The organism is Thalassobaculum sp., from assembly GCF_040219615.1.
In the GTDB taxonomy this organism is placed as follows: domain Bacteria; phylum Pseudomonadota; class Alphaproteobacteria; order Thalassobaculales; family Thalassobaculaceae; genus Thalassobaculum_A.
This window is the reverse complement of the sequence record NZ_JAVJSE010000044.1, coordinates 55,678-110,499: the sequence shown is the minus strand read 5'-3', so window position 1 is coordinate 110,499 and position 54,822 is coordinate 55,678. Positions and strand designations below refer to the sequence as shown.

Sequence of the window (54,822 nt, the reverse complement as noted above, 5' to 3'; positions counted from 1 at the left end):
CGGCTTCGTCGAGCAGGGGTATGGCGTCGACCGGTCCGCCGACGGCCGCGAAGGGCTGTTCCTGGCGACCGACCGGGCCTACGACGCCATCGTCCTGGACCGAATGCTGCCGGGGCTGGACGGCATGGCGGTCCTGAAGGCGGCGCGGGCCGCCGGGGTTCGCACGCCGATCCTGATCCTGTCGGCGATGGGCGCGCTCGACGAGCGCGTGCGCGGGCTGCGCGAGGGCAGCGACGACTACCTGGTCAAGCCGTTCGCCTTCGCCGAGCTGCACGCCCGCGTCGACGCGCTGATCCGGCGCGGTGTCGTGCCGGACGAGGCGACGCCGTCGCGGCTGGCGGTGGCGGACCTGGAGATCGACCTGCTGTCCCGCAAGGTGACCCGGTCCGGGCGGTCGATCCCGCTGCAGCCGCGCGAGTTCCTGATGCTGGAGTTCCTGATGCGCAACGCCGGCCGGGTGGTCACCCGGACCATGCTGCTCGAAGGCGTGTGGAACTATCACTTCGACCCGCAGACGAACGTCATCGACGTCCATATCAGCCGGCTGCGCCAGAAGGTCGACAAGGACTTCGAGATCCCGCTGATCCACACCGTGCGGGGCAGCGGCTACATGCTGTCGCCCGAAGGCTGAGGGCATGCCCGACGGCAACATGCAGGTCCGCTGGTGGCGGTCGGTCACCGTCCGCCTGGTGCTGGCGTCGACGGTGGCGTCGACGCTGATGATCGGCGTGGTGTTCGGCATCCTGTACTGGCGGGCCGTCGGCGTGGTCGAGCAGCAGGCGGCGGACACCGTGGCGTCCGAGATGCGCGGCCTGATCGAGCACTTCAGCGAATCCGGCCTCGCCGACCTGATGCAGACGGTCCGCGACCGCTCGGCGGTGCCGGCGGAGGCCGAGCCGGTCTACCTGGTGGTCGACGGGCTGGGCAACCGGCTGGCCGGCAACCTGCTGGCCTGGCCGCCGACGATCCTGCCGGACGGGGGCTGGCGCAAGGTCGAGCTGTACCGTCGCGGCGAGGAGAACCCGATCCTGATCGGCGCGCGCGGCTATGAACTGATCGGCGGCGTGCGACTGCTGGTCGGCCGGGCCCTGGAGGGCCGGGTGGCGATCCAGGACGCGATCGGGGAGTCGCTGCTGTGGGCGCTGGCGGCGCTGTGGGCAATGGCGGTCGGCGGCGGCATCCTGCTGTCGCGTACGGTCCTGCGGCGGGTCGGCGAGGTGGCGGCGATCAACCGCGAGGTGATGGTCGGCGAACTCGGCCGGCGGGTCCCGGTGCGCGGCTCCGGCGACGAGTTCGACCGGCTGGCGGACTCGATGAACGCCATGCTCAGCCGCATCGAGGAGCTGATGGTGGGCATGCGGACGGTCACCGACAGCGTCGGCCACGACATCCGCAGCCCGCTGACCCGGCTGCGCAACCGGCTCGAGCGGGCCCGGCTGGCCGGCGCGTCGGAGGCCGAGCGCGAAGCGGCCCTGGACGCCGCGGTGGCCGATGTCGACCTGACCCTGGACCTGCTGGGACGGCTGCTGGACATCGCGCGGGCCGAGTCCGGCCTGCAACGCGGCGAGATGGCCGCGGTCGATCTCGGCGCCGTCGCCCGCGACGTGGTCGATCTGTACGAGCCGATCGCCGAGGACCGCGGGATGGTGCTCGAGGCCGACGCCGGGCGCGAGATCGCGATCGCCGGGCATGCCGAGTTGCTGGCCCAGGCCCTGTCCAACCTGGTCGACAACGCCACCAAATACGCCCGTCGCCGGATCCGGGTCGATGCCTGGCAGGACGAGAACGCCGCGCGGGTGGCGGTCACCGACGACGGCCCCGGAATCCCGGCCGGGGACCGCGAGCGGGCGACCGAACGCTTCGTCCGGCTCGATCCCAGCCGGTCGGGCAAGGGGGCCGGCCTCGGCCTCAGCCTGGTGGCGGCGGTCGCCCGGTTGCACGGCGGACATCTCGAATTGGCCGATGCGCAACCGGGGCTGCGGGCCGTCCTGGTGCTGCCGTTGCCGGCGACCGGCCGGCAGCGGGGTGAGGCAATCGGTCTCGGTGCGGAGGGCTCGCCGAAGCCGGCCCTCCGGCGATATGAAGGCGATCCGGTCGCCTGATACGGCCGCCTTCGTCGTGCTTGAAGAGTGTTGTCATGAGCGTGCTGCATGTCCTGGAGATCGAGGCGCTGGTCGGCCTCGGTGTGTTCGGGCTGGCCTATGGAGGCTTGACCCTCCTGCTCTGGTTCATGAGCAGGGCGTCCGAGAAACGGCAGCGCGAGCGGGCCGCCAAGCGGGCCGCCACCGAAGCCGCGATGTCCGCGCGCGAGTCCTGACCGGTCGCCGTTCCGTCGCCGTTGGCCGTCGGGCTTGGCGTCGCTGGGCCCGGTGTGCAGACTGTGCCGGTCCGAGGCACGGGGCACGGGGCTTGGCAGGCAGGAAACTTTAAACTTAAAATATCCGCCTGCCTGCCCGGAGTGCACCGGTCGGGATGCGACGGGAGACGGCCGCGAGAAGCTGTTGCCCGGGCGTCGGATGAGGCTTGGTACTAGGGAGACGGACATGCGCAAGGTTCTGACGGCGGCCCTCGTGGCGGCCGGCGTGGGGGTGGGTTTCGCGGCGAACGCGGCCGAGCCTCTGAAGATCGGTATGATGCTGACGCTGTCGGGCCCGCCGGCGGTCCTCGGCAAGCACATGAAGGAAGCCTTCGAGCTCTACCTGGAGGAGCATGGCGGCAAGCTCGGCGGGCGTGACGTCGAACTCGTGGTCGCCGACGACGAGCTGAAGCCCGACGTCGCCCTGACCAAGGTCAAGGGGCTGCTGGAGCGCGACAAGGTCGACTTCGTCACCGGCGTGGTATTCTCGAACATCCTGCAGGCGGTGTTCCGGCCGGTCACCGAGAGCGAGACCTTCCTGATCGGCGCCAATGCCGGCACCTCGACCTTCGCCGGCAAGGGCTGCAACCCCTACTTCTTCTCGACCTCCTGGCAGAACGACCAGATCCACGCGGTCATGGGCAAATACGCCCAGGACAAGGGCTTCAAGACCGCGTTCCTGCTGACCCCGAACTACCAGGCCGGCAAGGACTCGGTCGCCGGGTTCAAGAGCCAGTTCAAGGGCGAGGTGGTCGACGAGGTCTACACCAAGCTCGGCAACCTCGACTTCTCGGCCGAGCTTGCGAAGATCGCGGCGGCCAAGCCGGACGTGCTGTTCACCTTCATGCCGGGCGGCATGGGCGTGAACCTGGTGAAGCAGTTCAAGCAGGCCGGCCTCGACAAGAACGTGACCTTCCTGTCGGCCTTCACGGTGGACGAGACCACCTTGCCGGCGACCAAGGACGATGCGGTCGGCCTGTTCTCGGCCTCGCAGTGGACCCCGGACATGGACAACGCCGCCAACAAGGCGTTCGTGAAGTCGTTCGAGGCGAAATACGGCTACGTGCCGTCGCTGTATGCCAGCCAGGCCTACGACGCCGCCCAGCTGATCGACTCCGCGGTCGCCGCGGTGAAGGGCGACCTGTCCGACAAGAAGGCGGTGATGGCGGCCCTGAAGAAGGCCGACTTCCCGTCGGTGCGCGGCGATTTCAAGTACAACAACAACCACTTCCCGATCCAGGACTACTACCTGGTCAAGGCGGTGAAGCGCGACGACGGCAAGTACGCGACCGCGGTCGTCGAGAAGGTGTTCGACGACTACGGCGACTCCTACGCCTCCGACTGCAAGATGAAGTGATCCGGGGATGACCCGGCCGGCGGGCGGGACCCTGGTCCCGCCCGCCGTTTTCATTCGGAGGGGGCGATGACGGCGACTCTGGTCGCGGTCCAGGTGCTGAACGGGCTGCAGCTCGGCGTGCTGCTGTTCCTGGTGGCGGCGGGCCTGACGCTGGTGTTCGGGGTGATGGACTTCATCAACCTGGCGCATGGCGTCCAGTACATGCTCGGCGCCTACCTGGCGGTGACGTTCTACGGCCTGACCGGCAACTTCTTCGCGGCCCTGGTGCTGGCGCTGCTGGCGGCGCTCGCCTTCGGCCTGCTGCTGGAGTTCGTGGTGTTCCGCCACCTGTACGACCGCGACCATCTCGACCAGGTACTGGCGACCTTCGGGGTCATCCTGTTCCTGAACGAGGGCGTGCGGATCGTCTGGGGCGCCGCCCCGCTGTCCTATCCGATCCCAGAAATGCTGAAGGGCACGATCCCGCTGATCGAGGGCTTCGGCTATCCGATCTACCGGGTGGCGATGATCCTGGCCGGCCTGGCGACCGCGCTGCTGCTCTGGGTGCTGGTGACCCGCACCCGGGTCGGCATGCTGGTGCGGGCCGGCGCCACCAACCCGCGCATGGTCTCGGCCCTCGGCGTCGACATCCGGCGGCTGTTCATGATCGTGTTCGGCTTCGGCGCCATGCTGGCCGGCTTCGCCGGGGTGATGTCGGGACCGATCCTGTCGGTCGAGCCCGGCATGGGCGACGGCGTGCTGATCCTGGCCTTCGTGGTGATCGTGATCGGCGGCATCGGCTCGATCCGCGGCGCTTTCGTGTCGGCCCTGATCATCGGGCTGGTCGACACCCTCGGGCGGTCCTTCATGACCGACATCTTCAAGGCCTTCCTCGCCCCGGCGGCGGCCAACCAGGTCGGCCCGGCGATCGCCTCGATGCTGATCTACCTGCTGATGGCCGGGGTGCTGTTCTTCCGGCCCTCCGGCCTGTTCCCGGCGGCCGGGCGGTGAGCGTGGGGGCCGCCGTCCCGTCCCGGCCGGCCTGGCAGGTGCCGGTGGTGCTGCTGGTGCTGCTGGCGGCGGTGCCGGCGGTCGCGAACGCCGCCGATATGGGCTTCGCGACCTCGCTGGTCACCCGCATCATGATCTATGCGATCGCCGCGCTCAGCCTCGACCTGATCCTCGGCTACGGCGCCATGGTCAGCTTCGGCCACGCCGCCTTCGTCGGCATCGGCGCCTATGCGGTCGGCATCGCCTCGGCCCACGACCTGTGGGACGCGACCCTGACCTTCCCGATCGCGGTGCTGGCGGCCGGGCTGTTCGCGCTCGCCACCGGGGCGATCTCGCTCAGGACCCGCGGCGTCTACTTCATCATGATCACCCTGGCGTTCGGCCAGATGGCCTATTTCACCGCCAGCAGCCTGTCGGAATACGGCGGCGACGACGGCCTGACCATGTGGGGCCGCAGCGAGATCCTCGGCACCACGCCGTTCGAGGACGACACCGCCTTCTACTACGTCGTGCTCGGCTGCCTCGCCGGCTGCTTCCTGTTCGCCCGCGCGATGGTCGGGTCGCGGTTCGGCCGGGTGATCGCCGGGGTGCGCGAGAGCCGGCTGCGCATGCAGGCCGTCGGCTTCAACCCCTACGCCTACCAGCTGGTGGCCTATGTCGTCGCCGGCATGATGGCCGGGCTGGCCGGCGCGCTGCTGGCCAACCATGCCGAGTTCGTCAGCCCGTCCTACATGTCGTGGCAGCGTTCCGGCGACCTGATCATCATGGTGGTGCTCGGCGGTATGGGCACGCTGCACGGCGCGGTGCTGGGGGCCATCGCCTATCTGGCGCTCGAGGAGATGCTGTCGCACGTCACCGAGCACTGGCGGGTGATCTTCGGGCCGATGCTGATCCTGGTGGTGCTGTTCGCCCGCGGCGGGCTCGGGCGGCTGATCGGCCGGAGCGACGGCGATGGCTGAGCCGATCCTGGTCCTCGACGGGCTGCGCAAGTCCTTCGGCGCGCTGACCGTCACCGACAACCTGTCGATGACGGTGCAGCCGGGGGCCATCCATGCGCTGATCGGCCCGAACGGTGCCGGCAAGACCACCCTGATCGGCCAGATCTCCGGCCAGATCGCCCCGGACGCCGGCCGCATCCGGTTCGCCGGGCGCGACGTCACCGACCTGCCGATGCATGCGCGCTGCAAGCGCGGACTGGCCCGGTCGTTCCAGATCACCACCGTGCTGCCGCGCTTCACCGCGCTGGAGAACGTGGCGGTCGCGGCCCAGGCCCATGACGGCCACAGCTTCCGGTTCCTGCGGCCGGCGGCCACCGAGGCGCGCCTGAACGACGCGGCGATGGCGGCGCTCGAGAGCGTCGGCCTGGGACGGCGGGCGGCGGTGCGCGCCGGCTCGCTCAGCCACGGCGAGAAGCGCCAGCTGGAGATCGCGATCGCGCTGGTCATGCAGCCCAAGCTGCTGCTGCTCGACGAGCCGATGGCCGGGACCGGCCACGAGGAGAGCGCGCGTCTGGTCGAGACCCTGGAGGCGCTGCGCGGCACACTCACCATCCTGCTGGTCGAGCACGACATGGACGCGGTGTTCGCGCTCGCCGACCGGATCTCGGTGCTGGTCTACGGCCGGGTGATCGCCGAGGGCACGCCCGACGCGATCCGCGCCGACCCGGAGGTCCGGACCGCCTATCTGGGCGAGGAGGGCGCACCGTGACCGCGCCGATGCTCAGCGTCGAGGAGCTGACCTCCGGCTATGGCGACAGCCAGGTGCTGTTCGGCATGGGCTTCGAGGTGGCTGCTGGCGAGGTCGTCACCCTGATGGGCCGCAACGGCATGGGCAAGACCACCACCGTCTCGACGGTGATGGGGCTGGTGCGGCCGACCGGCGGCACGGTGCTGGTCGAGGGCGAGCCGGTCCAGGGCCTGCCGCCCTATCGGATCGCCCAGCGCGGCCTCGGCCTGGTGCCGGAGGGGCGCCAGGTGTTCCCGACCCTGAGCGTCGAGGAGAACCTGGTGGCGACCTCGGCGAACCGGCGCGCCGGCGTGGCCCGCTGGACCGTCGAGAGCGTGGTCGGCCTGTTCCCGCGCCTGGGCGAGCGCCGGCGCCACCTGGGCGGCCAGCTGTCCGGCGGCGAGCAGCAGATGCTGGCGATCGGCCGGGCGCTGATGACCAACCCGAGGCTGCTGATTCTGGACGAGGCGACCGAGGGCCTGGCGCCGATCATCCGCGAGGAGATCTGGGCCTGCATCGGCCGGCTGAAGGCCGAGGGCGAGGCGATCCTGGTGATCGACAAGAACGTCTCGGCGCTGCTCGACCTGGCCGACCGGCACTACGTGGTCGAGAAGGGCAGGGTGGTCTGGCAGGGCGACACCGCGGCGTTCCGCGCCGACGCCGGCGTCATCGACCGGTACCTGCATGTGTGACGCTTCGTGGCTCTTCGCGTCGCGTCGGACAGGCAGCGCGGCTGAGCATCGCGGCTCGCGACCGCCAATTGTCGAGCCGCCGGGCGCGCCGGGCGGCCCCGCGCCCTCAGTCGGGATCGTCGTCGTCGCCCGTGCCGAGCGCGCGCTGCATGATCACCACGTCGACCCAGCGGCCGAGCTTGAAGCCGACGGCCTTCAGGTGGCCGGCCTCGTGGAAGCCCAGGGCGGCGTGCAGGGCGACCGAGGCGGTGTTGCCGCGGTCGCCGATGACCGCCACCATCTGCCGCCAGGGCCCGGCCTCGCAGATCTCGATCAGCGCGGCCAGCAGGGCCCGGCCGACCCCTCGGCGCACCGCTTCGGGCGCCACGTAGACCGAGTCCTCGACGGTGTATCGGTAGGCCGGCCGCGGGCGGTACGGGCCGGCATGGGCGTAGCCGAGGACGCGGCCGTCGGCTTCGGCGACCAGGTGCGGCAGGCCGCGTTCGACCAGCGCCAGCCGGCGCGCCGCCATCTCGTCGACGTCCGGCGGCACCTCCTCGAACGATCCGAAGCCATGCGTCACATGATGCGCGAAGATCGCCTGGATGGCCGGCAGATCGGCGGGGCCGGACGGGCGGACAAGGACGGTGGCGTCGGTCATCTCGATTCCTCAACCCCTGGGAGCGGATACGGTGACGGGACGCGCTGCGGCGCGCAAGCCGCCGGATTCGGCAGCGTTCGCGGCAGGCCTTCTCGCGGCCGCCGGGCCTATGGTTCACTCATGCAGCAAGCGCCCGTTCGGCAGGCGCCACGAGGAGGTGTGCGATGACGATCATGACCGCGGGGATCACGCCGGCCGGCAAGGGCCTGGACGGCGTCGTCTGGAACATTCTGGGCCAGACCTACTATCCGAAGGAGGAGAGCGAGAGCTCGTTCGCCTTCGAGACGTTCTTCCCGGACGGGACCTTCGTGCCGCCGCACATCCACCCGACCCAGGACGAGTTCATCTACATGCTGGACGGCACCTTCGAGCTGATGCTCGACGGCCAGACCCTGCACGCCAGCAACGGCGACCTGATCCGCATGCCGATGGGCCTGCCGCACGGCATCTTCAACAAGTCCGGCAAGCCGGTGAAGGCGCTGTTCTGGGTGACCCCGTCGCGCACCCTGCGCACGCTGTTCGAGCGTATCCACAACCTCACCGACCCGGCCGAGGTGGTGCGGATCGCCGCCGAGCACGAGGTCGAGTTCCTGCCGCCGCCGGGTGCCTGATCATCCGGTGAAACGGTCCGGACGGCAGTGGTCGAGCGCCGGCTCGCCGCCGCCGCCGAGGATCTCCGCCGCCGCCAGCCGTCCGACCGTCGGCGCCAGGGTCACGCCGGCGTGCATGACCGCGAGATAGATGCCGTCGATCCCGGGCGTGCGACCGATGATCGGGTCGCCGTCGGCGGGAATCGCGCGGACGCCGACCACGGTCTCCGCGAGGGTCAGCCCGCCGCCGCCCAGGAGGCCTGCGCGGATCGACGTCAGCGCCCGTCCCGCGACGGCCTTCGGACCGTCCTCTGCCGTGTCGTTGATGTAGTCCTCGGCGGCCAGAAGGGTCCCGGCCGCCGGTTGCCGCACCTCGAAGGCCGTCCCCTGGACGATGCCGTTGACCAGTGGCCCCGGCGCGCGGAACCGGAGTCGGATCGCCGGCGAACGGTGGATCGGCACGGCGACGCCGATCGTCCGGCAGACCGCCGGCGCGCCGGTGCCGGCGGCGATCACCACGAGATCGGCGGCGATGGAGCCGGCATCGGTCGACACGCCGACAACGCGGCCACTTCGGTGCTCCAGGTGGCGGACTTGGGTTCCGGTGCGTGTCTCGGCCCCGGCTGCCCGAGCCGCGGCCGCCAGGGTCGCAGCGGCCACTGCCGCGTCGAGCGAGCCTTCGCCGACTGCGTGGGCGGCGCATTCCGGCACATCGACCAGGCCAGGCTCCAACCGGGTGACGGCGGCACGGTCGAGCAGCCGGATGTCGTGGCCGCGCGCGGCGTGGTCGCGGACCATGCGCTCGGCTTCCGCCGGGTCGGCCGACCAGGTGAGCGCTCCGCACCAGTGGATGCCGAGTGCACCGCCGAGCTCCGCGTCGAGCCGGTGGTAGTCGGCGATCGCCAGACCGCGCAGCGGCGCGCACTGACCGGCAACGCCGGAGGAGACGTTGATCCAGCCGAAGGCGCGGGCGGTGACACCGCCGCCCGGTCGGCCGGCATCGATCAGGGTGACGCGAGCCCCGCGCTTCGCCAGATGGTAGGCGATCGAGGCGCCGACGATCCCGGCGCCGACGACCGCGATCCTGCCGGTGTTTCCTCGCATGGTCTCCTCCCGGTGCGGTTTGATCCGGATCAAGGGCTGCGGCCTGCGTATTCGCCAAGCTCCCGCAGCATGCGGAAGAGGGGGCTGCCGTGTTTCCGTCCGGCCGCCCGTCGGTTGCGGCCGGGGAACCGGTTGCCTCCTCGGCCAGGATGCGGGAGTCATGGGGAGCCGCCTGATGGATCTCTACACGCTGACGTTCATTACCATGGCGCTGGCCGGTCTCGTGACCAGCGAGGCGGTGTGGAGCGCGAGCACGCTGTCGGTCTCGATCTCCGTGCCGCCGCGGGTCGAGTCGATCGGTTTCACCCGACAGGCGGCGGAGGAGGTCTTCGCGGCCGAGGTCAAGCGCATCGTCGACGCGCCCTCGACCATCTCGCGACCGTCGACGCGCATCAGTTCGCGCAAGACCGTGGTCGGCGTCATCAGCGAGTCCCTGCAGCTGCGCGGGCTGACCTCGGCGATCCAGGACTCGTTCGGCCAGGAGACGCTGCACGTCACCGGTGCGCTCATGAAGGAGGAGGGTGACTACCGCCTCGTGCTGCTGGTGTCGGAACAGAACAGCATCCCGATCCAGCTCGATCTCCGCCGCGAGGACAATGACGTCGTGGCGCTCCTGCGCGACGGTGCCACCGCCACGTTCGAACGCATCGCGCCGTACCGCGTCGCCCTCAGCCGGTTCCTCGCCGGCATCAAGGGCGACGACGTCCAGCTGGCCCGCGCCAGCTCCGATACCAGGAACGCACTGAAGATCCCGGCGCCGGTCGGACGCGAGACCGAGTGGGCGGGCCTCAATACCCTCGACGCCCTGCAGTACCTGATCGCAAACGACCCGGCGGCAGCGAAGGCGGCGTTCAGGCGGGCCTACCTTGATCCGAACATCTCGGCCGGGGCCAAGGCGGTCGGTCAGGTCAACTATTCCTTCATGGCCATCCACGACCGGCAACCGGACGCGGCGCTGCGGTACGCCCGGGCGGCCAGGACCTATCTGGCCGGGTTGACCGAGGCACCCTGGAATTTCGAGGCCTATGTCGACGTCGCCGAGGGTCTCGCTCTCTGGTCGACCGGCGATCGAGAGGCGGCAGCGCGGTTCCTCGCCGCCGCAGAGCGGAAGATGCCGCGGGACGAGACGCCGGTCGTCTATCTGGTGAGGCTGTGGTCCGAGCTGAATCGGCCGGAGGAGGCCGTGGCGGCGCGCGCCCGGCTCGACCGGGCCGGCTCGTTCTCCGGCGAGATCCCGGCCATGGCCATTTCGCTGTTCTGGATCGACCCCGAGACCGGGAAATTCGAGCGCCGCAACCGGTGACGACCGCCGGCCCACGCGCAGGACGGTGCCCGGCCGTTCCCGGCCGAGCACCGTTCCCGGCCGGTCAGAACAGCAGGCGGACGCCGGCGACGGCGCGGACCGCGTCGGTGTCATCGCCCTCGTCACGGGCGATGCGGGCGGTCTCCCCGAGCTTTCTTTCCCAGTGCACGCCGATATAGGGGGCGACGGTGCGGTCGACGAGGTCGTAGCTCAGCCGCAGGCCCGCCTCGACGTCGGTGATCCCCTGGCCCTGGCCGATCTCCCGGTCGTCCGAGAAGGCCATGTTGATCTCGGCGACCGGCTGCAGGATCAGGCGATTGGTGAGCAGGATGTCGTATTCGGCGCTGAACCGGGACGACAGGTCGCCCTTCTGGCTGAGGAACAGGTCGCCCTCGACTTCCAGCCATTGCGGTGCCAGGCCCTGAAAGCCGATGACTCCGTAGACGCGGTCCGGCCCGGCCGGGGTGTCGACCCGGATGCCGGCCTTGGCGTCGAAGAAGTCGCTGACGAGGCGCCGGACCACCAGCTGGTTCTCCAGCGTCTCGAAGGTCCCCGGCCGGGTGGCGTATTCGCCTTCCGACTCCAGGGCCAGCTTCCAGTAGTCGCCGCCGATCCAGGCTTCGGCATCCCAGGCGGCGACGTTCGAGCCGTCGCCGACGCGGTATTCGAGCCGGTCGAGCCGGACCGAGGTGAACATCGCGTCGTCCAGCATTTCGGCCTGCGCCGGCAGCGTCGCGGTCAGCATGAGCGCGGCGGCGACGGCGGCCGTTCGTGTCGATCCTCGCATGTCGTCCTCCGCTCAGTCGGAGAGCGCGGCCGACTGCGGCCCGCCCTCCACGATCACCTTGCGGAACATGCCGGTGGCCATGTGGTACATCAGGTGGCAGTGGAAGGCCCATTGTCCGGGCGCGTCCACCTCGGTCTCGGTGTAGAGCGTGGTGCCGGGCGCGACACTGACGGTGTGCTTGACCGGATCCCATTTGCCCTTGCCGGTGTCGAGGATCGACCACATGCCGTGCAGGTGCATGGGGTGGGTCATCATGGTCTCGTTGACGAACTTGAAGCGCACCCGCTCGCCGTATTTCAGCCGGATCGGCTCGGCGTCGGAGTACTTCACGCCGTTGATCGACCAGAAATACCGCTCCATGTTCCCGGTCAGCCGCAGCTCGATCTCGCGGGTCGCCTCGCGATCGGGGTAGAGCGGCTTCTGCGCGCGCAGGTCGGCATAGGACAGGAACTTGCCGCCGGCCGCCGCCGTCGGGGCCAGGCCGCTTCCGGGGGCGTAGAAGGCGTCCGGCTTGTCGCCCATGGCCATCTTGGAGTGATCCATCCCGGCCATCGAGCCCTGACCCGATCCGGCCATCTTGGAATGGTCCATCCCGGCCATCCCCGAATGATCCATGCCGGCCATCGAGCCGTGATCCATGCCCATGTCGGCCATGGTCAGGAGCGGCGGCCGGCGCTGGACCGGGATCTCGGCCTGCAGGTCCGCGCCCGGCGCCAGGGTGGCCCGGACGAACCCGGTACGGGCCATCGACTCCGCGAAGATCGTGTAAGCCCGGCTCTCGGTCGGACGGACGATGACGTCGTAGGTCTCCGACACGCCGATCCGGAACTCCTCGACTTTGACCGGCTGGACGTTGTTGCCGTCGGCCTGCACCACCAGCAGGTCGAGGCCGGGAATCCGCACGTCGAAATAGGTCATGGCCGATGCGTTGATGAACCGCAGCCGGACGCGCTCTCCCGGCTCGAACCGTCCGGTCCAGTTGTCGTCGGCGTTCTTGCCGTTCACGAGGAAGGTGTAGCCTTGGACGTCGGCGATGTCGGTCGCCATCATCCGCATCTCGCCCCAGTCGGCACGCTCCCGCAGTGTCGCGGAGAGACCGTTCTCCCCGACGTCGCGGAGGAAGTCGCCGACGGTGCGTTGCTGGCGGTTGTAGTAGTCCGACTTCTTCTTGAGGTTGGCGAGGATCCGGTCGCCGCTGTGGTCATGCGAGTCCGACAGCAGGACGACATACTCGCGGTCGTATTTGAACGGCTCGCGGTCGGCCGCGTCGATCACGATCGAGCCATAGGCCCCATCCTGCTCCTGCATGCCGGAATGGCTGTGGAACCAGTAGGTGCCGCTCTGCACGATCGGGAAGCGGTAGGTGAAGGTCTCCCCGGGCGCGATCCCGTCATAGGTGATGCCGGGCACCCCGTCCTGCCGGAACGGCAGGATCAGGCCGTGCCAGTGGATCGACGTGGACTCGTCGAGCGTGTTGGTGACGTTGATCGTGACGTCCTCGCCCTCCTTGAAGCGCAGGGTCGGGCCGGGCGTCTGGCCGTTGTAGGCGATGGCCGATTTCGGCGTGCCGGAGTGGTTGACGGTGATCCTGCCGATCGTGATGTCGTAGGTCGCGGCCCGGGCGGGCGCGGCGACCGCGAATGCGGCGGCCATGACGACGATCGTCGCCATGGCTGCCTCCCTTGCGGATTTCCGGGTCATCGTGATCGGGCCTCTCAGGACGACTTCGGCTTGATCGACAGCTTGCCGACCATGCCCGCGTCGTAGTGGCCCGGGACGTTGCACGCGAACTCCAGGTCGGTCGCCTTCGTGAAGGTCCAGACGATCTCGCCGGTCTTGCCGGGCTCCAGCAGGACGCTGTTCGGGTCGTCGTGCTGCATGGTCTTGCCGCCGCCCATGTCCATCTTCATGCGATCGCGATTGATGCGGTCGGGCTCCAGGACCCCGTGCTCGACCATCATCTGCATCTCTTCCTGATGGGCGGCGTGCATGGCGGCGGTGCCGATATTGAACTCGTGCACGAAATCGCCCTCGTTCCGCAGCACGAAGCGCACGGTCTCGCCGGCCTTCACGGCGATGCTCTCCGGCTCGAACAGGTTGTCGCGCATGGTGACGGTAATGGTCCGGCTCGCCGCCGAAGCCTCGGCCGGCTGGCCAAAGGCGGATGCCCCATGGCCGCCGCCATGCGACCCGGCGGCCTGAGCGGTGGACGAGAGGCTGAGCAACAAGGCGGCCGCGAGCACGAGCGGGGAATGGGTACGCGTATTCATGATGTCGACTCCAAGCATCGAATGGGTGTGACGGTCCTCGGGCGTCGTCCGCCGCCCCGCCGGCAAGGCGCGGGTGATGCGGACTGGGAACGCTCGGGTCTCCCTTCGGCCGGACCGGCCGAAGGCGCGCGGTCACACCGGTCTTGGAGGGCGGTCGTCGGTCGGAAGATCGATACTGCGCGGCGCTCGCTGGGTGGCCAGCGGCTCGGCGGCCGTCACGCTGCCCGGCGCTGTGAGGCCCGGGACATCCGACGCCACGCTGCCGACGCCGCTGCATCCGACCGCGGTCAGGCAGCTCATGCCGCCCGGGACGTGGTCGTGCGGCATCCGTTGGCTGGTCGGCGATGCCGGAACCGGGGGGGCGCCCGGCTCGAGGCCGACCGAAGCCGTCTCAGCCATCTCCGAGGCAACACCGGCGTGTGCCCGAGCGTCGCTCGGCGACAAACCGATCGCGCTCAGTAACAGCAGCAGGCAGAGGCAAGCTCGAAGCACGGTGGCGGAACCTTCACGACGGTGGCCAGCGACAGAAGGTGGTTCCAACGGGGGGGAAAGGTCAAGGGCTGGCGGGTGCGCCGTTCGCGACGCGATCTCTGGCCGGCCCGCCTCACCTTGGGCCGGATTCGCCGCTGTCGGCCCAGAGTGACGCCAATGTCCGGCAGGCATTGCGCCAGTCGAAATCGCGCCGGACGGCGTCCGGCCGATCGGGCTGCTCCGCCATCGCCCGTCGCATCGTAGCGACCGCGCCCTCGATATCCGTGAAGAAGTGAGCGTTCGGGTAGGGCCGGAAAGGCTGGTTCGCCGGGCAGTCGGCCATGACCACGTGTCGCCCGGCGACCAGCGCGTCGGCGGTCGCCGTGCACAGCACCTCGCTGACGGACGGATTGAGGAACACCCGGTAGTCCGGCAGCTGTTCCCAGGGCGCCGGGCTCACGCCGAGAAACCGTACCGGTGCCGCCCGGTCGCGGGCCAGTCCCCGGATCGCGGCGGCGTCCGGTCCGTCGCCCAGCACGTCGACCGGCAGGTCCAGGCGCCGGGCGACGTCGATGACCGTTTCCAGGCCCTTGTCCCAGACCAGCCGGCCGATGAAGTAGGCTCCGCCGGAACCGGGTCGCACCGGTGGCACCCGGGCGTAGGGCGCCAGCACGCCGGTGACCCGGGCCTGCCGTGTCGGGTGGCCGGCCGCGACGTCGGCAACCGCCGGCGACAACGGCACCACCCAGTCGGTGTGCCGGCGGACGAGCGAGCGATGGATCCGGGTGACCAGCGGCGCCAGTCCGCGCAGGGCAGGGGGGAACTGGCCGTGCAGGTAATGCTCGTAGTTGGTCATGATCAGGCCGGCGACGGTCTTCGCCGCCACCCGCCTCCGCGGTCGGGTGAACGGGTACCAGCACAGATGCTCGGGCTCCGCGAGCACCACCACATCGGTCGGCGGGACCGCGGCGAACACGTCCTGCAGCGGGACGATACTGCGCAGCAGGGCCGAGCCATGGGCCCGATAGTGGAACACGTCCGGCAGCGGCGGGCAGCCGAGACGGGCAGCCTCGCCGGCCAGCCACTCGGCATGCACGGCCGGCGTCGCAAAGTCCGGCCGGCCCCACAGCCGGTTCTGGCCCGCGATCCCGACCCATGGAACGACATAGGCGGTCCGGAGGCCCATCTCGGCGAGTCCGCAGGCATGCCACAGGGACAGATAGGCGGGCCCGGTCCGCCAGGGCAGCGCCGCGGTCGTCACCACGGCGACGTCGAAGCGCGCCTCGTCCCCGACCGGACCTCTCATCCCCGACGACGATGCCTTCGCCATGGAACCGAATCCTCCTTCGTTCCCGGCAGCCGGCAACAGGCGGTTGCGACAGTGGTCGCTTCCCGCACGGCAAGCATACTGGGAAACGAGATCCGGTGGCGCTTCCCTGGTAATTTGCCCAGCTGACGGATCGTTTCATCCTTGGCCGGGGGCGGCATGGCCGTGCACTGCATCATCGGCGGCGGGGGGTTCATCGGCCTGAACCTCGCCCGGCATCTGTCGGCCTCGGGTGGGTTCGTCCGCACCTACGGCCGTCCATGCCCGTTCCGGGCCGACCTGCCCGTCGGCGACCATCGGGTCGGCGAGTTCGACGACACCGGCCGACTGGCCGCCGCGGTCGAAGGGTGCGACGTCGTCTACCACCTCATCGGCCCGACCAGCCTGCCCGATGCCGAGCGCCTGGAGACCGGTCAGCGGGACACCGTGCTGCGCCAGACCCTGCGGCTGCTCGATCTGGCGCGGCGCGGCGCCTTCCGCCGGCTGGTGTTCCTGTCGTCGGGCGGTACCGTCTACGGCGTCACCGACGGCCGCCCGGTTGCGGAGGATGCGCCGCAATGGCCGATCTGCTCCTACGGCGTCGGGAAGCTTGCCATCGAACGGCACCTGCACGTCCATCACGTCCTGCACGGCCTCGACTACCGGATCGCCCGGGTCTCCAACCCCTTCGGCCCGTATCAGCGGAGAGCGAAGGGCCAGGGCGTCGTGGCGGCCCTGATCGAACACGGCCTGCGCGGCACGACGTTTCCTCTGCTTGGCGACGGCCGCATCGTCCGCGACTATGTTCCGGTCGGTGACGTGGTCGTGGCCCTGCGACGGCTCGGCGACTACGACGGGGAGGCCCGGGTCTTCAATATCGGCTCCGGGACCGGACGGTCCCTCACGGACATGATCGGCCTGGTCGAGCAGACGATCGGGCGCCCGATCGCCGTCGACCGTCGGGCCGGCCGGGCGCTGGACGTGCCGGTCAACGTCCTCGACATCGGCCGGGCACGGAGCCAGCTCGGGTGGTCTCCCGAGGTGCCGTTGGAGGACGGGCTGCGGCTGACGGCGGACTGGGTCCGCGCCGAAATTTCCGAGGGGCCGGTGAGAGAGCAGGCCGCGGGATGACCGTCTCCGGAAGGGATCTCGCCATCGCGCGGTTCGTCACGGAGCCTGGCGCCGAAGCTCTCGATGCAGCTGGTTCTCCCATTGCGATCATGGTTCGACGAAGGCGGTCCGGCTTCCGGCCGCGGCGCCGGCCAGCCCGGATCGCCAGGTCCTCACGGGTGAACTCGTCCGGCACGTTCAATGTCCGGAACGCTCGACCGTCATGGCGCGAAGACGGGGCCGCGCTCTCCGCGACGACTTCGCCGGGCTTGTCGCCGACGAAGCGCGCCGGCCGATTCAGCCGCCCGGCTTGTTCACGTCGCTCTGGCTGAACCTGGCCAGGCTGGCATAGCCGCGCACCATCGCCTCCAGCTCCTCGCGGGTCGCCACGTCCTCCAGCTTCCCGAAGCCGTCGGGCGCGCGCTCCTCGACCAGGTCGATGACCTGCTCGGGGCCGCCCTTGCGGTTGGTGCGGACGATCTCGGCGGTCATCGGCAGGCGTTGCGCCTCGTAGGCCTTCAGCGCGTCCTCGACCGCGCCGCCGCCGGCCAGCAGCCCGGCCAGGCAGCGGGCGTCGAGGATCGCCTGGGAGGCGCCGTTCGAGCCGACCGGGTACATCGGGTGGGCGGCATCGCCGAGCAGGGTGACCCGCCCGAACGACCAGCGGTCGACCGGGTCGCGGTCGCACATCGGATACTCGTAGAAGTCGACCGTCGAGTTGATGATCGCCACCGGGTCGACCACGTCCAGGGTGAACACCCCGTCGACATGGTTCATCAGTTCCGCCCGGTCGCCGAGCCGGCTCCAGTCCTCGCGCCGCGGCGGCGGGGTCGAGCCGTCGCCGATCCGCGCGACCACCGCCCAGTTCAGCAGCGTGCTGCCGGGCGTGTCGGGGTCGTTGTAGATCGGGTAGCACACGAACTTGGCGCTCATGCCGCCGGCGATGATCATCGAGCGGCCGGTCAGGAACGGCTTGCCCTCGACCGCGCCGCGCCACAGCATCAGGCCGTTCCAGCTCGGCGCGCCCTCGTCCGGGTAGAACGCCTTGCGGACGGTCGAGTGGATGCCGTCGGCGCCGATCAGCACGCTGCCGGTGACCGTGACGTCGTCATGGCCCTCGCGGCGCTCGAAGGTCGCGGTCACCCTGCCGCCGGTATCCTCGAAGCGCACCAGCTGATGGCCGGGATGCACCTTGTCGCCGCCGATGCGCTCCAGAACCGCCTTGTGCAGCACGCCCTGCAGCTTGCCGCGGTGGATCGAGAACTGCGGAAACTCGTAGCCGGCGTCGGTGCCGCGCAGGTCGCGCCAGATCTCCTGCCCGAAGCGGTTGGTGTAGATCAGCTCGTGGGTGCGGATGCCGATCCGGTCCAGTTCATCGAGCAGGCCGAGGGCCGCCAGCTCCTTGATGGCGTGCGGCAGGGTGTTGATGCCGACCCCGAGCTCGCGGATCGTCCGCGACTGCTCGAACACCTCGACCTCGATGCCCTGGGCATGCAGGCTGAGCGCCGTCGCCAGCCCCCCGATGCCGCCGCCGACCACGATCGCCTTCATCGCCGTTCTCCCTGGCCCGGTTGGCCGGTTCCGTAAGGTCCGGCCTATTGTGCCGCCTCCGGCAGCGATCGGTGATGGGATTTCGGCCGGGCTTTTCGTCGCAGCTCCAGCAGGTCCTCCCGGTCGCGCGCCGCCGTCCGGTAAAGCTGGTCCATCCCGGCAAGATACTGCGGCGGGCAATGCACGTCGCGCACCCCGTAGAAGGCGGCGGCCCGCATCAGGAATGCCGGGTCGACCAGGTGCGGGCGGGCCAGCGCCACCAGGTCGGCGCGGCCGGCCGCCAGGATGGTATTGACCTGGTCGGCCGACACGATATTCCCGACGCACATGGTGGCCTGCCCGGCCTCGTTGCGGATCTGCTCGGAGAACGGGGTCTGGAACATCCGGCCGAACACCGGCTCGGCGTCGTGCACGGTCTGGCCGGTCGACACGTCGATCAGGTCGCAGCCGTGCTCGCCGAAGGCCCGGGCGATCTCGACCGCGTCGTCGCCGGTGATGCCGCCGTCCTTCCAGTCGGTCGCCGAGATCCGCACCGACATCGGCTTGTCGTCGGGCCAGGCCGCCCGCACCCGGTCGAACACCTCGAGCGGGAAGCGCAGGCGGTTCTCGAGGGCGCCGCCGTACTCGTCGGTGCGCCGGTTGGTCAGCGGCGACACGAAGGAGGCCAGCAGGTAACCGTGCGCGACATGCACCTCCAGCATGTCGAAGCCGACGCGGTCGGCGCGCTCGGCCGCCTGGACAAAGTCGGCGACCACCCTGTCCATGTCGGCGCGGGTCATCTCGCGCGGCGCCTGGCTGTGCGGGTAGTAGGGCAGGGGCGAGGCGCTGACGATCGGCCAGTTGCCGGTCTCCAGCGGCTCGTCGATGCCGTCCCACATCAGCCTGGTCGAGCCCTTGCGGCCGGCGTGGCCGAGCTGAAGGCAGATCTTCCCGGTCGAGTTGGCATGCACGAAGTCGACGATGCGCTTCCAGGCGGCCTCGTGGGCGTCGGTGTAGATCCCGGCGCAGCCATGGGTGATCCGGGCCTCCTCGGAGACGTCGGTCATCTCGGTGTAGATCAGCCCGGCACCGCCGAGCGCACGGGCGCCCAGATGCACCATGTGCCAGTCGGTCGGGCAGCCGTCGACCGCCGAGTACTGGCACATCGGCGACAGCACCAGCCGGTTCGCCAGGGTCATGCCGCGCAGCTGGAACGGCTGGAACAGCGGCGGCTTCGGGCGCTTCGTGTCGACGTCGAAGCCCTGGTCGCGGACCTGGCCGGCGAACACCTTGTCGACGGCGTCGACGAACTCGGGCGCCCGCAGGCGCAGGTTGTCGTAGGTGATCGACTTCGAGCGGGTCATCAGCCCGAAGGCGAACTGCACCGGGTCCATGTGCCAGAACCGGTCGAGATGCTCGAACCAGACCAGCGAGACGTCGGCGGCGTGCTGGGTCTTCTCGACGTCCTCGCGGCGCTGGGTCTCGAACCGGGTGAGCGCGCCGGTGACATCGGCTTCCGCCCGGAACGCCTCGAACAGCGCGATCGCGTCCTCCATCGCCAGCTTGGTGCCGGAGCCGATCGAGAAATGCGCGGTACCCTTGGCGTCGCCCAGGATCACCAGGTTGTCCTTGACCCAGCGGGCGTTGCGGATGGTCGGGAAGTTGCGCCAGATCGAGCGGTTGGTGATCAGCCGGTGGCCGGCCAGCTCCTCGGCGAACACGCTCTCCAGGAAGCGCGCCGACTGTTCCTCGGTCATGGCGGCGAGGCCGGCGCGCTCGAAGGTCGCCGGGTCGGTCTCCAGCACCCAGGTGCTGTGGCCGGGCTCGTACTGGTAGGTGTGGGCGATGAAGATGCCGTGCTCGGTCTCGCGGAAGAAGAACGAGAACGCGTCGAGCGGCTTGTCCGAGCCCATCCAGGTGAAGTGGTTGGGGCGGAGGTCGACCGTGGTCTGGAAATGCTCGGCGAAGCGGCGGCGCACCGCGCTGTTGATGCCGTCGGCGGCGACCACCAGGTCGCTCCCGGCGATCAGCGCGTCGATGTCGGTGACTTCGTGTTCGAACAGCAGCTCGACCCCGAGGTCGCGGCAGCGCCGGTGCAGCAGCCGCAGCAGGGTCGGCCGGGCGCAGCCGCAGAATCCGTTGCCGCCGATCCGATGGACGCTGCCCTTGAAGTGGATCTCGATGTCGTCCCAGTAGGCGAAGTGCTCGGTGATCGACCGGTAGGAGGCCGGGTCGTAGCGCTCGAAGGTCTCCAGGGTCTCGTCGGAGAACACCACGCCGAAGCCGAAGGTGTCGTCGGGGCGGTTGCGCTCGTAGACGGTGATGTCGACGGCGGGCCGGGCCGCCTTCATCAGGATCGCGAAATACAGGCCGGCCGGGCCGCCGCCGATGATCGAGATGCGCATCGCTCGCCTCGCAAACGCTGGATACCCGCCGCTGCGCCGGGCGCAGGTGTTGGCGGCGAAGAAACTTTAAGCTTAAAATATATTTCCGGCAACCGGCCGGGGCGGGCCGGTGAGCGCGTCACGTGAGAGGGCTCTTGCTGTCGACCGCGGTTCAAGTGCCAAGGAGAATGCACGATAGTAGGCGCAGCGAAGCGACTCCCGCATGTAGGGAGTTCATGGGAACGCGTTGATCGCTTGGGGGACGGGAGCACGCGATGATCGCCCTCGCAGAGAATCGCTCGGCCCTCTCGGGTCTGCACCGCTACTACCTGGCCTCGCGGATCGAGGCTTCGGTGGCGCCGCCGGGCGGAACCTGCGGCTGGCGCCGCCCTACACCGTCCGGATCGCGTTCGAGACCGCCAGCATCGCCGTCGACGGCCGGGAGGTGCGCTCGACGCCGGGAAGACGGTTACGGTCGACGTGTGGACCGGGGAGCGGCGGCTGATCGAGTTCGTGCTGCAGCCGGTGCTGCGGTATGCCAGCGAGGGGCTGCGGGAAAGATGATGTAAGCGTATCTTCAGTTGGGATGCTTTAATCTGGGTGTCAAGTAAAATGGACTCTCCATTTATCGAGTATTATTCTCATCCTAATTTATATTCTATATTTAATAAGCCGTAATGAGGTGATTGGTATGTCAGATATATTGATATTTTGTGCGAGAATGATTTTTCTTTCGACTTTTGCACATGTTTTAATTGCTCCGGTGCTGTTGACGGTTTTTGTAACGGTGAAGAAGTTTAACAATACAAGAAATATCGACATAATCTCGGAGATTGTCTTTGATCGCAGAGGTTTTCCGGGTGTTGTGAAATTATACCTAATGTTTGCTGGATTTCATGGGCTACTATCAGTGTTGATAGCTGGATTTATAGGATAACAATGAGCTACGTTTCGAATGAGACAATAAGGATTCCGGTGACAGTAAGATTCCGGTGACAGTGCATATAATTGAAGGTCGCGACGTTTCCATGCTCTGACCGGCGGCGCCTCGCGCGAGCAACAGGGGGGCAGCGAGACGAGCCCGGTGGCGCTGCGTCCTCGCTTCCCTGGCACCGGACAGGTGTTGCGGTGGGCCCATTCCCCTTCGAGCCTGTCGAGACCAGGGGATTTACCCCTTACCGGACACCGGGCGTCGCTCCCGCTTGTCGGTCTCCGATAGAAGCTTTAGGCTTCAAATAAATTCGAATCTCGGTGACAGTGCACTCATTCTGAGCCGGCTCAAACAGGCACAATGCACTGGAACCTCCAATTGAGTGCACTGTCACCGAAACTCAAATTGGGACAATTTGGGCCGGATATATTGCTGTAATACTACTATACCTTGTGGGAATCGTTACTTCTCAGCCCGGATGTGACAGGGCGTCGTGCGACAAGCATTTCACCGGCGCCCCAGAGTTCTGCGGTATTGGCGTTTCCGGACTAATGCGTAAGTGTTTTATTGTACTAATTTACATTGACGTTGTTGTTGTATTTAGTTTGTGGTGTGCGCTTATTGTTTTGGATTTTATCATTGATATACGATCACTTGCTTCAAACACATGGTTGACATTCCTCGGACCGCCGTCGCAATCACCTGAATACGCTTCTTTTCTGAAATCATCTGGTTTTTCGGAGTTAGCTCCGGTTATTCGGTTGACGCAGTTTTCAATGTTAGTATCTGATTCTCTCGGATTTATTATCATGTCCGTTATTATATTTATCAACATCGCTAAGACACGACGCGTTGTACGCCGGTATCAAAATACGTCCGTATATCTTAGAGATTATGTTAGTGGGTGGTCTACTGTGTTTGGACATTTGTTGCTATCGATCGCAAATATATACGGTATTCATATTTTTGTTCCACCAATTACAAATTGTAACGCGGGTCTAATTGGCAGTAATGCCATGGTGTATTTTTTAATTATTGTGGTGTGTATGTCCGCAGTTCGCGAAATAGTACTTATGTTGCTACTCATCTCGTTCTCTAGTGCAATACGATTTCGCTGCAATACCCAAAAGCCTGCAGCTAAGAGGGTTGGCTAGTGTCGTACGAAATTGGAATTGCGGTGGAATTACGGTGACACTGCACCTAATTGATGAGCCCGTCGATTTAGCCGGCGGTGCCTCGGGCGAGCAAGGGTCGGCGAGACGAGCCCGGTGGCATTGTGCCGCCACGAGCCCAGCACCGGCCAGATGTCGTGGCGGGCACGTTCTCCTTCCGATCTGCTGAGACCGCGCCATTTGCCCCGCGCCGGACACCGGGCGTCGCTCCCGGGCGTCGCTCCCGCTTGTCGGCTTCCGATAGAAGCTTTAAGCTTCAAATAAATTCACGGGAGGTCGCGAAGGATGGGTCTGGACGGGCGCCATGCGCTGGTGACCGGCGGCAGCCGCGGCATCGGGGCCGCGATCGCGGCGGCGCTGGCCGTCGCCGGCGCCCGGGTGACCGTCCTCGGCCGCGACCGCGCCGCCCTCGATGCGGTGGCCGGCGGAACCGGCGGCCGGGCCTTGGTTGCCGACGTCACCGACGCTGCCGCCCTCGACGTCGCCATCGCCGAGGCCGAGGCCGGCTTCGGTCCCATAGACATCCTGGTCAACAACGCCGGATCCGCCGAGACCGCGAAGTTCGCGGCGGCCGACGACGCGCTGTGGGAGCGCATGTTCGCCCTCAACCTCACCAGCGTGGTGCGGGCGATCCGCCGGGTGCTGCCGGGCATGCTGGAACGCGACTGGGGCCGCATCGTCACGGTCGCCAGCACGGCAGGCCTCAAGGGCTACGCCTACGCCTCGGCCTACAGCGCCGCCAAGCATGCGGTGATCGGCCTGACCCGGTCGCTGGCGCTGGAGACCGCGCGCACCGGCGTCACCGTCAACGCGGTCTGCCCCGGCTACACCGACACCGACCTGGTGCGCGGCAGCGTGGCGCGGCTGGCCGAGCGCACCGGTAGGCCGGCCGAGGCGCTGGTCGCCGAGATGGTGACCGGCAACCCGCAGCGCCGGCTGATCGAACCCGAGGAGGTGGCGCGCACGGTAGTGTGGCTGGCCGATCCGGCCTCGGGATCCATGACCGGCCAGGCGATCGCGGTCGCCGGCGGCGAGATCATGTGAGGGGGACCATGAGCGTCGAGCCGGCCGATCCTCTTCCCGCCGAAACGCACCATCTCGATTCCGAGAGCCGGGCCGATGGCGGCCATGCCGACCACAAGGCCGAGCTGCGGCTGTGGCTGCGGCTGCTGACCTGCACGACCATGATCGAGACCGAGATCCGCCGCCGCATGCGCGACCGCTTCGACATCACCCTGCCGCGCTTCGACCTGATGGCGCAGCTCGAGCGGGTGCCGGAAGGCATGACGCTGGGCGAGCTGTCGCGCCGGATGATGGTGTCGAACGGCAACGTCACCGGGCTGGTCGACCGGCTGGTGGCCGAGGGCCTGCTGCAGCGCCGGCAGTCCGACACCGACCGCCGGGCCCACTACGTCAGCCTGACCGACGCCGGCCACCGGGCCTTCGTCGCCATGGCGGCCGAGCACGAGGACTGGGTGGCGGACCTGTTCGCCGACCTGGGGCCGGGCGAGGTCGAGAAACTGATGGCGCTGCTGGGCGCCGCCAAGCGCTCGGTCGGGCGCAGCATCCAGAACGCGGTGGAGACATGACGCACGCCAACGCCACGATCCTGCCGGTCCGCGACTTCGCGCCCGAGCATTTCAAGCTGGAGGTCGACGGCAAGCTGGCGACCGTCACCCTGGACCGGCCGGACCGCAAGAACCCGCTGACCTTCGAGTCCTATGCCGAGCTGCGCGACTTGTTCCGCGCCCTGCAGTACGAGCCGGAGGTCAAGGCGGTGGTGATCACCGGCGCCGGCGGCAACTTCTGCTCGGGCGGCGACGTGTTCGAGATCATCGGGCCGCTGCTCGACCGCGACATGGCCGGGCTGATGGAGTTCACCCAGATGACCGGCGACCTGGTGAAGGCGATGCGGGCCTGCCCGCAGCCGGTGGTCGCCGCGGTCGACGGGGTGTGCGCCGGGGCCGGCGCGATCCTGGCGATGGCCTCCGACATCCGGATCGGCACCGCCGGCGCCAAGGTGGCGTTCCTGTTCAACCGGGTCGGGCTGGCCGGCTGCGACATGGGGGCCTGCGCGATCCTGCCGCGCATCGTCGGGCAGGGCAGGGCCGGCGAGCTGCTGTACACCGGCCGCTCGCTCGGCGGCGAGGAAGGCGAGCGCTGGGGATTCTTCAACCGGCTGGTCGCGCCCGACGAGCTGCTCGCGGCCGCCCGGGAGCTGGCCCAGCGGATCGCCGACGGCCCGAGCTTCGCCAACGGCATCACCAAGAAGATGCTGCACATGGAGTGGTCGATGGGCGTCGACCAGGCGATCGACGCCGAGGCGCTGGCCCAGGGCATGCTGATGCGCACCCAGGACTTCAGCCGCGCCTTCCATGCCTTCGCCGCCAAGCGCAAGCCCGAGTTCGAGGGCAACTGATGGGGCGCCGATCGCTTCGTGGGTTCCGGCTCCGTCCCGCCTTCGGCGGCCCGGTCCGGAATGACGGGGGAAAAATCGCCGTCATCCCGGAGGGGCTGCGCGAGCAGCCGGCTCCGGTACCCACCCGCCGCCTCGGGGCTTCTTGACCATGGCCGACCGCAGCTTCCTGGCTTGGCCGTTGGGACGCCGATCGCTTCGTGGGTTCCGGCTCCGTCCCGCCTTCGGCGGCCCGGCCCGGAATGACGGGGGAAGAATCATCGTCATTCCGGACGGACGCGCCGCCCCCGGCGCGGTCGAGCCGGAACCCAACCGCCGCCAACCGACGACCGGAGCTTGACGATGGCCGACCGCAGCTTCCTGTCCTGGCCGTTCTTCGACCCGCATCACGGCGAACTGGCCCGCGCGCTCGATGCCTGGGCGGGCGACACCGTCGCCGACCTGATCGACCACCACGACGTCGACGGCAGCTGCCGCCGGCTGGTCGCCGCGCTGGCCGGGGCCGGCTGGCTCGACCTGGTGGTGCCGGCCAGCCATGGCGGCCGGCACGAGCGCATCGACGTGCGCTCGGTCTGCCTGGCCCGCGAGATCCTCGGCTACCACGCCGGCCTCGCCGACTTCGCCTTCGCCATGCAGGGGCTCGGCACCGGGCCGATCTCGCTGTTCGGCGACTCCGCCCAGAAGGACCGCTGGCTGCCGCCGGTGCGCGAGGGCCGGTCGATCGCCGCCTTCGCGCTGTCCGAGCCTGACGCCGGCTCCGACGTGGCGGCGATGGCCACCACCGCGGTGCCCGACGGCAACGGCCATGTCCGGATCGACGGCGAGAAGACCTGGATCTCCAACGGCGGCATCGCCGGCCACTACGTGGTGTTCGCGCGCACCGGGGAGGCGCCGGGCGCCAAGGGGCTGTCGGCCTTCGTGGTCGACGCCGACACCCCGGGGCTGGAGATCGCCGAGCGGATCGAGGTGATCGCGCCGCATCCGCTGGCCCGCCTGCGGTTCGACGGCTGCCGGGTGCCGGTGACAAATCGCATCGGCAAGCCGGGCGAGGGCTTCAAGGTGGCGATGGGCTCGCTCGACGTGTTCCGCGCCACCGTCGGCGCCGCCGCCCTCGGCTTCGCGCGGCGCGGCCTGGACGAGGCGCTGGACCGGTCGTCCGGCCGCCGCATGTTCGGGGCGCCGCTGGCCGACCTGCAGATGACCCAGGGGGCACTGGCCGACATGGCGACCGAGGTCGACGCCGCCGCCCTGCTGGTCTACCGCGCGGCCTGGGCCAAGGACTCCGGCGCCGCCCGGGTCACCCGCGAGGCGTCGATGGCCAAGCTGTTCGCCACCGAGGCGGCACAGCGCGTGGTCGACCGGGCGGTGCAGATGCATGGCGGGCTCGGGGTCACCACGGGAGTGAAGGTCGAGGAGCTGTACCGCGAGGTCCGCGCGCTGCGGATCTACGAGGGCGCCAGCGAGGTTCAGAAGATCGTCATCGCGCGCCAGGTGCTGGACGCGCGGGCAGGGGGGACGGCCTGAGCTTGGTGCTCCGGCCGGCTGACGCGGGAACGGGCTGTGTGACGGGAGAAGGAGCGATGGGAAGCTATACCGCGCATGTCGACACCTTCGCGCGCGACAACCTGCCGCCGAAGGACCAGTGGCCGGATTTCCTGTTCGACCTGGAGGACGTCCGCTATCCCGAGCGCATCAACTGCGCGGTCGAGTTCCTGGACCGCCACGTGGCCGAGGGCCGCGGCGACCGCACCCTGTTCGTGACGCCGGACGGCGACGTCAGCTACGCCGATTTCCAGAAGACCGTGAACCGCATGGCGCGGGTGCTGGTCGAGGACCTGGGCATGGTCACCGGCAACCGGGTGCTGATCCGCTCGGCCAACAACCCGACCATGACGGCGGCGCTGTTCGCGGTCATCAAGGCCGGCGGCATCGCGGTCGCCACCATGCCGCTGCTGCGCGCCGTCGAGCTCGCGGCCATCGTCGACAAGGCCGAGATCGCCCTGGCGCTGTGCGACGCGCGCCTCGCCGACGAGATGGAGAAGACGCTGTCGCGGACCGACCGGCTGCAGCGCATCCTGTACTTCTCGACCGGCGGCGCCGACGGGCTGGAGGCCCGCATGGCGGCCAAGCCCGACGACTTCCAGGCGGTCGACACCGCGCGCGACGACGTCTGCCTGATCGGCTTCACCTCCGGCACCACCGGCGAGCCCAAGGGCACCATGCATTTCCACCGCGACATGCTGGCGGTCTGCGACGCCTACTCGAAGCATGTCCTGAAGCCGACGGCGGACGACCGGTTCATCGGCTCGCCGCCGCTGGCCTTCACCTTCGGGCTCGGCGGGCTGGTGCTGTTCCCGATGCGGGTCGGCGCCTCGGCGGTGCTGCTGGAGAAGGCGGCGCCCGACCAGCTGCTGGACGCCATCGAGAAGTACCGGCCGACCGTCTGCTTCACCTCGCCGACCGCCTACCGGGCGATCCTGGGCAAGCTCGAGGGCCGCGACATCGCCTCGCTGCGCAAATGCGTGTCGGCCGGCGAGACCCTGCCGAAGCCGACCTGGGACGACTGGTTCGCCGCCACCGGCATCAGGATTCAGGACGGTATCGGCGCCACCGAGATGCTGCACATCTTCATCTCGGCGACCCTGGAGGAGATCCGACCCGGCGCGACCGGCAAGGTGGTGCCCGGCTACCAGGCCAAGGTCGTCGGCCCGGACGGCGACACCCTGGCGCCGGGCGATGTCGGGCGGCTGGCGGTGCGCGGGCCGACCGGCTGCCGCTACCTCGCCGACGACCGCCAGCGCAACTACGTGCAGGACGGCTGGAACCTGACCGGCGACACCTACCGCATGGATGCCGACGGCTACTTCTGGTACCAGGCGCGCTCCGACGACATGATCGTGTCGTCCGGCTACAACATCGCCGGGCCGGAGGTCGAGGCCGCGCTGCTGTCGCATCCCGCGGTCGCGGAATGCGGGGTGGTGGCCCAGCCCGACCCGGACCGCGGCTCGCTGGTGAAGGCCTATGTGGTGCTGAAGCCCGGACACGCCGGCGACGCCGCCCTGACCAGGGCGCTGCAGGACCATGTCAAGGCCGAGATCGCGCCCTACAAGTATCCCCGGGCGATCGAGTATGTTGCGGCCCTGCCGCGCACCGACACCGGCAAGTTGCGGCGCTTCGAGCTTCGCACGATGGCCGAGCAGCAGGCGCGCGGCGCCGCCTAGAGACAGGAGACCGACGGCATGGACCTGCGCGAGCCGGCGCCGGAGACGGAACGACCCGTGACCCTGAACCCGGAGGGCTGGCCCCGTCCGCGCGGCTACGCCAACGGCATGATGGGCCGCGGCACGGTGGTGGTGACCGGCGGGCTGGTCGGCTGGGACGCGGAGGAGCGCTTCGCCGACGGCTTCGTGGCGCAGGCCCGGCAGATCTTCGAGAACATCGTCGCCGTGCTGGCGGCCGGCGGCGCCGGGCCGGAGCATCTGGTCCGCCTGACCTGGTACGTGGTCGACCTGGACGAGTACCGCGGCAACCTGCCCGGCCTGGGCGCCGCCTACCGGGACGTGCTCGGCCGGAACTTCCCGGCGATGGCGGTGGTCGGGGTCAGCGGGCTGGTGGAGCCGCTGGCCCGGCTGGAGATCGAGGCGACCGCGCTGATCCCGGATCCGGCCTGAATGCCGGGCCAGGTGTTCCGCAAGACCGTCCCGGTCCGGTTCGAGGACTGCGACCCGGCCGGCATCGGCTTCTACCCGCGCATGCTGATGATGGTGAACCGGCTGATCGAGGACTTCTTCGCCGAGGCCCTCGACTGCCCCTGGCACCGACTGCACGGCCGCGAGAACCGGGCGGTGCCGACGGTCCGCCTGGAGGTCGACTTCAAGGGGCCGCTGTACCAGGGCGACGCGCTCGACCTGGAACTGCGGGTGCTGAAGGTCGGCAACAGCGCCTTCACCGTCGCGGTCGCCGGCTCGGTCGGCGGGGCCGCGAAGTTCGCGGTCACCCAGGTGCTGGCGTACACGACCGCGGGCCCCGAGATCGCCGCGAGCCCGATGCCGGACGCGCTGAAGGCGGCACTGCGGGAATTCTCCGCCGGCTGAGCGATTTTTTCCGCCGGCACGTCACAGGCCGACTTCATGGATCGTCATGGGGGTATCAGTCACCCTGAACCCGGGAGCACCCCGATGACCTCTACCCAGCCCGTGAACTACCAGAAGGCCATGCCCAACGTCCTGCAGGCCCTGGGCGCCGTGCATCCGGTGATTGCCGGCCACGGCCTCGACCGGCTGCTGAGCCACCTGGTCAGGCTGCGTGCCTCGCAGATCAACGGCTGCGCCTTCTGCATCAAGATGCACCTGCGCGAGGCCCGCGAGGACGGCGAGACCGAGGCGCGCCTCGATCGCGTGATCGTGTGGGACCATGTCGGCGACTTCACGCCGGCGGAGAAGGCGGCACTGGCCTGGACCGAAGCGCTGACCACGATCGACCGGCACGCCGACTATGCCGGCCTGCGGGCGGCGCTGCGCGAGCATTTCAGCGACCCGCAGATCGCCGCGCTGACGGCGGAGGTGGCGATGATCAACCTGTGGAACCGCATCCAGGTCTCGGCGCACTGACATGACGGCTGCCGACGACGAACTGTTCGAGAGCCATCGTCGCCGCCTGACCGGCCTGGCCTACCGCATCCTCGGCTCGCTGGCCGAGGCCGAGGATGCGGTCCAGGACAGCTTCGTGAAGTGGACCGAGGCCGACCGGGACGTGATCGACAACCCGGCGGCCTGGCTGACCACCGCCTGCACACGGCGCTGCCTGGACCTGCTGCGGGCGGCCCGGCGGACCCGGGTCGACTATGTCGGGACCTGGCTGCCGGAACCCGTGCAGACCGTTGTCGACGGCACGCCGGAGAGTTCGCTGGAGCTGTCGGCTTCGCTGTCGACCGCCTTCCTGCTGCTGCTCGAGCGCCTCAGCCCGCGGGAACGCGCGGCCTACCTGCTGCACGAGATCTTCGAGCAGCCCTATCCGGAGGTGGCGGCCATACTCGGGGTGCAGGAGGCGGCCTGCCGCAAGCTGGTGTCGCGGGCCAGGGCGGCGGTCGGTCGCCCCGCCGCCCGCTACACCGCCCCGTTGGACCGCCAGGACACCTTGCTGGCGGCGTTCCGGGGCGCCCTGACCAGCGGCCGGACCGAGCGGCTCGCGGCGCTGCTGTCCGACGAGATCGCGCTCAGCGCCGACGGCGGCGGTCGGGCGACGGCAATCGCCCAGACGCTGCGTGGCAAGGCGGCGGTGCTGGACTTCATGGGTTCGCTGCACGGCTACTGGGCGAACTACGAATGGCGGCCGGCCGACATCAACGGCGGCCGCGGTGTGCTGCTGGTGGCGGCCGACGGGACGCTGGCCGCGGCGGTCACTTTCGGCTTCGACGCGAACGGCCGGGTCGACGGCATCTACGTCATGCGCAACCCGGACAAGTTGGCACGCCTGCAGGCGGGAGGAACCACGCTGTCGTAGGCGGCGGACAGTGGCCGTCTCTAAGTGCAATAGTGCAAGTGCCGGAATAATAAGCGAAAAATTTCTCGGAACGCGCCTTCGTGCCGACCGTTGTCCGGCTGTATCGGCCAGATGGTCGACCCGCTTCAACGTGGAGGATTTCGAGAATGAGCAAACGTCTTCTGGCGACGACCGCCCTGGTCCTGTCCCTGGCCTTGCCGGCTGCCGCCGGCGCCGCGCAGTCGACCAGCGTCCAGCAGAGCACCAAGGTTGAGCAGAGCACGTCGGCTTCGGCTTCCACCCGGCTTCTGAACGATGCCAAGGCCCAGCTGCGCAGCGCCATGACGGCGCTGGAGCAAGTCAAGGACGCCACCGGCGAGAAGTTCGCCGAGGCCCGCGAGAAGGCGCGCGTCGCGATCGAGGAGGTCGAGACCGCGCTGGCGCGTGCCAAGGCCGAAATCGCGGAGAGCAGCCGGGAGGCCATCGTGGCGACCCGTAAGAAGATCGCCGAGGCCCGCGATCTGATCGACAACCAGGAGTCCAGGCCGCAGGAGATCGCGTCCTCGCTCGGCTCGGTGGACGACGCGGTCGGTGGCGTGAAGGTCGGCGCGGCTGCCGGGGCTTCCGGCTCGGCCGAAACCAAGATGACCGACGGCAAGGCCGGCATGGACGCCAAGGCCGGGGCCCAGGCCGATGCCAAGAGCGACACCGGTGTGCTCGGCACGGTCGGGTCGACCGTGGACTCGACGGTCAAGGCCGGGACCGACACGGCTGCCGGTGTCGCTGGCGAGGGCTGGCAGAAGGTCGAGCTGGTCGGCAAGACCGTTCATGGCGCCGACCAGGAGGCAGTCGGCGAGATCGACGACGTCGTCATGGCCGAGAGCGGCAAGGTCGAGTCCGTGCTCGTCGATGTCGGCGGGTTCCTCGGCATCGGCGCCAAGCAGGTGGCGATCCCGGTCGCCAATCTCGAGGTGCAGGGCGAAACCCTGGTCGCGGCCGGCCTGACCAAGAAGCAGGCCGAGGCGATGCCGGAGTACAAGCGCCAGCAGTGATCCGGCATCAAGTCGGCTTGTGGGCGGCCCCGTGCGTTCATCGCGCGGGGCCGCTCCGCCTCCGGGGCTCCGTCGTCCGCGGCTAACGGACCAGCGGCTCGCGCACGCCCTTGCGCAGCACCGCCTCGTCCCAGGCCGGACGGGCGAACACTTCCCGCACCATCGGCGCGAAATGCCCGAGCGGCGGGCTCGCATAGTCGGGGTCGAAGCTCGACTGGTCCCAGCGTTCGCAGAAGTCGACGGCGTCCTGGTAGTACGGGTGGTCGGCGTATTTTCGCCGGGCCTCCGGGTCGCCGCCGGTGTGGTGGGCGTAGTAGACCATCTGGAAGATCCCGTGGTGCTGGACCACCCAGCTCACCTGCTCGCGTACGAACGGCCGGACGATGTCGGCGGCGATGCTGTCGTGGTTGTGCGGTGCCAGTTCGTCGCCGATGTCGTGCAGCAGGGCGGCGACGATCCAGTCGGCGTCGGCGCCGTCGGCCTCGGCCCTGGCGGCGGTCTGGATCGAGTGTTCCAGCCGGCTGATCTTGTAGCCGGAGAGGCCGCCGCCTAGCCTGGCGAGCTGTTCGAGGATGCGGTCGGCTGTGCCGGCGGCGTATTCGTGCTCGTAGCGGCCGAGAAGCGCGTAGTCCTCAGCCGTGCCGTGCTTCATCTCGATGAAGCCGACGGTCGTCATCTCGTTCATGCCAGTGCTCCCCAAGGATCCGTGTCCACGCCGAGCGTGCGCCGCAGCACCTTCTGCCGGCTGGCCACGCAGTCGCGGTCGAGATAGGCCTGCCGCATGTGGCGGCCACCGCTGTCCAGCGAATAGCCGCGCCGGCCGTGCAGCAGGCGGTGGTTGTCCATGAACAGCAGCTGGCCCGGCTCCAGCTTGAACTCCAGCGTGTTCTCCGGCGCGTGCAGCAGGTCGGCATAGCGACGGCGGGCGGCGTAGTAGGCGGCCAGCCGCTCCGGCGCCAGCGCTGGCGGCTCCTCGGTGCGGCTGTTGAAGCGCAACCGGCGCACGGATCCGTCGGGCGCCAGCTCGATTAGCGGGCCGTAGTGCTCCAGCACGGTGTCCGGGTCGACGTAGCGGAACCGGGTCGCCGTGGTGGTCAGCACCTCGAAGGCGGCCGGGTCGTCGCGCCGCAGGGTCTCGGCCACGTGCAGGCCGTCGACCAGGGTCGACTCGCCACCCTCGGCGTCGTTGCGCAGGCAGTGCAGCAGGATGTAGCCGGGGGCCGGCAGCCGGTACGGATTGTCGGCATGCGGCTCGAGCCAGCGGTTGGTCTGGGTCAGGTCGACCGCGACCGCCTCGACCTTCACGTCGGCCACGCCGCCCCAGTTGGTCCGGCGGATCGGCCCGAAGCGGTTGGCCATGCGCTCGGCGTCGTCCATGCCGGCCGGGCCGTCGGTCAGGATGCAGAAGCCGTGGACGGCCAGGGTGTCGGCGAGGGCGAGCACGGCGCGGTCGCTGGCCATCACCTCCGGCCACGGCAGGCTCGGCAGCGGCGCCAGGGTGGTATCCCAGGGGCGCGGTGTCCCGGCGAGGTCGTCGGGCACCGTGCGCTCGCACTCCCGGCGCAGGAACTCGAGCGGATAGCGTGTCGCATGGCCGTCGCTGAACGTCACCGAGACGGCGTCGCCGTCGAGCGTGGCGTCGGCGATCGCAAGGTCGGGCGGCAGTCGCCAGGCGTCGTACAGCCGCTGGCCGATCGCACGGTCGCGGGCCCCCGGGTCGCGCGACTGTTCGCGCAGCCAGATCGGATGGAAGGTCCGGCGCAGGTCGGGCCAGCCGATCGCCAGTCCGTCGGCGGCGATCGCGACGGTCACCGCGGGGCGCGCCGTACCGGCGGTCGTTGCAGGACGCTCGATCGGGGTGCTCAAGGACGCCGCTCCGTGCTCGTGTCCGCGACGACGCTGCCACAGCCGATCCGCGGAGACCAGCACGCACGGAAGCCTAGGGCAGCCGTGGCGGTCGGTCCGGCGCCAGGAACGCCCCGATCCGGCCGGCGAGGCGGTTGGCGATCCGTTCGTCCGGCGTCCTGCGCCCCATGGTCGAGGTCAGGGCGAAGCCGGTGCCGCGGTCCGGCAGGTAGCCGACCACCGCGGAGTAGCCGCCGAAGGACGGCGTCTGCAGTAGCCAGCCATTGCTCACGACGACCCCGAGCCCGTAGTAGATCTCCGTGGTCATCGGCGGGAACGCTGCGGTGGTCGGCGCCAGCATGCGGCGGTAGGCCGCCTCGGACATCAGCCTGCCGCTGCCGATGGCGACGAAGGAGGCCAGGGCGTCGGCGACGTTCGTGGTCATCACCGCGCCGGGGGCCAGGGTCCAGGACGGGTTCCAGTAGGTCGAGTCCTCGTAGATGCCGCGCTCGTCGGTGAAGGCATGAAGCACCGGTTGCTGCACGGTCGCCGTCGACTCGCTGCGGGTGTCCGCGAGCCCCAGCGGATCGAGGATTCGCTCGCGCAGCAGCACCTCGACCGGCTTGCCGGTGACCATGCGCAGGATCTCGCCGAGAATCACGAAATTCGCGTGCGAATAGGCGAAGCAGCGCCCGGGCTCGCAGCGCATCGGCTTGGCCAGGGCGGCGTCGATCAGTTCGTCCGCGGTCCACTGCCGGAACACGTCCTCGTAGATCGGGATGTCGTAGACATAGTCGGCGTAGCCGGCGGTGCTGTCGCCGAGCATCGCCAGGGTGATCCGGTCGGCCGCCGGGTAGTCCGGGAACCAGCGCGCGACCGGGTCGTCGAGGCTCAGCAGCCCGTCGTCCTGCAACTGCAGGAGCAGGGTCGTCAGATAGGTGATGGCGATCGCGCCGTTGCGGAAGTGCATGTCCGGGGTGGCCGGGATCCCGGCCAGCGACTCGCCCCAGGCCTCGGTAAGCACGGGCGTGTCGCCGATCCTGACGGAAACGACGACCGCGTTGAGGTCGTACTCGGCGATCGCGGCGTCGACCAGGCGACGCACGCCGTCGGCCGCCTCGCCGGTGCCGATGCAGGCGTCGCCTACCGCCACCTTCCCGCCCTCGCAGCCGACCGCCGCCGAGGCCGGGCCGGCGGCCAGGATCAGGAGAATCGCGGCCACTCGCCGCGCCGGCGCCAGACCGCCCCACCAGTTCACTGCCATGCTTCTCCGCCGGCTGGTTCCGTGCCGCGGCCGCCGCGGCTAGTCCGGGTCAGCGTAGCAGGCCTTGCACACTTCCGGGACCCGGCCGTCCAGGTGCGCCCGGCGGAATGCGACGAACTCGTCCCCGTGCCAGTGCCGGGTGAACGCCCCCGGGTCGTCGCCGTCCAGGGCCGGTCCGATCTGGCAGACGTCCGGATTGCCGATCGTGCAGCACGGCACCACGCGCAGGTCGGACGACACGAAGGCGCGCTCGAACGGCCAGGGGCACAGGGTCTCGGGGGACCGCGTGGCGTATTTCTCTGTGGTGTTCCAGAACCGGACCTGCACGCCCAGTTCCATGCCGAGGCCGACCAGGGCGAGCAGGGCGCCGGGGTCCAGTTCGTCCTCGACGCTGACGCTGTCGTTGGCGGCCCGCCACTCGGCGAGGCCCCAGTCGACCAGCTCCAGCGAGAACACCTGGTGCTTGAATCCGAGCTGGGACGCCAGCTGTACCAGCTCGGCGAGCTGGTGGAAGTTGGCGCGCTGCACCACCGTCCACATCTTGGTCCGCACCACCCCGCGCTCGCGGCAATAGGCGTTCAGCCGCCGGCAGTTCTCGATCACGCGCTCGAACACCGAGCCGCGGCGGATGCCCTCGAACACCGCCTTGGTCGCGCCGTCGATCGAGATCTGGATCTCGTTCGGGTCGGCGTCGACCAGCCGGCGATAGTTGTCCTTGAGGTGCAGGAGAGAGGCGTTGGTGGTGGTCCGGACCCAGATGTGGCGGGCCCGGGCGTAGCGGATCATGTCGAAATACGGGTCGCGCTGCAGGGTCGGCTCGCCCAGTCCCTGCAACTTGATCTCGACCAGGCCGACCTGCTCGTCGATCAGCCGCTCGAAGGCGGCGAGCGGCAGGTCGTCGGCCCGCTGGCCCTTGTGCCAGCTGCCGACGCTGCACATGGTACAGCGGAAGTTGCAGCGGCTGACGTTCTCGATGTCGAGCTTGATCGGCAGGTAGTCGGGCGCGGCCTCACGGCGCTGCGCGGCGAGATAGCGCTGGTAGTTGGCGCGCTTTTCCGGCGAGGCGGCGAGCGCGAGGTCGCGCTCCCGGTAGTAGGCGGCGGTCCCGGCCGCCGGTTCCGGGGCGGGCAGGGTTCGCAGGGCCTTGCGGCGGGTGTCCGGATCGACGGCCTCGGCGTTCGTGCGGGCGGTCGGGCGGGAGACGGTCTCGTCGAGCATGCGAATCTCCACGGTGGCGGCATTCTGCCGCGTCGCCCCGACTATTCCCGGCGAACCCGACACCGTCCTTGCGATGGATCAACTGCGCGGCGATGCTCCGGCCCGGGGATCGGAGGTGTCGAGCGTGGATCGGTCGCAGGCCGAGGGACAGGCGGAGCTGGACGAGACCGAACTGGTGGCGCGGCTGAAGGCGGGCGACGAGCGCGCCTTCGAGATGCTGGTGCGCCGCGAGACCGGCCGGCTGCTGGCGGCGGCACGGCGTCTGGTGCGCGACGAGGCGGCTGCCTACGACTGTGTCCAGGAGGCCTTCCTGTCGGCCTACAAGGCGATCGACGGGTTCGAGCCGCGGTCGTCGGTCGGAGCCTGGCTGCACCGGATCACGATCAACGCCGCGCTGATGCGGCTGCGCAAGGAGCGCCGGCTGGCGGAAACCTCGATCGACGACCTGCTGCCGTCCTTCGACAGCGACGGCTGGCGCCGGGACCTCGTCGAGGTTCCCGCCGGCGACCCGGAGAGCGAGTTGGAGCGCCGGCGGATCCGGGAATTCGTGCGATCGAAGATCGATGTGTTGCCTGAAGGGTACCGGACGGCATTGGTGCTTCGGGACCTCGAGGGCTGGAGCACCCGCGAGGCCGCGGAAGCGCTCGGGATCGCCGAGGGCGCGATGAAGGTTCGCCTGCATCGCGCCCGGGCGGCGCTGAAGCGCCTGATCGAACCGCTCTGGACGGGAGACGTCTCGGCATGACCGGATCCGGCACGACACAGCCCGGCGCGGGCGGGACCGGGCAGCGCGGCACCTGGGCGAGGATCCGGCACTGGATTGCCCGGGGCCTGCACGGCGCCATGACCTGCGAGGAGTTCGAGGGCGGGCTGGTCGACTATCTCGACGGCAACCTGGGGCCGCTGGCGCGCCGGCAGATCGAGCTGCATACCCAGCTGTGCCCACATTGCCGCCGCTACCTGCAGGCCTACGACCGGGCCCGCCGGCTGGCCGGCGACGCGATGCGGGATTCCGAGGAGCAGGCGTTGCAGGCCGTGCCGGAGGACCTGGTGCAGGGGATCCTGGCGGCCCGGCGCAGCGAGAGCCGGGCACCGGACGGCGGATGAGACCGCGGCCGGGTCGATCGGCGCCGTTGCCGGTCTTGTGTATGCCGGTCGCGGCAATTCTCATGCGCATCCGGTTCTGCTAGGGAAGAGCGCCGTTTCGGCGTCCGCCGAGCGTGCCGGATGCCATTCCCGGTTGAACGACCGCCACAATCGAGCCCGACGATGCCCATCAAGATCCCCCACGACCTGCCGGCCCGCGAGACGCTCGAGCGCGAGGGCGTGCTGATCATCCGCGACACCGACGCGATCCTGCAGGACATCCGGCCGCTGCGAATCGCGCTGCTGAACCTGATGCCGAAGAAGATCGAGACCGAGACGCAGATCGCCCGGGTGCTGGCGGGCACGCCGCTGCAGGTCGAGATGACCATGTTCGCGCCGTCCGGCTACGTGCCGAAGAATACGCCGCTCGAGCACATGATCGACTTCTACCGGCCGTGGCAGGCGATCCGCGAGGAGAAGTTCGACGGCCTGATCGTGACCGGCGCCCCGATCGAGCAGATGCCGTTCGAGGAGGTGATCTACTGGGACGAGCTGCGGCGGATCTTCGACTGGTCGCTGACCCATGTGCACGGGCTGTTCGCGCTGTGCTGGGGCGGCCAGGCGGCGCTGTACCATTTCCACGGCATTCCCAAGTACCAGTTGCCGGAGAAGCGGTTCGGGGTGTTCACCCACCGGGTGCTCGATCACACCTCGCTGCTGATGCGCGGCCTGGACGACGAGATCCGCATCCCGGTGTCGCGGCACACCGAGAACCGCCGCGAGGACATCGCGGCGCATCCCGACCTGGAACTGCTGATCGATTCGGCGGAGGCCGGGCCCTGCCTGGTGCACGACCGGCGGCTGCGTCACGTGCACATGTTCAACCACCTGGAATACGACTCGACGACCCTGGACGCCGAGTACCGGCGGGATCTCGAGAAGGGCTCGCCGATCGGCGTGCCGCTGCACTACTACCCGGGCGACGACCCCTCGAAGCCGCCGGTCAACACCTGGCGCGGCAACGCCCACCTGCTGTATTCGAACTGGATCAACTACCTGTACCAGACCACCCCGTTCGACCCGGCCGACATCGGCGGCTGAGGCCGGGAGGTCAGGCCTCCAGCCCGAGCTCCCGGCGCAGCTTCCTGGTGAGCCCGCCGGCGACGATGCGGTGCGATTCCCGCAGGTAGTCGCGCAGATCGTCCGGCGCCAGGCCGGGGCGGTCGTAGTGCTGGATCCACTTCATGCCGCGGGACGCCAGGTAGGGGGCGGGGCGCAGGCCGGGCTGCTCCTTCAGGAACTCGTAGGCGATCTCCGACACCTTGAAGGTGAAGCGCGGCTCACCGCCGCCGTCCCAGCCGCCGATGGCGAACACCTTGCCGCCGACCTTCCACACGTCGGAGCCGCCCCACTGGACCACATGGGTGGTCACCGGCAGCGAGGCGCAGAAGGCGTTGAACTCGTCGTAGGTCATGGCGGATCCGAGGTCGGTTGCCGGGCGAGCGGCGCTACCGCGCCGACGGGACAGCATGCCCGATGCGGCTGTCGGATGTCGTCAGCAGTCCGGGTCTCCCGGCGGCGTCACCCGGGGTCGCGGGGGAATCCGCATGAATGCACCGGATCGTCAGAATCGGGGTAGGCGACCGATCCGGCGCAGGTAATCTCCGTCCATGGAAATCCGGTTCCCCATGTGGCTCCGGGTCGTCGACAGGCCCGGTGCGAACGTGTTCGCCACCCTGTCGGCGACCGAGGCGTTCTCGCGGTCGCTGATCGCCGGGATCATCCCGCTCGAGGCCTACGCGCTCCTGGAGTCGGCGCGCAACGTCTCGATCGCCTACACCGTGATCGGCGTGGTGGCGTTGCTGGCGAGTTTCGCGGTGCCGCTGGTGATCCGGGTGGTGCGCCGCAAATGGGTGTTCTCGGTGGGCTGCCTGTTCATGGTGGCGGCGCCGTTGCTGATGCTGGCCGGGACCGCGCTGCCGTTCGTGGCGGCCCTGCAGTTCCGGGCGCTGGCCGTGGTGTGCGTCAACATCTCCCTGAACCTCTACATCCTCGACTACATCCGCCGGAAGGACTTCGTCACCGCCGAGCCGCGCCGGCTGGCCTTCATGGGCGTGGCCTGGTTCATCGGCCCCGGTCTCGGGATCTGGCTCTACAAGACCGTCGGGCTGCTGGCGGTGTGCGTGCCGAGCGCCGGTTTCGCACTGCTGGCACTGGCGTATTTCTGGGTCCTGCGGATGCAGGAGAACCCGGCGGTGGCACCGGCGACCCGCAGGCCGCCGATGCCCTGGCACAATATCCGCCGCTACGCACTGCAGCCGCGGCTGCGTCTGGCCTGGGCGATTCCGTTCGCCCGCAGCGCCTTCTGGACGACGTTCTTCGTGTATCCGCCGCTCTACATCGTGAAGAACGGCGGCGACGAGATGCTGGCGGCCGCCATGCTGTCGGGCGGCCAGGGCATCCTGTTCCTGGCGCCGATCGCCGGGCGGCTCGGGGCTCGGTTCGGGATCCGGCGGATGATCGTCGGCGCGTTCCTGTTCAGCGGCGGACTGTCGATCCTCGCCGGCCTGCTGCAGCCCGGCCCGGTGGCGCTGGCGGTGCTGTTCTTCTTCGCCTGCTTCGGCTCGGTCACCCTCGACGCCCTCGGCAACATCCCATTCCTGCGCTCGGTGCACCCTTATGAACGCTCGGAGATGACCTCGGTCTTCCGGACCTATATCGAGATGTCGCAGCTGCTGCCGGCAGCGCTGTTTGCGTTGCTGCTGCTGGTGCTGCCGCTCGGTTCGGTGTTCGTGGCACTCGGCCTGCTGATGGTCGCCACCGCCGGGATCGCGACCTACCTGCCGCGGCGGCTGTAGACATGCTTTGCCCGGAATGCCGCCGGTGGCACTCTTGCGGGACGGCAACACGGGGGTGGGGATGCGGTATCGATTGCTTGCGAGCACGGCGCTGACCGTCGCGGGCGGGCTGCTCTCCTGTCCGGCGGCCTGGGCGGCGGAGCCGGCCAAGGAGCCCCGGGAAATCCCCCATGACGCCCAGCCGCTGCACGTGAAGGTCGGCGGCTTCATGGAACAGTTCTTCGGCTACGTCGACCAGGACGTGCCCGGACGCGACGTGAGCGGGTTCGACGTCAAGTCCGACACCGAGATCTGGTTCACCGGCGCGGCGGTTCTCGACAACGGGATCCAGGTCGCGGTCGACGTGCAGCTCGAGGGCAACAGCACCGGCGACCAGATCGACGAGTCGCACCTGAAGTTCACCGGCGGATTCGGCCAGGTCGTCCTCGGCTCCGAGAACTCGGCGATGTACATGATGCATGTCGCGCCGAAGGATTTCGGCTTCGGCCTGAACTCCGGTGACAACGTCGAGTGGGTCGACTTCACCGGCGTCGGGGGCGACACCGGCGTGTTCCGCGGGCCGTTCGGCTCGACCTACACCGAGCCGGGGCGGGTCAACGACGCCAACCGGCTGACCTACATGACGCCGCGGTTCGGCGGGTTCCAGCTCGGCGCCAGCTACGTCCCGAAGGCGACCGAGGATGACAACACGTCGGTCGACCGGTCGGCGGCATCGCATGACGGGGTTGCGCTGGCGGCGCAGTACAAGGGCAGCATCGGGCCGGTCGCGGTCGGCGCCTCGCTCGGCTGGGGGATGATGCAGGCGGCCGACTCGTCCACTGCTTCCGACCCGACGGCCTACAACGCCGGCCTGTCGCTGGGCGTGGGCGCGTGGACGCTCGCGGCCGCCGCGGCCGGGTCCGACGGCGACTCCGCGACCGGCGACAGCACCGGCTGGACCGTCGGTCTGAACTACGCCCCCGGGCCGTGGAAGCTGTCGCTGGCTGGCTTCTTCGGCGACCGCGACGGCTCGGCGACCGCCAATGCCGGCGGCACCGGGGCCCGCAAGGCCTCGTTCGACACCGTGCAGCTGGAGGCGGGGTACGACCTCGGGCCCGGCGTGTCGGTCGTCGGCGTGCTGGGTTACGCCGACGTCGATGACCGCAGCGGTTTCGGCAGCGACAGCGACGCCGTCTACGGCGTGTCGATGGTTCGTCTCAGCTTCTGACGGCGAGGCGGGGCGTCGCGTCGCCGTCGTCCGGCGACACGTCGTCGTTGGCCGGATCGATGCCGTCGACGTCGAGCGCCGACGGATTCAGCGTGACGGCAGCCGGCACCACGACCGCGGGGTCGACCGTGCGGGCCGTGGCGACCGGCTCGGCAGCGGCCGCCGCGGCGGCATAGCGGCGCATCGCCCGCTCGTCGCGGATCGACCCGATCACGCACATGGCAAACGGCCCGACGGCACCCACAAGGAAGGCAACGAACATCACCGCCAGGACGATCGGATCGACCGCTGCGTCGGTAGCGAGACTGCCGGTCTCGAGTCCTGGCGTCATTCTGACCATCCGTGGGCCTGGCCGCTTGTGCGGCGCCGAAACAAAAGCCGCCCGGCAAGGGCGGCTATCCTGACCAGATAGATAGGAAGTCACTGTCGGCGCTGATCGTCTGGCGCCGACATCCTTTGTCGTTTTGCGAGTGTTGCGCCGCAAAACCGAACCGTATATACGGCCCTTCGTCACGGAGGTCGCCGCCGCGCGCGAGGCCTCCGTGACGCTTCCTGACATCGGGATCGTCCGGCCTGCCGGCGCCGTCCCCCCGTGGCTCGACGTACCGGAGAGAGGCCGCCAATGGCGATCCGACTCGCGACCCTTCCCGTTCGTGAGGTCATGGCGATGACCGGTGTCCGCGGCTATCCGCACTGGGCCGGCGGCGTCACCGTCGACGACGGCCTGATCGAGCGCCACCTCGCCAACGACGACCTGATCGAGCCGGACGACAACCGCGATCCGAACGCGCCGATCCCGGCGGCCGAGCATGCCGGCAGGATCGCATGGCTGATCCGCAACGTCCGGCCGAACCGCTGCTCGGTCACGATCCGCGACGGCCTGATCCAGGACGGCAACCACCGCTTCGCCGCCGCCCTCTATCGCGGCGACGACCTGGTGTCCTGCTGCTTCATGGAGTAGCCCGCGTCACCGGGCCGAGGTGCGGCGCACCTCGATAAGGCGTTCCAGGAACCCGGAGACGGCGCGGGTGTCGGGCAGGCACCATCCGGCGGCGCTCGGCCGCGGCGGCGCGGCGACCAGGATGCCGGTGTCGCGATCGGGATCGAGCGCCCGGAAGGCGTCCTCGTCGGTCACGTCGTCGCCGAGATAGAGCACCGCCGGCGGTACGCCGTCGACCGTGGCGTGCCCGCGCAGCAGCCCGATCGCGCTGCCCTTGTCCCGATCGATCGCCGGCCTGAATTCCGCAACCATCTTGCCGCGTCCGACCACGAAGGCCGGAAACTCGCCGGCGAGGGAGTCGACGACCCGCTCGGCCGAGACGGCCTCCACCGGCCCGGCCAGCCGCCAGTGCACCGCCACCGAATGCCGCTTCGGCTCGACCAGGACGCCTGGGAGTTCGGCGGTCGCGTGCCGCAGCCGGCGGATGAGCGGGCCGAGCGCGGCGTCGCTCTCGGCCAGTCCGGGCGCCCGCTCGACGCCGTCGCCCGGATAGGCGATCTCCACGCCGTGCGAGCCGACCAGGATCAGGCCGGATGCCGGTACCCGCAGCCGCAGGTCCTCGAGATCGCGGCCGCTGACCACGGCGGTGAGGACCAGTTCGACCAGATCCGACAGATGGCCGTGCATCGGGTCCTCCAGCCGGGCGCCGTCCGGCCGGTCGACGATCGGTGCCAGCGTGCCGTCGAAATCGAGCGCGACCAGCAGCGGTCCGTGCGCCAGGCGGGACAGCAGCGCCGGCAGCGACGCGGCGTCGAGGGATCTTGGGGTCGAGGGGGGCATGCCAGGCCGGCGGATTGGTGATCGGACCGGCTTTGTCGGCGATCGGGCCGGAGCGGGCAACCCCCTGATCGCCGGCCTGCGATCGCCTGTACCGGATTCGGGCGGCCATGGCACACCGATCGTTTGATGAAGCCCGGACTCGGCACTACCCTCGGCCTGAAGTTGAGACCGGCGCAGCCGGCTGATGGAGGGAACGTCATGGGCAAGGTGCTGTCCGAGGAGCGCGTCGCGGCCTATCACCGTGACGGCTATGCTTCGCCGATCCGGGTGATGGACGCGGCGACCGCCGCGGCCTACCGGCGGAAGTTCGAGGCCTACGAGGCCGCTCAGGGCGGCTGGTACGAGCTGTCGAAGGGCGCCAAGCTCTACCTGCTGCAGACCTGGGTCGCCGAACTGGCCATGCATCCGGGCATCCTCGACGCGGTCGAGGACGTGCTCGGTCCCGACCTGTTCTGCTGGGGCGTGTCGCTGTTCGTGAAGGACGCCAATAACCCGAGCTTCGTGTCCTGGCACCAGGACGCGACCTACTGGGGCCTGGACAGGCCGGACGTCGTGACCGCCTGGCTGGCGCTGTCGCCGGCGACCGAGGTCAGCGGCTGCATGAAGGTGATCCCGGGCAGCCAGACCTGGAATCAGATCGAGCACCGCGACACCCTGGCCAAGGAGAACCTGCTGACCCGCGGCCAGGAGATCGCGGTCGCGGTGAACGAGAACGAGGCGGTGGCGATGCCGCTGCAGCCGGGCGAGATCTCGCTGCACCACGTGCTGGCGGCCCATGCCTCGGAGCCGAACCGCAGCGACGACCGAAGGATCGGCGTCGCGATCCGCTACATCCCGCCCTATGTCCGGCAGATCAACGGCGACCAGGACTCCGCCCTGCTGGTGCGCGGCGAGGACCGCTACGGCCACTTCGTCCACGAGAAGCCGCCGGTCGCCGACATGGACGCGGCGGCCCTGGCCGAGCACCGGCGGATCATGGAGTTCCGCCAGGCCGTGCTCTACAAGGGCGTCGCCGGCGCCCCGGCGCACACCGCGGTGTAGGAGGGCTCAGTCCGCGGCGAGCCTGCTGCGCAGCAAGGTCACGGCGCTGTCCGGGCTGGTCAGCACCGGCTTTCCGGTCGCCGCCGCGACGGCCGCGCGGGCGCCGGCCATCGAGAACTGGGCGAGCACCACGACGTCGCAGCCGGCGAGGCCGGCTGCCGCCTCGACCACCAGGCGGTCGTGGGTGGCGGTGTCGCCGGCCGCCAGCGCCGGCATCGCCTCGGGCGTGCAGACGGTCTCCAGCCTGGCCGCCGAGCCGGCGGCGGCGGCCATGGCCGAGAACTCCGCCTGCATCGACGGCACGCTCGGCTGGAAGGTCGCCACCATGCCGATCCGACCGCCCAGGCCCAGCGCCTCGGCGAACATCGCTTCGTTCGGCTTGAGCACCGGGCGCGGCGCCTGGTCGCGGGCGGCGGCCTCGATCGCCGGGCCGAAGGCCGAGCAGGTGAACAGGATGGCATCGGCGCCGCAGTCGACGGTGTAGGCCGCCAGCCGCCGGAACCGCTCGACCATGGCGGCGTCGAGCCGTCCGGCCCGCGCCAGGTCGGGGGCCAGCGAGTCCTCCAGCAGGCTGTACGCCTCGGCCTCAGGCCACAGCCGCCGGAACGCCTCGGCCACCGGCTCGACCGCCAGCGGCGTGGCATGGATCAGGGCGATGCGCGGGGCCGGTCCGGTCATTATCGTGGCTCCTCCGGAGTCTCGCCCGACTATGGCACGAACCGGGTCGGCGAGCGCCCGCCGAGAACGCAGGTCGGTCGCCGGGATCGGTTGCCGGGATCGGGCCCGGGGCGCTAGCATCGCTCATGAGCACCATCGTCGACGAAATCATCGAGCTGTTCGACACCAAGGGCCGGGAGCCTTACGGCGAGGACGTGTCGGTGGCCGAGCATGGGCTGCAATGCGCGGCGCTGGCCGACCGGGAGGGCGCGGGCGAGGCGCTAGTGGTCGCCGCCCTGCTGCACGACGTCGGGCATCTGATCGAGGATCCTGACGACGGCTACGGCGTGCATCGGCACGACGCCGGCGGCGCGGCCTTCCTGGCCCGGCATTTTCCGGAGGCGGTGGTCGCGCCGGTGCGGATGCACGTCGCCGCCAAGCGCTACCGGGTGGCGGTCGACCCCGGTTATGCGGCGCGGCTGTCGGCGGCGTCCACGCATACCCTGGCGCACCAGGGCGGGCCGATGTCGCCCGACGAGGTCCGCGAGTTCGAGGCGGACCCGCATCTCGCGGCTGCCCTGCGGCTGCGGGAATGGGACGACCATGGCAAGGTCGACGGGCTGGACGTGGCGCCGATCGAGGCCTATCGGGACCGCATGCAACGGCTGCTCACCGGGTGATCCCGCCGCCGGGCGCCCCGGCGTTGTCGCGGCCCGAGCGCTGGCGTAGATTGTCGGGAACCACGACAGAGATATCCGGAGGCAGCCACATGGCCTACACGTTCGAGCAGTTCTGCAAGGACGCGAACGCCGCGCTCCGCGCCGATCCCGGGCGCGGCGGCAAGGACACGATCCGCCGCAATCTCGAGGCGCTGCTGAAGAACGACGCGTTCGTCCAGTCGGTCTGCGGGCCGGACGCGGAGTTCGGCACCCATCAGCTGTATCGCGACCCGGACTTCGACTTCGTCGTCCTGGCGCATGTGAACAAGGATGCCCGCAAGTCGCCGCCGCACGACCACGGCTCGTCCTGGGCGATCTACGGCCAGGCGACCGAGCATACCGACATGAGCGAGTACCGCCGGGTCGACGGCAAGTCCGGGGCCGGCGACGCCGAGCTCGAGCACGTCAAGACCTACCGGTTGACGCCGGGGGTGGCGGGGCTCTACGACGTCGGGGCGATCCATGCTATCGACTATCCGGCGAATGCCCGTTTCGTGCGGGTCACCGGGACCGACCTGGAGAGCGTCGAGCGGCTGAAGTTCGACACAACGCACGGCAAGGCCGAGGTCATCCAGAGCGTCGGCGTGAACTGAGGACGGAACAGTGGCCGTCGAGGACGAAGCGGTGGGCGAGATCGGGGTGTTGTCGAGGATCGAGGCGCTGTGCGCCGAGAAGGGTCTTCGCATGACGGAGCCGCGGCGGGTGATCGCACGGGTGCTCTCTGACTCCGAGGATCATCCGGACGCCGAGGAACTCTATGATCGTGTGAAGGCGATCGATTCCTCGATCTCCATGGCCACGATCTATCGGACGATGAAGCTGTTCGAGGAGATGAGCATCGTCTCCAAGCGCGATTTCGGCGACGGCCGGGCGCGATACGAGCGCAAGTCGGGCCCCGAGGATCACCATCACCACATGATCGACGTCCAGAGCGGCGAGGTCATCGAGTTCTACAACCAGGAGCTCGAGGATCTGAAGAAACGGATCGCGCACGACCTCGGGTTCGAACTGGTCGATCACCACCTCGAGCTGTTCGGGGTGCGGTTGAAGAAGAAGCATTGAGCAGGGAACCGGTCATCATGGTCGATCATCTTCGAATCGAACCCCACTGCCCGGTCACGGCCGCCTGCCGCCAGGCGGTCACCCGTACCTACGCGACCCTGAAGGGCAGCGGGGCCGACGAGCGGGTGGCGTTCGAGGCGGCGGAGATCGTGTACTCCTGGCACCACCCCGAGGTGCCCCGCAAGCGCGTGCCCTTCGTCATCGCCGACTGGCTGCCCTGAGGCTGCGTCTCCCGACCCGGGTGGACCCACGCGATTATCCCTTCGGTAATCGCGCTTTCGCCGTCCGCGGCTAGACTGGCGCGTGAACCAACTGCCGGAGGACGCGCCGTGCCGCTGACCGTCGACGAGGCGAATGCCCGAATGCTGCCTTTCGCCCGACTGCTGGGCGTGCGGTTCACCCTGGTCGAGAGCGACCGCGTGGTCGCCGAGATGCCGGTGCGCGAGGATCTCTGCACCCGGCCGGCGGTAGCGCATGGCGGCGCGCTGATGGCGTTCGCCGACACCGTCGGGGCGGTGGCGACGGTCGCCAATCTGCGGGACGGCGACGGCACCACCACGATCGAGAGCAAGACCAACTTCCTGGCCGCCGGCCCGGCCGGCTCCACGCTGGTTGCGACCGCCACCCCGGTTCACCGCGGCGGCCGGACCCAGGTGTGGCAGACCCGCATCGAGACCGCCGAAGGCAAGCTGGTGTCGCTCACCACCCAGACCCAGATGGTCCTGAAGGCCGGATGAACCATCCGGCCCGGCATCGGGTCACTGGAACAGGTAATCGCCGACGATGATGCCGGCCCCCAGGCCGACCACCGCACCGGTCACCTGGGGCTGGGCGATCACGAGGTTGCCCAGGGTGACCATGGCGTTGTTGACCGCCGTGGCGGTCACGCCGTATGCGCCGGCGACGGCCGGTGCCGCGCTCGGCAGCAGGTAGGGGACCAGCACCACGCCGGCGGCCGCGCCGGCAACGGCGACGACCGTGGTCATGGCGACGCCGGCGATGCTGGTCTCGGCGGCGGCCGGGGCAACCGGGGCCGAGGCGAGCGCGGTCGCGAGGACGGCGCCGATCACTAGCTTTCTCAAGATTCCCTCCATTTCGTCTCTGCCGGCCGAACCTATCACGTGTCAGTTCGCCGAGGCGACGACCGTCCGGCCGAATTCGATGACGTTCGGGGCCTCGCGCTGCAACGGGCTGATGCCGAAGACCTCCTGCCACATCATTTCATGGAAGAAGAACTTGGTTGTATTGACCACCACCTGCAGGACGACCAGGACTCCCGCCGCGAACGGCCGGCCGATGAACACGTAGTCGATCCCGGCGTTGATGGTGGTGACGACCACCCGGTAGGTGAAGGCCTTCCAGCCGGCCACCTGCGCATAGGTCCAGGTCGTCGCCTCGGCGGCTCCGGCCCCGGCGACCGCCCCGGTGACGACGGCCATCTGCTCGTCGAAGGCGTCATCCGAGATCGCCCCGGAATCGCGCAGCCGCTTCAGCGCCTCGGCGCGGGCGGTCCGCTCGAGCGCTTCGGGATCCAGTGCGGCGGAACCGGCGATCGGCGGGAACGCGGTCCAGGTCGGCTCCATCCTGCCCTGCAACCCGGCCGACAGCGGCGCCGCCACGGTGCCCGCCCAGGCGGCGATATCCTTGACGACCGCCAACCGTGCCGGCTGCTGCTCGATCGCGGACGGCTCCCAGGCGGCCGCGTTCGCCGCGGTCGCCGGCACCCCGAGGGCGGCCGGGTCGATGTGGTAGCGGACGTCGACCACGTCCTGCCGGTCGGCCACGCGCAGGCCGGCGACCACCCAGAAGCTGGAGACCGCGACGCCACGGTCGCCGGCGAGCCGGGCGAGGGCTTCGCCGCCGGGGGCCGGGGCCGTGTCGCCGACCGGCAACGGCTTCAGGTACAGGCAGGACACGTCCCAGCCGCTCTTGTAGTTGGAGACGGCGGCATAGATGTCCTTGCGGGTGCAGTCCGCGGTCGTTCCCCAGCCGTCGTGATGCGGCACCAGGTTGGCGGCGATCTCGACCACCACCGGAACCCTGCCGTCGGCGACCTGGGCCAGCGTGACCGTACGGATCGGCCCGAGGTCCAGGCGTTCGCTCTCGATCCCGGTCTTGTTGACGATCCGGGCATTGGCCGTGCCGCTCGCGATCACCGTGAAGTCGCCCGGCGGCAGCGGAACCTGCTTGCCGGCCACGGTGATCGTGCCGGTCGCCACGGTTCCGACTTCCTGTGCCGCGGCGGTCGACGACCAGCCGAGCAGGCAAGCGGCGAGGGTGAGAAGGGCCCGGCCGCCGTGCAGTTTCGCGCCCATCAGATCATCTTCCCCATCCGGACCCCGACATAGACGAAATCGACGGTGCTGGTGTTCGCCTTCGCCTGGTTGGCAATGTAGTTGTCCCACCACATGTCGTTGAACACCTGGGCGACGCTGTGCGTCGCGACGATGGCGGCGGTGATGTAGCCGGAGATCAGCGAGTTCACCGTGACCACGAAGGCCAGGATGTAGTCGACCGAGACCCGGAAGAAGTTGAAGGACACCACCTTGGCCCCGAGCAGCCGATAGTAGTCGTCCGGCGTCGCCGGTGGCGGCAGTTCCTCGATGGCTTTCAGATAGGCCGCGTGGTCGGCCTCGCTGATCGCGCCGGAGGCGACGAGTCCGTCCAGCGCGGCGATGCGCGCCGACCGACTGACCCGGCCCTGGGCGTTGCCACCGTGAACGGCGTCGCCGGCCTCCTTCGGAACCGGCACCTCCCAGGCGTTTGGCAGCGGCGCCGCCGGCTCGCCGGCGAGCACGCCGCGGAACCCGTCCTGGACCAGCCCGGCGGCCAGGCCTCCCCAGGCCGTGAGCTGATTGACCGCGGAGTACCGCTCGGGTTTCTCGAGCACCGCCTCGACCGTCCACTCGGAAGCGCTCATCGGCTTGAAGCCCAGTCGATTCGGGTCCAGGTGGTATCGGACGTCGAGCACGTCGCGGCGGTCCGATGCCCGGAAGCCGACCGTCAGCCAGACCGGCGACGGCGGCTTGGTCCCGTCATGCAGGGCCGGGCGAACCGCCGTCCAGGTCTGCGGTCCCGGGGCGTCGGCCGCGCCGAGCTCGGTCGGGACGACGAACATGCAGAAGCCGTCGACCGGCGACTTGTAGAACGCCACCCGGGCGAGGCTGTCCTCGCGGACGCAGTCGCTCGCGGTCCCCCAGCCGTCGTCGACCGACAGGCGGTTGGTGTTGATCTCGACCAGCCCGTCGATCCGGTCGCCGTCGCGCCGTGCGAGGATGACGTTCTCGATGATGCCGTAGGCGCCCGGGTCGCCGCTGGTCAGGCTGTTCGCGCCGTATCCCAGGACCGTCCACTCGCCCTCGGGTAGCGGGACCTGGCGGAACGTCAGGTCGATTCGACCAGTATGGCTTGAGCCGGTCTCGATTGCCGATGCGCCGGTCGATCCCAGCGACAGCAGGGCGACGGCAAAGAGTCCTCCGGACCAGAACGAGGTCTGCATGTGTCGTTCACCATTCGTTGGAGTTGCCATCGGCAGGCGTAGGCTGGAGGGGTGACTACTCGCTATAGAAGTACAGTCCCGAGGCCAGTCCCGTGCCCATGCCCAGGATGGCGCCCGTCATGCGCGGCTCGGTCAGGAGCAGGCTGCCCAGGCCGGTGAGCGCGCCGTTCACCACGCCCGTCGTCGCGGTATAGGCCCCGGCGACGACCGGCGCGGCTGCCGGCGCGGCATACGGGAGCAGGATGGCCCCCGCGGCGGTGCCGGCGAGGGCGAATACGAAGGTATAGGCCAGCGTCTGTGTCGTGATCTCGGCGGCCTGTGCCGGCGCCGCCGGCGCGCCAGCGGTCAAGGCCGCGGCGATCGCGGTCGTTGCGAGCAGCTTTTTCAAGAACCCCTCCCGGTCGAAAATCGGATCGCGTACGGCGATCGGCGACGAACTTGGGATTTAGGCTAAGCTGAAGCGATTGCTGTCTCCAGCCAAATTTTCCGTCCGGTCCGCAAGCATACGTGTTCAAGGCGGCTTTATCCCGCCGCCGGGCTGGATTACAAGGAGGGGCATGAGCGCGTCACCGCGACAATCGCGGGACGGCCAGACAAGACGCTCGGAACAGGCAGGTTCGGACTGGACGAGAACGTAGTCGAAGACGGCCGCCGGCCGGCGTCGAGTGCGCTCCCGCAGCAACCGCACCGCCGGATCGGGGGGATATGGCGTACCTGCTTCAGCAGCTCATCAACGGGCTGACGCTCGGGTCGATCTACGGATTGATCGCGATCGGCTATACGATGGTCTACGGCATCATCGGGATGATCAATTTCGCGCATGGCGAGATCTACATGATCGGCGCCTTCGTCGCGATCATCGCCTTCACCGCGCTGTCCAACTTCCCGCTGGTGGTGGCCATCCTGCTGGTCCTGCTGTTCTCGATGCTGATCACGGCGGCCTACGGCTGGACGGTCGAGCGGGTGGCCTATCGGCCGCTGCGCGGTTCGTTCCGGCTGGCCCCGCTGATCTCGGCGATCGGCATGTCGATCTTCCTGCAGAACTACGTGCAGCTTCTCCAGGGTGCGCGCAACAAGCCGATCCAGCCGATGATCCAGGGCGGCTTCACGGTGATGCAGGAGGGCGAGTTCACGGTGCAGTTGTCGTACCTTCAGATCATCATCGTGGTGACCACGCTGGTGCTGATGACCGGGTTCACGCAGTTCATCAACACCACCTCGCTCGGTCGCCAGCAGCGGGCCTGCGAGCAGGACAAGACGATGGCGGCGCTGCTCGGCGTGAACGTCGACCGGACGGTGTCGATGACCTTCGTCATGGGCGCGGCGCTGGCTGCGGTGGCCGGCGTGATGGTCACCCTGTACTACGGCGTCGTCGATTTCTTCCTCGGCTTCCTGGCCGGCCTCAAGGCTTTCACGGCGGCGGTGCTCGGCGGCATCGGGTCATTGCCGGGCGCCATGCTGGGCGGCCTGCTGATCGGGCTGATCGAGGCCCTGTGGGCCGGCTACTTCTCCAGCGAATGGAAGGACGTCGCCGCCTTCGCGATCCTCGTCCTGGTGCTGATCTTCCGACCGCAGGGCCTGCTCGGCCGCCCTGAAGTCGAGAAGGTGTGACATGAGCGTCCGTCATTCCGCACCCGCCGGACCGGGGCGCGAGGCCATGCTGAAGGAACTCGGCCTGACCCTGCTGATCGGCCTGGCGCTCTGCGTGCCGCTGGTCAGCTACCAGACCATCGACGACGTCGGCGGGCTGCAGTTGCAGGCCCGCTGGCCCTCCACGGTCTTCATCCTGGTCGCCCTGGTGCTCGGGCGCCTGGGGATCATCCTGCTGCGCACGCCGGGCAAGGAGAGCTGGGTCGCGATCGGCGGTTCGATCGCCGCGGCGATCGGCATGCTGGATCTTTTCCGCGACACGCTCGCAGCACTGCTCGGGATCGCCGAGTGGCCGGCGATCTCGCCGACCTACGCCCTGTCGTTCCTGCTCGGGGTCGGCGGTGCCGTCCTGGCGATCCGTGCCGGGGTGAGACTCGGCCGGCAGCGGTCGTCGGTGACCGCGGCCCAGCGCGACGCCCGCAAGGAGGCGATCGGCGAGCAGGTCCGCAAGCTGGTCAGCGTGTTCGCGGTGGCCGCGGTGCTGTTCGCGCTGACCCTCCCGTTCCTGCCGTTCTCGAACCGCTATGTGATCGACGTAGCCACCCTGATCGTCACCTATGTGATGCTGGGCTGGGGGCTGAATATCATCGTCGGCTATGCCGGCCTGCTCGACCTGGGCTATGTCGCGTTCTACGCGGTCGGGGCCTATTCCTATGCGCTCGCCGCGCAGCATCTCGGGATCAGCTTCTGGCTGGCACTGCCGTTCGCCGGTCTGCTGGCGGCTTCGTTCGGCCTGATCCTCGGCTTTCCCGTGCTGCGCCTGCGCGGCGACTATTTCGCGATCGTGACGCTCGGATTCGGCGAGATCATCCGGATCGTGCTGATCAACTGGTACGGCGTCACCAACGGCCCGGACGGGATCTCCGGCATTCCGCGCCCCGACTTCTTCGGCCTGGCCGCGATGAGCCGGAACGGCTCCGGCGACCTGCCGCCGTTCCACGAGTATTTCGGCCTGGAGTACTCCTCGGAGCACCGGATCATCTTCCTGTACTACCTGATCGTCGCGATGGCGGCGCTGGTGGCGATCTTCACCGTGCGGATCCGCAAGCTGCCGATCGGCCGGGCCTGGGAGGCGCTGCGCGAGGACGACATCGCCTGCGCCTCGCTCGGGATCAACCGCACGACCGTCAAGCTGGCGGCGTTCGCGATCTCGGCGGCGTGGGGCGGATTCGCGGGCGCGTTCTTCGCCACCCGCCAGGGCTTCATCAGCCCCGAGAGCTTCACCTTCATCGAGAGCGCCATCATCCTCGCCATCGTGGTGATGGGCGGCATGGGCTCGCTGGTCGGCATCGCCATCGCCGCGGTCCTGCTGATCGGGCTGCCCGAGGTGTTCCGCGACCTGGCCGAGTACCGCATGGTGGCGTTCGGCGCCGGGCTGGTGATGATCATGATCTGGCGGCCGCGCGGGCTGCTGTCCCATCGCGAGCCGTCGGTGCTGCTGGCCGACCGGATGCCGCCCGGCAGGCTGGCGCCGAAGCCGGCAGCCGCGGCCGGGGAGGGCGCGGAATGAAGCGCCCGCTGCTGACGGTCGAGCACCTGACCATGCGTTTCGGCGGCCTGACGGCGGTCGACGACGTGAGCTTCAGCGCCTGGGACGGCGAGATCACCGCGATCATCGGGCCGAACGGCGCCGGCAAGACCACGGTGTTCAACTGCCTGACCGGCTTCTACCAGCCGACGGTCGGCCGCTTGGCGCTCGACCACCCGACCCGCGGGCGATTCCTGCTGGAGCGGCTGGAGGCCTACCGCATCGGCCGCGACGCCCGGGTCGCCCGGACCTTCCAGAACATCCGCCTGTTCCCGAGGATGACGGTGCTGGAGAACCTGCTGGTCGCCCAGCACACCAACCTGATGCGGGCCAGCTGGTACTCGGTCGCGGGTCTGCTCGGCCTCGCCAACTACCGGCATGCCGAGGAAGCGGCGATCGAGAAGGCCCGCCACTACATGGAACTGGCCAACCTGGTCGAGGTCGCGGACTGGCAGGCCGGAAACCTGCCCTATGGGGCGCAACGCCGGCTGGAGATCATCCGGGCGATGTGCTCGGACCCGGCGCTGCTGTGCCTGGACGAGCCGGCGGCCGGGCTGAACCCGCGGGAGTCGGGCCAGCTCAACGACCTGCTGCTGCTGCTGCGCCAGGAGAAGGGAATCGGCGTGTTGCTGATCGAGCACGACATGAGCGTGGTGATGCGGATCTCCGACCACGTCATCGTGCTCGACTACGGCAAGAAGATCTCCGACGGCACGCCCGAGGAGGTGCAGAACGACCCGCGGGTGATTGCCGCCTATCTCGGCGAGGAGGAGGTCGCGTGATGCTCGAGGTCGCGGGCGTGCACACCTTCTACGGCGCCATCGAGGCGCTGAAGGGCGTCGACCTGCATGTCGACGAGGGCGAGATCGTCGCCCTGATCGGGGCCAACGGCGCCGGCAAGTCGACCCTGCTGATGACGATCTGCGGCGTCACCAAGGCCCGGAGCGGGCAGATCACGTTTTCCGGCAGCGACATCACGGCGGAGCGCACCGACGACATCGTGCGCCGCGGCGTCGCCTGCTCGCCCGAGGGCCGCCGGATCTTCCCGCGCATGACGGTGCTGGAGAACCTCCGCATGGGGGCGCTAACGGCCGAGCCGGGGCGCTACGACGACAATCTGGCGGCGGTCTTCGAGCTGTTCCCGCGGTTGAAGGAGCGCGAGCAGCAGCGCGGCGGCACGCTCTCGGGCGGCGAGCAGCAGATGCTGGCGATCGGGCGCGCGCTGATGAGCGAGCCGTCCCTGCTGCTGCTCGACGAGCCGTCCCTCGGCCTGGCACCGCTGGTGGTGAAGCAGATCTTCGGGGCGATCAAGCGGATCAACGCGCAGCGCCGGATGACCGTTCTGCTGGTCGAGCAGAACGCCCACCACGCGCTGAATCTCGCGCACCGCGGCTATGTTCTGGTGACCGGGCAGATCACCATGACCGGGACCGGCCGGGAACTGCTGGAGAACCCGGAGGTGAAGGCCGCCTATCTAGAGGGAGGTCACGCGTGATGGCCGAGGCAATCCTGTCGAAATCGGTCCCGGTCTTCGTGATCCTCGGTCTGGTGTTCGGGTTCTGCAGCTGGCTCGCCGGACAGGCGGCGGCCCGGGGCTGGCGGTCGATCCGGGTGGCGCTGGGCTACGCCGTGCTGATCGCGCTCGCCGACCGGTTCCTGCTGTTCGCGCTGCGCGATGCGGCGCTGCTCGACCCGGCCGGCCTCGTGATCGCACTGGCGATGTTCCTGTCGGTGTCGGCAC

The 54,822-nt window shown here is 69.1% G+C and carries 58 protein-coding genes (2 of these 58 cut by a window edge); 38 read left to right on the top strand and 20 right to left on the bottom strand.

The genetic code is table 11. The annotated features are described in order from the left end of the window. From RIC31_RS27055 to RIC31_RS27020, 8 genes are all read left to right on the top strand, one after another. A protein-coding gene (locus RIC31_RS27055; protein ID WP_350116079.1) for a winged helix-turn-helix domain-containing protein crosses the window boundary here: on the top strand, positions 1–631 show its 3' portion. 56 nt of this gene lie to the left of the window's left edge; 631 of the gene's 687 nt are visible here — the last part of the coding sequence; its start codon lies off the left edge, out of view; the stop codon is at positions 629–631. Between the two features lie 4 nt (positions 632–635). Continuing rightward, on the top strand, positions 636–2,102 hold the full coding sequence (locus tag RIC31_RS27050) for a sensor histidine kinase (protein WP_350115889.1): 1,467 nt from the start codon (positions 636–638) through the stop codon (positions 2,100–2,102). Positions 2,103–2,137: 35 nt separating this feature from the next. Further along, positions 2,138–2,317: a hypothetical protein gene (locus RIC31_RS27045; protein WP_350115886.1), complete on the top strand. Its 180-nt coding sequence runs from the start codon at positions 2,138–2,140 to the stop codon at positions 2,315–2,317. 226 nt (positions 2,318–2,543) lie between these two features. Continuing rightward, positions 2,544–3,713: an ABC transporter substrate-binding protein gene (locus tag RIC31_RS27040; RefSeq protein ID WP_350115883.1), complete on the top strand. Its 1,170-nt coding sequence runs from the start codon at positions 2,544–2,546 to the stop codon at positions 3,711–3,713. A gap of 66 nt (positions 3,714–3,779) precedes the next feature. Continuing rightward, positions 3,780–4,703, top strand: coding sequence for a branched-chain amino acid ABC transporter permease (locus RIC31_RS27035; protein ID WP_350115880.1), 924 nt, complete (start codon positions 3,780–3,782; stop codon positions 4,701–4,703). Between the two features lie 2 nt (positions 4,704–4,705). After that, positions 4,706–5,662: a branched-chain amino acid ABC transporter permease gene (locus RIC31_RS27030; protein ID WP_350115877.1), complete on the top strand. Its 957-nt coding sequence runs from the start codon at positions 4,706–4,708 to the stop codon at positions 5,660–5,662. Then, positions 5,655–6,410 carry an ABC transporter ATP-binding protein gene (locus RIC31_RS27025; protein WP_350115874.1) on the top strand — a complete coding sequence of 252 codons (756 nt, stop codon included), beginning with the start codon at positions 5,655–5,657 and terminating at the stop codon, positions 6,408–6,410. The genes RIC31_RS27030 and RIC31_RS27025 overlap by 8 nt, the downstream gene beginning before the upstream one ends. Then, positions 6,407–7,120, top strand: coding sequence for an ABC transporter ATP-binding protein (locus RIC31_RS27020; RefSeq protein ID WP_502990154.1), 714 nt, complete (start codon positions 6,407–6,409; stop codon positions 7,118–7,120). Before RIC31_RS27025 ends, RIC31_RS27020 begins: the two co-directional genes overlap by 4 nt. A 106-nt stretch (positions 7,121–7,226) precedes the next feature. On the opposite strand, the gene RIC31_RS27015 is transcribed toward RIC31_RS27020, so the two are convergent. Then, the gene (locus tag RIC31_RS27015; RefSeq protein ID WP_350115871.1) at positions 7,227–7,760 is read right to left on the bottom strand and encodes a GNAT family N-acetyltransferase; all 534 of its coding nucleotides are present in this window, start codon (positions 7,758–7,760) and stop codon (positions 7,227–7,229) included. A 164-nt stretch (positions 7,761–7,924) separates the two neighbouring features. Between RIC31_RS27015 and RIC31_RS27010 the strand changes: the two genes are divergently transcribed. Beyond that, a complete protein-coding gene (locus RIC31_RS27010; protein ID WP_350115868.1) occupies positions 7,925–8,371 on the top strand; it encodes a cupin domain-containing protein in 447 nt (148 codons plus the stop codon). On the opposite strand, the gene RIC31_RS27005 is transcribed toward RIC31_RS27010, so the two are convergent. Next, positions 8,372–9,454 (bottom strand): NAD(P)/FAD-dependent oxidoreductase, encoded by a 1,083-nt coding sequence (locus tag RIC31_RS27005; protein WP_350115865.1) that lies wholly within the window; start codon positions 9,452–9,454, stop codon positions 8,372–8,374. Positions 9,455–9,629: 175 nt separating this feature from the next. Here RIC31_RS27005 and RIC31_RS27000 point away from each other — a divergent pair, with 175 nt between their 5' ends. Next, positions 9,630–10,757 (top strand): hypothetical protein, encoded by a 1,128-nt coding sequence (locus RIC31_RS27000; protein ID WP_350115862.1) that lies wholly within the window; start codon positions 9,630–9,632, stop codon positions 10,755–10,757. A 64-nt stretch (positions 10,758–10,821) separates the two neighbouring features. Here RIC31_RS27000 and RIC31_RS26995 read toward each other — a convergent pair whose 3' ends face one another. The 4 genes from RIC31_RS26995 to RIC31_RS26980 form a co-directional block, all read right to left on the bottom strand. Next, on the bottom strand, positions 10,822–11,544 hold the full coding sequence (locus tag RIC31_RS26995; RefSeq protein ID WP_350115860.1) for a copper resistance protein B: 723 nt from the start codon (positions 11,542–11,544) through the stop codon (positions 10,822–10,824). A 12-nt stretch (positions 11,545–11,556) separates the two neighbouring features. Continuing rightward, positions 11,557–13,215 (bottom strand): copper resistance system multicopper oxidase, encoded by a 1,659-nt coding sequence (locus RIC31_RS26990; RefSeq protein ID WP_350115857.1) that lies wholly within the window; start codon positions 13,213–13,215, stop codon positions 11,557–11,559. A gap of 44 nt (positions 13,216–13,259) precedes the next feature. Next, positions 13,260–13,814 carry a cupredoxin domain-containing protein gene (locus RIC31_RS26985; protein ID WP_350115854.1) on the bottom strand — a complete coding sequence of 185 codons (555 nt, stop codon included), beginning with the start codon at positions 13,812–13,814 and terminating at the stop codon, positions 13,260–13,262. A 604-nt stretch (positions 13,815–14,418) separates the two neighbouring features. Further along, positions 14,419–15,615 (bottom strand): glycosyltransferase, encoded by a 1,197-nt coding sequence (locus RIC31_RS26980; protein ID WP_350115851.1) that lies wholly within the window; start codon positions 15,613–15,615, stop codon positions 14,419–14,421. A 156-nt stretch (positions 15,616–15,771) separates the two neighbouring features. Here RIC31_RS26980 and RIC31_RS26975 point away from each other — a divergent pair, with 156 nt between their 5' ends. Beyond that, entirely contained in the window at positions 15,772–16,722 is a 951-nt protein-coding gene (locus tag RIC31_RS26975) for an NAD-dependent epimerase/dehydratase family protein (RefSeq protein ID WP_350115848.1), read from the top strand. 276 nt (positions 16,723–16,998) lie between these two features. On the opposite strand, the gene RIC31_RS26965 is transcribed toward RIC31_RS26975, so the two are convergent. Together RIC31_RS26965 and RIC31_RS26960 are read right to left on the bottom strand one after the other, a co-directional pair. Further along, a complete protein-coding gene (locus RIC31_RS26965; RefSeq protein WP_350115845.1) occupies positions 16,999–18,252 on the bottom strand; it encodes a flavin-dependent oxidoreductase in 1,254 nt (417 codons plus the stop codon). 44 nt (positions 18,253–18,296) lie between these two features. Beyond that, complete coding sequence (locus RIC31_RS26960; RefSeq protein WP_350115842.1) at positions 18,297–20,636, bottom strand: bifunctional salicylyl-CoA 5-hydroxylase/oxidoreductase; 2,340 nt, start codon at positions 20,634–20,636, stop codon at positions 18,297–18,299. Positions 20,637–23,003: 2,367 nt separating this feature from the next. Here RIC31_RS26960 and RIC31_RS26955 point away from each other — a divergent pair. The 10 genes from RIC31_RS26955 to RIC31_RS26910 all read left to right on the top strand — a co-directional run bounded on the left by RIC31_RS26955 (position 23,004) and on the right by RIC31_RS26910 (position 31,667). Further along, positions 23,004–23,762 (top strand): SDR family NAD(P)-dependent oxidoreductase, encoded by a 759-nt coding sequence (locus RIC31_RS26955; protein ID WP_350115839.1) that lies wholly within the window; start codon positions 23,004–23,006, stop codon positions 23,760–23,762. Between the two features lie 8 nt (positions 23,763–23,770). Continuing rightward, a complete protein-coding gene (locus tag RIC31_RS26950) occupies positions 23,771–24,307 on the top strand; it encodes a MarR family winged helix-turn-helix transcriptional regulator (protein ID WP_350115836.1) in 537 nt (178 codons plus the stop codon). Then, positions 24,304–25,137 (top strand): enoyl-CoA hydratase family protein, encoded by an 834-nt coding sequence (locus RIC31_RS26945; RefSeq protein WP_350115832.1) that lies wholly within the window; start codon positions 24,304–24,306, stop codon positions 25,135–25,137. The genes RIC31_RS26950 and RIC31_RS26945 overlap by 4 nt, the downstream gene beginning before the upstream one ends. A 339-nt stretch (positions 25,138–25,476) precedes the next feature. After that, entirely contained in the window at positions 25,477–26,658 is a 1,182-nt protein-coding gene (locus RIC31_RS26940; protein ID WP_350115829.1) for an acyl-CoA dehydrogenase family protein, read from the top strand. A 56-nt stretch (positions 26,659–26,714) separates the two neighbouring features. Then, on the top strand, positions 26,715–28,355 hold the full coding sequence (locus RIC31_RS26935; RefSeq protein WP_350115826.1) for a benzoate-CoA ligase family protein: 1,641 nt from the start codon (positions 26,715–26,717) through the stop codon (positions 28,353–28,355). A gap of 18 nt (positions 28,356–28,373) precedes the next feature. Continuing rightward, positions 28,374–28,805: a RidA family protein gene (locus RIC31_RS26930; protein WP_350115823.1), complete on the top strand. Its 432-nt coding sequence runs from the start codon at positions 28,374–28,376 to the stop codon at positions 28,803–28,805. Next, positions 28,806–29,228, top strand: a complete 423-nt coding sequence (locus RIC31_RS26925) for an acyl-CoA thioesterase (protein WP_350115820.1) — start codon at positions 28,806–28,808, stop codon at positions 29,226–29,228. Positions 29,229–29,312: 84 nt separating this feature from the next. Beyond that, positions 29,313–29,744 carry a carboxymuconolactone decarboxylase family protein gene (locus RIC31_RS26920; protein WP_350115817.1) on the top strand — a complete coding sequence of 144 codons (432 nt, stop codon included), beginning with the start codon at positions 29,313–29,315 and terminating at the stop codon, positions 29,742–29,744. Position 29,745: 1 nt separating this feature from the next. Beyond that, complete coding sequence (sigJ, locus tag RIC31_RS26915; RefSeq protein WP_350115814.1) at positions 29,746–30,636, top strand: RNA polymerase sigma factor SigJ; 891 nt, start codon at positions 29,746–29,748, stop codon at positions 30,634–30,636. A 146-nt stretch (positions 30,637–30,782) separates the two neighbouring features. Further along, positions 30,783–31,667 (top strand): PRC-barrel domain-containing protein, encoded by an 885-nt coding sequence (locus tag RIC31_RS26910; RefSeq protein WP_350115811.1) that lies wholly within the window; start codon positions 30,783–30,785, stop codon positions 31,665–31,667. 82 nt (positions 31,668–31,749) lie between these two features. On the opposite strand, the gene RIC31_RS26905 is transcribed toward RIC31_RS26910, so the two are convergent. The 4 genes from RIC31_RS26905 to RIC31_RS26890 form a co-directional block, all read right to left on the bottom strand. After that, positions 31,750–32,352, bottom strand: a complete 603-nt coding sequence (locus RIC31_RS26905) for an HD domain-containing protein (RefSeq protein WP_350115808.1) — start codon at positions 32,350–32,352, stop codon at positions 31,750–31,752. Beyond that, entirely contained in the window at positions 32,349–33,533 is a 1,185-nt protein-coding gene (locus RIC31_RS26900) for a TauD/TfdA family dioxygenase (RefSeq protein ID WP_350115805.1), read from the bottom strand. The genes RIC31_RS26905 and RIC31_RS26900 overlap by 4 nt, the downstream gene beginning before the upstream one ends. Positions 33,534–33,606: 73 nt before the next feature. Beyond that, the gene (locus RIC31_RS26895) at positions 33,607–34,776 is read right to left on the bottom strand and encodes a serine hydrolase domain-containing protein (RefSeq protein WP_350115802.1); all 1,170 of its coding nucleotides are present in this window, start codon (positions 34,774–34,776) and stop codon (positions 33,607–33,609) included. A gap of 39 nt (positions 34,777–34,815) precedes the next feature. Continuing rightward, on the bottom strand, positions 34,816–35,994 hold the full coding sequence (locus RIC31_RS26890) for a radical SAM protein (protein ID WP_350115799.1): 1,179 nt from the start codon (positions 35,992–35,994) through the stop codon (positions 34,816–34,818). 124 nt (positions 35,995–36,118) lie between these two features. Here RIC31_RS26890 and RIC31_RS26885 point away from each other — a divergent pair, with 124 nt between their 5' ends. From RIC31_RS26885 to RIC31_RS26875, 3 genes are all read left to right on the top strand, one after another. Beyond that, the gene (locus tag RIC31_RS26885) at positions 36,119–36,739 is read left to right on the top strand and encodes a sigma-70 family RNA polymerase sigma factor (RefSeq protein WP_350115796.1); all 621 of its coding nucleotides are present in this window, start codon (positions 36,119–36,121) and stop codon (positions 36,737–36,739) included. Next, positions 36,736–37,101, top strand: coding sequence for an anti-sigma factor family protein (locus tag RIC31_RS26880; RefSeq protein WP_350115793.1), 366 nt, complete (start codon positions 36,736–36,738; stop codon positions 37,099–37,101). The genes RIC31_RS26885 and RIC31_RS26880 overlap by 4 nt, the downstream gene beginning before the upstream one ends. 162 nt (positions 37,102–37,263) lie before the next feature. Beyond that, positions 37,264–38,181, top strand: coding sequence for a homoserine O-succinyltransferase (locus tag RIC31_RS26875; protein ID WP_350115790.1), 918 nt, complete (start codon positions 37,264–37,266; stop codon positions 38,179–38,181). 10 nt (positions 38,182–38,191) lie between these two features. Here the strand turns inward: RIC31_RS26875 and RIC31_RS26870 are convergent, their stop codons facing one another. Next, a complete protein-coding gene (locus RIC31_RS26870) occupies positions 38,192–38,554 on the bottom strand; it encodes an MmcQ/YjbR family DNA-binding protein (RefSeq protein WP_350115787.1) in 363 nt (120 codons plus the stop codon). A gap of 214 nt (positions 38,555–38,768) precedes the next feature. On the opposite strand from RIC31_RS26870, the gene RIC31_RS26865 reads away from it, so the two are divergent. Then, complete coding sequence (locus RIC31_RS26865) at positions 38,769–39,938, top strand: MFS transporter (protein WP_350115784.1); 1,170 nt, start codon at positions 38,769–38,771, stop codon at positions 39,936–39,938. Positions 39,939–40,011: 73 nt separating this feature from the next. Beyond that, positions 40,012–41,145, top strand: a complete 1,134-nt coding sequence (locus RIC31_RS26860; RefSeq protein ID WP_350115781.1) for a porin — start codon at positions 40,012–40,014, stop codon at positions 41,143–41,145. Here RIC31_RS26860 and RIC31_RS26855 read toward each other — a convergent pair. Continuing rightward, positions 41,135–41,476, bottom strand: a complete 342-nt coding sequence (locus RIC31_RS26855; protein ID WP_350115778.1) for a hypothetical protein — start codon at positions 41,474–41,476, stop codon at positions 41,135–41,137. The genes RIC31_RS26860 and RIC31_RS26855 overlap by 11 nt on opposite strands. 291 nt (positions 41,477–41,767) lie before the next feature. Here RIC31_RS26855 and RIC31_RS26850 point away from each other — a divergent pair, with 291 nt between their 5' ends. Further along, the gene (locus RIC31_RS26850; RefSeq protein ID WP_350115775.1) at positions 41,768–42,106 is read left to right on the top strand and encodes a ParB N-terminal domain-containing protein; all 339 of its coding nucleotides are present in this window, start codon (positions 41,768–41,770) and stop codon (positions 42,104–42,106) included. A gap of 6 nt (positions 42,107–42,112) precedes the next feature. On the opposite strand, the gene otsB is transcribed toward RIC31_RS26850, so the two are convergent. Next, positions 42,113–42,925: a trehalose-phosphatase gene (gene otsB / locus RIC31_RS26845; RefSeq protein WP_350115772.1), complete on the bottom strand. Its 813-nt coding sequence runs from the start codon at positions 42,923–42,925 to the stop codon at positions 42,113–42,115. A 198-nt stretch (positions 42,926–43,123) separates the two neighbouring features. Here otsB and RIC31_RS26840 point away from each other — a divergent pair, with 198 nt between their 5' ends. After that, a complete protein-coding gene (locus RIC31_RS26840; RefSeq protein ID WP_350115769.1) occupies positions 43,124–43,966 on the top strand; it encodes a phytanoyl-CoA dioxygenase family protein in 843 nt (280 codons plus the stop codon). Positions 43,967–43,972: 6 nt separating this feature from the next. Here RIC31_RS26840 and RIC31_RS26835 read toward each other — a convergent pair whose 3' ends face one another. Continuing rightward, a complete protein-coding gene (locus RIC31_RS26835; protein WP_350115766.1) occupies positions 43,973–44,644 on the bottom strand; it encodes an aspartate/glutamate racemase family protein in 672 nt (223 codons plus the stop codon). Between the two features lie 125 nt (positions 44,645–44,769). On the opposite strand from RIC31_RS26835, the gene RIC31_RS26830 reads away from it, so the two are divergent. From RIC31_RS26830 to RIC31_RS26810, 5 genes are all read left to right on the top strand, one after another. Continuing rightward, positions 44,770–45,303 (top strand): HD domain-containing protein, encoded by a 534-nt coding sequence (locus RIC31_RS26830; protein ID WP_350115763.1) that lies wholly within the window; start codon positions 44,770–44,772, stop codon positions 45,301–45,303. An 89-nt stretch (positions 45,304–45,392) separates the two neighbouring features. Next, positions 45,393–45,935, top strand: a complete 543-nt coding sequence (locus RIC31_RS26825) for a hypothetical protein (RefSeq protein ID WP_350115760.1) — start codon at positions 45,393–45,395, stop codon at positions 45,933–45,935. Between the two features lie 10 nt (positions 45,936–45,945). Beyond that, positions 45,946–46,404, top strand: coding sequence for a Fur family transcriptional regulator (locus RIC31_RS26820; RefSeq protein ID WP_502990153.1), 459 nt, complete (start codon positions 45,946–45,948; stop codon positions 46,402–46,404). Positions 46,405–46,421: 17 nt separating this feature from the next. Continuing rightward, positions 46,422–46,625, top strand: a complete 204-nt coding sequence (locus RIC31_RS26815; protein WP_350115756.1) for a hypothetical protein — start codon at positions 46,422–46,424, stop codon at positions 46,623–46,625. Between the two features lie 108 nt (positions 46,626–46,733). Then, positions 46,734–47,141, top strand: a complete 408-nt coding sequence (locus tag RIC31_RS26810; protein WP_350115753.1) for a PaaI family thioesterase — start codon at positions 46,734–46,736, stop codon at positions 47,139–47,141. 21 nt (positions 47,142–47,162) lie between these two features. Here RIC31_RS26810 and RIC31_RS26805 read toward each other — a convergent pair whose 3' ends face one another. The 4 genes from RIC31_RS26805 to RIC31_RS26790 are packed head-to-tail and all read right to left on the bottom strand — an operon-like array spanning position 47,163 to position 50,291. Then, entirely contained in the window at positions 47,163–47,486 is a 324-nt protein-coding gene (locus tag RIC31_RS26805; protein ID WP_350115750.1) for a hypothetical protein, read from the bottom strand. Positions 47,487–47,528: 42 nt separating this feature from the next. After that, on the bottom strand, positions 47,529–48,719 hold the full coding sequence (locus tag RIC31_RS26800) for a DUF2061 domain-containing protein (RefSeq protein ID WP_350115747.1): 1,191 nt from the start codon (positions 48,717–48,719) through the stop codon (positions 47,529–47,531). Beyond that, complete coding sequence (locus RIC31_RS26795) at positions 48,719–49,903, bottom strand: hypothetical protein (RefSeq protein ID WP_350115745.1); 1,185 nt, start codon at positions 49,901–49,903, stop codon at positions 48,719–48,721. The genes RIC31_RS26800 and RIC31_RS26795 overlap by 1 nt, the downstream gene beginning before the upstream one ends. Before the next feature lie 55 nt (positions 49,904–49,958). Further along, on the bottom strand, positions 49,959–50,291 hold the full coding sequence (locus RIC31_RS26790; protein ID WP_350115742.1) for a hypothetical protein: 333 nt from the start codon (positions 50,289–50,291) through the stop codon (positions 49,959–49,961). A 317-nt stretch (positions 50,292–50,608) separates the two neighbouring features. Here RIC31_RS26790 and RIC31_RS26785 point away from each other — a divergent pair, with 317 nt between their 5' ends. The 5 genes in view from RIC31_RS26785 to RIC31_RS26765 are tightly spaced (at most 1 nt apart) and all read left to right on the top strand, a layout consistent with a single transcriptional unit that may run on beyond the window. Beyond that, on the top strand, positions 50,609–51,514 hold the full coding sequence (locus tag RIC31_RS26785; protein WP_350115739.1) for an ABC transporter permease subunit: 906 nt from the start codon (positions 50,609–50,611) through the stop codon (positions 51,512–51,514). Between the two features lies 1 nt (position 51,515). Then, positions 51,516–53,063 carry a high-affinity branched-chain amino acid ABC transporter permease LivM gene (livM, locus tag RIC31_RS26780; RefSeq protein WP_350115735.1) on the top strand — a complete coding sequence of 516 codons (1,548 nt, stop codon included), beginning with the start codon at positions 51,516–51,518 and terminating at the stop codon, positions 53,061–53,063. After that, positions 53,060–53,863 carry an ABC transporter ATP-binding protein gene (locus RIC31_RS26775; RefSeq protein WP_350115732.1) on the top strand — a complete coding sequence of 268 codons (804 nt, stop codon included), beginning with the start codon at positions 53,060–53,062 and terminating at the stop codon, positions 53,861–53,863. Before livM ends, RIC31_RS26775 begins: the two co-directional genes overlap by 4 nt. Continuing rightward, entirely contained in the window at positions 53,863–54,576 is a 714-nt protein-coding gene (locus RIC31_RS26770) for an ABC transporter ATP-binding protein (RefSeq protein WP_350115729.1), read from the top strand. Before RIC31_RS26775 ends, RIC31_RS26770 begins: the two co-directional genes overlap by 1 nt. Then, positions 54,576–54,822, top strand: partial view of a DUF6867 family protein gene (locus tag RIC31_RS26765; protein ID WP_350115726.1) — the 5' portion only. It continues 140 nt past the right edge of the window; only the first 247 of its 387 coding nucleotides appear in the window; it begins with the start codon at positions 54,576–54,578; its stop codon lies beyond the right edge, outside the window. Before RIC31_RS26770 ends, RIC31_RS26765 begins: the two co-directional genes overlap by 1 nt.

Excerpts from the sequence above, each read along its gene's own strand:
- RIC31_RS27050 (WP_350115889.1), top strand. The coding sequence starts at position 636 with ATGCCCGACGGCAACATGCAGGTCCGCTGGTGGCGGTCGGTCACCGTC.
- RIC31_RS27045 (WP_350115886.1), top strand. The coding sequence starts at position 2,138 with ATGAGCGTGCTGCATGTCCTGGAGATCGAGGCGCTGGTCGGCCTCGGT.
- RIC31_RS27040 (WP_350115883.1), top strand. The coding sequence starts at position 2,544 with ATGCGCAAGGTTCTGACGGCGGCCCTCGTGGCGGCCGGCGTGGGGGTG.
- RIC31_RS27035 (WP_350115880.1), top strand. The coding sequence starts at position 3,780 with ATGACGGCGACTCTGGTCGCGGTCCAGGTGCTGAACGGGCTGCAGCTC.
- RIC31_RS27025 (WP_350115874.1), top strand. The coding sequence starts at position 5,655 with ATGGCTGAGCCGATCCTGGTCCTCGACGGGCTGCGCAAGTCCTTCGGC.
- RIC31_RS27015 (WP_350115871.1), bottom strand. The coding sequence starts at position 7,760 with ATGACCGACGCCACCGTCCTTGTCCGCCCGTCCGGCCCCGCCGATCTG.
- RIC31_RS27010 (WP_350115868.1), top strand. The coding sequence starts at position 7,925 with ATGACGATCATGACCGCGGGGATCACGCCGGCCGGCAAGGGCCTGGAC.
- RIC31_RS27005 (WP_350115865.1), bottom strand. The coding sequence starts at position 9,454 with ATGCGAGGAAACACCGGCAGGATCGCGGTCGTCGGCGCCGGGATCGTC.
- RIC31_RS27000 (WP_350115862.1), top strand. The coding sequence starts at position 9,630 with ATGGATCTCTACACGCTGACGTTCATTACCATGGCGCTGGCCGGTCTC.
- RIC31_RS26995 (WP_350115860.1), bottom strand. The coding sequence starts at position 11,544 with ATGCGAGGATCGACACGAACGGCCGCCGTCGCCGCCGCGCTCATGCTG.
- RIC31_RS26990 (WP_350115857.1), bottom strand. The coding sequence starts at position 13,215 with ATGGCGACGATCGTCGTCATGGCCGCCGCATTCGCGGTCGCCGCGCCC.
- RIC31_RS26985 (WP_350115854.1), bottom strand. The coding sequence starts at position 13,814 with ATGAATACGCGTACCCATTCCCCGCTCGTGCTCGCGGCCGCCTTGTTG.
- RIC31_RS26980 (WP_350115851.1), bottom strand. The coding sequence starts at position 15,615 with ATGGCGAAGGCATCGTCGTCGGGGATGAGAGGTCCGGTCGGGGACGAG.
- RIC31_RS26975 (WP_350115848.1), top strand. The coding sequence starts at position 15,772 with ATGGCCGTGCACTGCATCATCGGCGGCGGGGGGTTCATCGGCCTGAAC.
- RIC31_RS26965 (WP_350115845.1), bottom strand. The coding sequence starts at position 18,252 with ATGAAGGCGATCGTGGTCGGCGGCGGCATCGGGGGGCTGGCGACGGCG.
- RIC31_RS26960 (WP_350115842.1), bottom strand. The coding sequence starts at position 20,636 with ATGCGCATCTCGATCATCGGCGGCGGCCCGGCCGGCCTGTATTTCGCG.
- RIC31_RS26955 (WP_350115839.1), top strand. The coding sequence starts at position 23,004 with ATGGGTCTGGACGGGCGCCATGCGCTGGTGACCGGCGGCAGCCGCGGC.
- RIC31_RS26950 (WP_350115836.1), top strand. The coding sequence starts at position 23,771 with ATGAGCGTCGAGCCGGCCGATCCTCTTCCCGCCGAAACGCACCATCTC.
- RIC31_RS26945 (WP_350115832.1), top strand. The coding sequence starts at position 24,304 with ATGACGCACGCCAACGCCACGATCCTGCCGGTCCGCGACTTCGCGCCC.
- RIC31_RS26940 (WP_350115829.1), top strand. The coding sequence starts at position 25,477 with ATGGCCGACCGCAGCTTCCTGTCCTGGCCGTTCTTCGACCCGCATCAC.
- RIC31_RS26935 (WP_350115826.1), top strand. The coding sequence starts at position 26,715 with ATGGGAAGCTATACCGCGCATGTCGACACCTTCGCGCGCGACAACCTG.
- RIC31_RS26930 (WP_350115823.1), top strand. The coding sequence starts at position 28,374 with ATGGACCTGCGCGAGCCGGCGCCGGAGACGGAACGACCCGTGACCCTG.
- RIC31_RS26925 (WP_350115820.1), top strand. The coding sequence starts at position 28,806 with ATGCCGGGCCAGGTGTTCCGCAAGACCGTCCCGGTCCGGTTCGAGGAC.
- RIC31_RS26920 (WP_350115817.1), top strand. The coding sequence starts at position 29,313 with ATGACCTCTACCCAGCCCGTGAACTACCAGAAGGCCATGCCCAACGTC.
- sigJ (WP_350115814.1), top strand. The coding sequence starts at position 29,746 with ATGACGGCTGCCGACGACGAACTGTTCGAGAGCCATCGTCGCCGCCTG.
- RIC31_RS26910 (WP_350115811.1), top strand. The coding sequence starts at position 30,783 with ATGAGCAAACGTCTTCTGGCGACGACCGCCCTGGTCCTGTCCCTGGCC.
- RIC31_RS26905 (WP_350115808.1), bottom strand. The coding sequence starts at position 32,352 with ATGAACGAGATGACGACCGTCGGCTTCATCGAGATGAAGCACGGCACG.
- RIC31_RS26895 (WP_350115802.1), bottom strand. The coding sequence starts at position 34,776 with ATGGCAGTGAACTGGTGGGGCGGTCTGGCGCCGGCGCGGCGAGTGGCC.
- RIC31_RS26890 (WP_350115799.1), bottom strand. The coding sequence starts at position 35,994 with ATGCTCGACGAGACCGTCTCCCGCCCGACCGCCCGCACGAACGCCGAG.
- RIC31_RS26880 (WP_350115793.1), top strand. The coding sequence starts at position 36,736 with ATGACCGGATCCGGCACGACACAGCCCGGCGCGGGCGGGACCGGGCAG.
- RIC31_RS26875 (WP_350115790.1), top strand. The coding sequence starts at position 37,264 with ATGCCCATCAAGATCCCCCACGACCTGCCGGCCCGCGAGACGCTCGAG.
- RIC31_RS26870 (WP_350115787.1), bottom strand. The coding sequence starts at position 38,554 with ATGACCTACGACGAGTTCAACGCCTTCTGCGCCTCGCTGCCGGTGACC.
- RIC31_RS26865 (WP_350115784.1), top strand. The coding sequence starts at position 38,769 with ATGTGGCTCCGGGTCGTCGACAGGCCCGGTGCGAACGTGTTCGCCACC.
- RIC31_RS26855 (WP_350115778.1), bottom strand. The coding sequence starts at position 41,476 with ATGACGCCAGGACTCGAGACCGGCAGTCTCGCTACCGACGCAGCGGTC.
- RIC31_RS26850 (WP_350115775.1), top strand. The coding sequence starts at position 41,768 with ATGGCGATCCGACTCGCGACCCTTCCCGTTCGTGAGGTCATGGCGATG.
- otsB (WP_350115772.1), bottom strand. The coding sequence starts at position 42,925 with ATGCCCCCCTCGACCCCAAGATCCCTCGACGCCGCGTCGCTGCCGGCG.
- RIC31_RS26840 (WP_350115769.1), top strand. The coding sequence starts at position 43,124 with ATGGGCAAGGTGCTGTCCGAGGAGCGCGTCGCGGCCTATCACCGTGAC.
- RIC31_RS26835 (WP_350115766.1), bottom strand. The coding sequence starts at position 44,644 with ATGACCGGACCGGCCCCGCGCATCGCCCTGATCCATGCCACGCCGCTG.
- RIC31_RS26830 (WP_350115763.1), top strand. The coding sequence starts at position 44,770 with ATGAGCACCATCGTCGACGAAATCATCGAGCTGTTCGACACCAAGGGC.
- RIC31_RS26825 (WP_350115760.1), top strand. The coding sequence starts at position 45,393 with ATGGCCTACACGTTCGAGCAGTTCTGCAAGGACGCGAACGCCGCGCTC.
- RIC31_RS26815 (WP_350115756.1), top strand. The coding sequence starts at position 46,422 with ATGGTCGATCATCTTCGAATCGAACCCCACTGCCCGGTCACGGCCGCC.
- RIC31_RS26800 (WP_350115747.1), bottom strand. The coding sequence starts at position 48,719 with ATGGGCGCGAAACTGCACGGCGGCCGGGCCCTTCTCACCCTCGCCGCT.
- RIC31_RS26795 (WP_350115745.1), bottom strand. The coding sequence starts at position 49,903 with ATGCAGACCTCGTTCTGGTCCGGAGGACTCTTTGCCGTCGCCCTGCTG.
- RIC31_RS26785 (WP_350115739.1), top strand. The coding sequence starts at position 50,609 with ATGGCGTACCTGCTTCAGCAGCTCATCAACGGGCTGACGCTCGGGTCG.
- livM (WP_350115735.1), top strand. The coding sequence starts at position 51,516 with ATGAGCGTCCGTCATTCCGCACCCGCCGGACCGGGGCGCGAGGCCATG.
- RIC31_RS26775 (WP_350115732.1), top strand. The coding sequence starts at position 53,060 with ATGAAGCGCCCGCTGCTGACGGTCGAGCACCTGACCATGCGTTTCGGC.
- RIC31_RS26770 (WP_350115729.1), top strand. The coding sequence starts at position 53,863 with ATGCTCGAGGTCGCGGGCGTGCACACCTTCTACGGCGCCATCGAGGCG.